Origin of the sequence: Aureimonas sp. AU40, assembly GCF_001463785.1 — a bacterium.
Classification (GTDB): domain Bacteria; phylum Pseudomonadota; class Alphaproteobacteria; order Rhizobiales; family Rhizobiaceae; genus Aureimonas.
Window position 1 is genome coordinate 55,841 of the sequence record NZ_BBWL01000010.1, and the last position, 56,646, is coordinate 112,486.

The following is a 56,646-nucleotide window of genomic DNA, read 5'->3' on the forward strand; positions in this document are numbered from 1 at the left end:
GGTTCCCAATAGGTCACGCGCGGGTCGGTAAGGCCGGCGAGCGCCAGGATGGGCGGATAGGCCTTGGCCTCCACATTGTCATAGGGGCTGTAGCTCGCGATCACCTCGTAATCGGCCTCCGACAGGATCGGATTGCCCCATTCCGGCCATTCCGGCGGGGTGAGCGGCAGCGTGTCGTCGAGGATCGTGTTGAGCACGTCGACGAAGGGCACGACGGCGATGATGCCGCCGAACTTCTCCGGCGCCATGTTGGCGACCGCGCCCATCAGCAGGCCGCCCGCCGAGCCTCCCTGCGCCACGATCCGGTCATGCCGCGTGAAGCCCTCGGCCACGAGATGATCGGCCGCCGCGATGAAGTCGGTAAACGTGTTGCGCTTGTGCTCGCGCCGACCCGCCTCGTACCAGCGAAAGCCCTTGTCCTTGCCGCCGCGAATATGGGCGATGGCGTAGACGAAGCCGCGATCCACGAGGCTCAACACATTGGTGCTGAACGAGGCGGGGATGGAATGGCCGTAGGAGCCGTAGCCGTAGAGCATGAGCGGCGCCGAGCCATCGAGCGCCACGTCGCGGCGATAAACCAGCGACACCGGCACGGTCTCGCCGTCCGGCGCGGGGGCGAAGATGCGCCGCGCGACATAGAGGGCAGGGTCGTGGCCGGACGGCACTTCCTGCGTCTTCAGGAGGCGGCGCTCGCGGGTTTCCACGTCGTAGTCGAAGGTCTGGTTCGGCGTGGTCGGCGAGGAATAGGAGAAGCGGATCGAGGTCGTGTCATATTCGTAGGTGCCGCCAAGGCCCAGCGAATAGGCCTCCTCCTCGAAGGCGACGGAATGCTCGGCCCCGTCGGCCAAGCGGCGCACGACGATGCGCGGCAGGCCGTCGCGCCGCTCCAGCCAGACCAGATGGCGCTTCAAAACGAGATGCGACAGGATCAGGCGCCCGTCCTCGTGCGGCACGAGATCGCTCCAGTTCTCGCGGCTCGGCGCGTCGGCCGGGGCGGTAACGATCTTGAAGTCCCGCGCGTCGTCGGCATTGGTCAGGATGAAGAGCGTGCCGTCGCCCTCGTCCACGTCGTACTCCAGACCCTTCTCGCGGCGCGAGACGAGGCGCGGCTCGGCGGCCGGGTTGGCGGCGGGGATGAGCCAGGCTTCCGACGTCTCGTGGTCGTGAATGTCGATTACGACATAGTCGCCGCTCTGCGTCTTGCCGACGCCCATGAAGAAGCCGGTGTCGGTTTCCTCGTACACAAGCGGATCGGCGGCCGTCTCGCTTCCCAGCGCGTGGTAGAAGACGCGGCTCGGCCGGTGGTTGGCGTCGAGCCTCGTGTAGAAGAAGCCATGCGAGCGCGCGTCCCAGGTCGCGTCGCCGCTCGTGTCGCTGATGCGGTCGGGCAGGTCGGCGCCGGTTTCCAGATCGCGCAGGGCGATCTCGTAGAATTCCGAGCCCTTGTCGTCGAAGCTCCAGGCGAGCCTTGAGTGGTCGGGCGAATGCTCGACGCCGCCGATCGAGAAATACTCGATGCCGTCCGCTTCCTTGTTGGCGTCGAGCGTCACCTGCTCCGGCCCGCCTTCGCGCTTCACGCGGAAGAAGCGGGGATATTCGGCGCCGGCCTCGTAGGCGACGCCGTAGCTATAGGGGCCGTCGGGGGAGGGGACGGAACTGTCGTCCTCCTTGATGCGCGCGCGCATCTCGGCGACGAGCTTGGCCTTCAGCCCCTCGACATCGGCGAGCGCGGCGTCGGCGTAGCGGTTCTCCGCTTCCAGATGGGCGCGGATCATGGGGTCGAGCAGGGTCGTGTCCTTGAACATCTCCTGCCAGTTGGCGACGCGCATCCAGCTGTATTCGTCGGTTCGCGTGCGGCCATGCGCGGAAAGGTCCACCGGGCGCTGCGGCGCGCGGGGCGGGGCGGGAAGGTCGGCACGGAAGACTGAGGACATGAACACACCGTAGGACGCGGACAGAATCAAGCCGCCGGAGCTTTCGTCCGGCGGGCGGCAAAGGCAAGCCGAAAGGGCGAGATCGACGAGGCTTCAGTCCTGGTCGAACTGCAGCGCGTAGCCGTTCATGCAGTAGCGCAGGCCCGTCGGGCGCGGCCCGTCCTCAAAGACATGGCCGAGATGGGCGTCGCAATCGGCGCAGCGCACTTCGGTTCGTGTCATGAGGAAAGAGCGGTCGACATGCTCGCTCACCGACTCGCGCTCGACTGGCTCGTAGAAGCTCGGCCAGCCCGTGCCGGATTCAAACTTGGTCTCCGAGCGGAACAGCGGCTTCTCGCAGCACACGCAGCAATAAAGGCCGGGCGCCTTCTGGTCCCAGTTCGGGCCGGTGAAGGGGCGCTCCGTCCCGTGACCGCGCGCGACCTTGTATTGTTCGGGTGTCAGGATCTCCTGCCACTCGGCGTCGGTCTTCTCGACCTTCAGGGAATGTTCGCTCGCGCTGGCCATGGACCGGGCCTCCTCCGTCTCGTTGCGGGAGGAGGTAGGGCTGCGGACGGCCGATCACAAGCCGGTCAGATCGCGCCGCCACCACCCTGCGGAGCATTTTCTAGGCCGCTTTCGACTTGATCAAAGCCCGGCGCGACCTAATGTTGCGGTCGTTGGAAGCGGCCCAGAGGGCGGTGCATCGAGGAAACGCTGAGCCGGTATGAACAGCCTGTCGAGTGGACTTCTTTATCTCGTGCTCGCCCTGCCGTTCATCGGCGCCCTCGTAGCCCCTCTCTCGCTGATCGCTCTTGGTCGTTTCGGTTCCCTGGTTCTGGCGTGCTTCCCCGTTGGGGCGCTGGCGATTCTGTTTCAGCAGAGCGCGCAGGTGCAGAGCCGTGTGCCGATCCTCTTCGGCTTCGACTGGATTCCGAGCTTCGGCGTGCGCTTCGCCTTCCGGCTCGACGGCCTGTCCTTCGGCTTCGCCTTCCTGATCCTGTCGATCGGCGCGCTGGTCGTGCTCTATTCCGGCGGCTACATGCCCAAGGGCTCCAAGCGCGGCCGGTTCTTCGCCTATATCCTGATGTTCATGGGCGCGATGCTCGGCCTCGTCCTGTCTGACGATCTGATCACGCTCTTCGTCTTCTGGGAACTGACCTCGATCACCTCCTTCCTCCTAATCGGCTTCAATTTCGAGAAGGAGGCGGCGCGGCGCGGTGCCATGCAGGCGCTGGTCATCACCGGCGGCGGCGGTCTGGCGCTGCTGGCCGGCCTGCTTCTCATCCGCGAGGCGACGGGGCTGACCAGCCTGACGGCGCTTCTGGGGCAGCCAGAGGCGGTGAAAGCCCTGTCGATCTATGGCCCGGCGCTGGTCCTGATCCTGATCGGCGCCTTCACCAAGTCGGCCCAGATGCCGTTCCACGTCTGGCTGCCCAACGCCATGGAAGCCCCGACGCCTGTCTCGTCCTATCTTCATTCGGCGACGATGGTGAAGGCCGGCATCTACCTTCTCATGCGGCTGTTCCCGGTCATGGGCGGAACGCTGGCCTGGGAGCTGATCCTGCCGCTCTTCGGCGGTGTCACGCTGGTGATCGCTGCGATCCTCGCCATGCGCCAGAGCGACATCAAGCTCATGCTGGCCTATACGACGGTGGCCTCGCTCGGCCTTCTCGTCATGCTGATCGGCATCGGGACGGAGCTCGCGATCGAGGCGGCCGTCCTCTATCTGTTCGCCCATTCGCTGGCCAAGGCCTGCCTCTTCATGGTGGCGGGGTCGATCGACCACAGCGCCGGTACACGCGACATTCGCGCCCTCGGCGGTCTCGCGCGCAAGATGCCGCTGACCTTCGCCGCCGCCGTTCTCGGCGCCGCCGCCATGGGTGGCCTGCCGCCACTCTTCGGCTTCCTCGCCAAGGAGGAGGTCTATGCCGCGACCGCGACGCTGGACCTGAAGGGCGTGTTGACCACGATCGCCGCTGTTTCGGGCAACGCGCTGATGTTCGCCGTGGCGCTGGTTGTCGCGATCAAGCCATTTGCCGGCACGATGCCGAGCGGGCTGCGCAAGGCACATGAATCGACGCCGCTGATCTGGATCGGGCCGATCGTGCTCGGCGTCGTCGGCCTGCTCGCCGCGATCTTCTCGCAGACCACGCACCAGTTCATTTCCAATCCCATGTCGCCGCCGGGGCTCGACGGTGCGGTGGCGGTGGACATCGCGCTCGGCTTCCATTTCGGCCCGGCGCTGATCCTCTCGATCGTCACGGTCGCGGCGGGCGTCGTCCTGTTCCTGCGCGCCAGCCAGTTGCGCTCGCTGATCGCCGATGCGCTCGGGCGCATCGGCTGGGGGCCGGACAAGGGCTTCGACCAGTTGATGCGTGCGCTGGTCGTCGGGGCCTTCCATCTCACGGTCAAGCTCCAGCCCGGCCGGCTCGACATCTACATGAAGGTGACGATCGCGGTGATCGTGGCGACGCTCTGGATCACCATGATCTGGGCCGGCTCGCTGCCGACGCGCCCGGCCATGCCCGATCTCTATTTCTACGAATGGGGCGTGATCGGCCTCGTCGTGCTCGGCGCGGTCGTGGTGGTTCTCGCCAACAACCGCCTGACCGCGATCGTCTCGCTCGGCATTCAGGGTCTTGCCGTCGCGCTTCTCTTCATGCTGCTCGGCGCGCCGGACCTTTCCTTCACCCAGTTCATGGTGGAGATCCTGTCGGTCGCCATCCTCGCGCTGGTGATGACGCGGCTGCGGCTGATGCCGGCCGACCGGCGGCCCTGGCGCAACATCGTGCCGGAGGCGGCCCTGGCGATCGCCGGTGGCCTCGGCTTCGCGCTCTTCCTGCTGCACATCACGCAGCGCCCCTTCGACACCGTGATCGGCGACTTCTACACCCGCTACAGCTACGTCATCGCGCACGGCCGCAACATCGTGAACGTCATCCTGGTGGACTTCCGCGGCGTCGACACGATGGGCGAGATCGCCGTGGTGCTGACCACGGGCGCCGCCATCCTGGCGCTGGTGCGCATCCGCGCCGTGAAGACGAGCGACACGCGCTTCTCGCGCAAGCGACGCCGCCGGGCAGGGGAGTTGCAGCCATGAGAACCCTCATCTTTCGGGTCACGGCCCCCTATCTCACCGCGCTGATGCTGCTCTTCTCGCTCTTCGTCCTGCTTCGCGGGCACAACGAGCCGGGCGGAGGCTTCATCGGTGGCTTGATCGCGTCCTCCGCCATCGCGGTCTACGGCATGGCCTGCGGCGTCGACGCGGTGCGCCGCGCGCTGCATTTCCACCCGATCGCTTATGCCGCCTTCGGCCTCATCGCCGCCGTGCTGGCCGGCTTTCTGCCGCTGTTCGGGCGGGCGCAGTTCATGACCGGGCTCTGGGTCTTCGTGGACATCGCCGGCAGCGAACTGGCCCTGTCGACCACGCTTCTGTTCGATGTCGGCGTGTTTCTGGTGATCGTCGGTGCGATCAGCGCGATCGCGCTGTCGCTCGAAGAACGCTATTCGGACTGAGGAGAGAGCCCCATGGAAGTCGCCCTGGCCGGCCTCGTCGGCATTCTCTTCTCGATCTCGATCTACCTCCTGATCTCGACCTACATCATCCGCATGCTGCTGGGCGTGGTGCTGCTCGGCACGTCGGTCAATCTCTCGGTCTTCGTGGTCGGGCGGATCGGGCCGATCGCGCCGCCGCTCATCCCCAACCATCTCGAGGTGCCGCCGCAGGCGATCGCCAATCCGCTGCCGCAGGCGCTGATCCTGACGGCGATCGTCATCTCGTTTTCCTTCTTCGTCTTTCTGCTCGTGCTCACCTACCGCGCCTATCAGGACCTGGAGACCGACGACACCAACGACATGCGCGTCGCCGAACCCGAGAACGAGGGGCTGCCGCCCCTCGGCTACTGAGGCATTTTCGATGAAGACCAATTCATCGCAAATGATCCAGGGTTCCGATCTTGCCGCATCGTCCAGCGGCCAGGCTCATTCGCCTTGCCGGGAAATGCTCTAGGAGGCCGCCATGGACGAGACCCGCGACTACATCGCCGAGGCCATGGTGTTCGGCACCTTCCGGCCCGACCAGTATCTCCTGATCCTGCCCGTGCTGATCTGCTTCGTCTTCGCGGCGGGGCTTCTGATGATGCGCCGGCGCATGGACCGCCATCCCATCGTGGCCATCGCCGGCCTCGTGCTTCTGCTCGTCTGCGATCTCGCGCTGCTGGTGCGCATCGCCGAGGGCGGGCCGATCTCCATGGCCATGGGCGGGTGGAAGCCGCCCTACGGCATTTCCTTCACGGCCGATGTTCTCAGCGCCTTGTTCCTCTCGGTGGCGGGCTTCGCGGGCCTTGCCTGCGGCATCTATGCCGGCGCTTCGATCGATGCTGAGGGGCGGCGTTACGGCTTCTATCCCTTCCTGTTCATGGTCATGGCGGGCGTCTCCGGCGCCTTCCTGACCGGCGACATCTTCAACCTCTATGTCTGGTTCGAGGTGATGTTGATCGGCTCCTTCGGGCTCCTGATCCTCGGTTCGGAGCGCGAGCAGCTCGACGGCGCGACCAAATACTGCTTCCTGAACCTTATCGGCGCGACGCTCTTCCTGCTGACCATCGGCTATCTCTACGGCGTGTTCGGCACGCTCAACATGGCCGACATCGCGGTGAAATCGGCGGCGCTGGAGGGCAACGGCGTTCTTCTCACCATCGCCTCGCTCTTCCTTGTCGCCTTCTCCATGAAGGCGGCGGCCTTTCCGCTGAACTTCTGGCTGCCGGCCTCCTATCACACGCCGCGCTTCGTCGTGTCGGCGCTGTTCGCCGGCCTACTCACCAAGGTCGGCATCTACGCGCTGATCCGCGTCGTGCTCATGCTGTTTCCGCCCGAGCGCGGCGGGCTCGGCTTTGTCATCGCCTGGATGGCGGCACTCACCATGCTGATCGGCGCGCTCGGCGCCCTGTCGCAGACCGACCTTCGGCGCATGCTGAACTATGTCGTGATCGCCGGCATCGGCACGATCCTCGCCGGCCTCGCCATTCCGCCCGTCATGGAATCGCGTACGGTCGCCATCACGACGGGCGCGGCCGGCGTGCTGCGCGAGGCGGCGGAGGGGGCAGGCTTCAACAACGGCGTGTCGCTGGACGGGCCGCTCGCAACCGGCCTGTCGGGCGCGGTGTTCTACGCCCTTCATTCCGTCGTGGTCATGACGGCGCTCTATCTCGCGGCTGGCGTCGCGGCCTTTCGAAACGGCTCGTCATCGCTGCATGAAATGGGCGGCCTCTGGAAGCGCCATCCCCTGTTCTCGGCCATGTTCCTCGTGCTGCTGCTCGGCGTCTCCGGCCTGCCGCCCTTCTCGGGCTTCTGGCCCAAGATGCTGCTCGTGCGCGCGGCCATCTCGGCCGATCTTCCTTGGCTTGCGGCCTCGGTGCTCGTCTCCGGCTTCCTCCTGACCATCGCCTGCATCCGCGTCTTCTCGCTGGCCTTCTGGCGGCCTCTCCCGGCGCTGGCGGAGGCCGGCGAGGGACATCCACCGGAGGAGGTGTTCCGCGCGCCGCAGCCGGGCCGGCCCTTGGCGCTCATTCCGCTGGTTGCGCTTTGCCTCTTCGTCGTCGTGGTCGGCGTCTGGCCGGAGCCGCTGGCCGAACTCACCTACGAGGCCGCGCATCAGATCCTGAAGCCGAGCGCCTATCTCGCCGTGGTTCTGGGGGGAACGCCGTAATGAATCCCTTCGTCGCCAACCTTCTCCTGGCGCTGGTCTGGCTGGTCATCACCGGCGGCTTCAGCCTCGGCAATCTCATGTTCGGCTTCTTTCTGGGTGCCGGATCGCTCTTTCTGATCCGCGAGCAGATCGGCGCGCAGGGCTATTTCCAGCGCGGCCGCAAGGTGCTCGGGCTCATTCTCTTCCTGATCTACGATCTCGCCGTGTCGGCCTGGCGCGTTGCCAACGTGGTCCTGGCACCCAAGCTCGACGTGCGCCCCGGCGTTTTCCTCTACAAGCACCGGGTGGAGACCGATTTCGAGATCGCCCTCCTGTCCAATCTCGTGGGGCTGACCCCGGGCACGCTGATCTTCGACCTGTCGGAGGACGGCTCGACGCTCTTCGTCCACGCGCTCGACTGTTCCGACCCGGACGAGCGGCGGCGCGAGATCGCGGAGGGCTTCGAGCGGCGCATTCTGGAGGCGTTTCGATGAGCTTCGCGCAGTTCTCCGAACGCTTTCTCGATATCGCGCTGACCGTCGCGCTGTTCCTCCTCTGTGTTTCCTTCCTCTGCACGGTGATCCGCATCTGGCGGGGGCCGACTCTGCCGGACCGCGTGCTCGGGCTCGACGTCCTGACTTCGTCCTCGATCGGCTTCATCGCCGTGATCGGCATCGACACCGGCTTCACGCTTTATGTCGACATCGCCATCGCGCTCGGCCTCGTCGGCTTCCTCGCCACGATCTCGTTTGCGCGCTTCATCATGGCGCGCGGCGACACAGAGCGCTCGCCCGTCGCCGCCGCGACGGAACCGGAGGCGGACCTGAAGCTTCTCGGCGAGAAGGACCAGATGCCATGACGGCGGCGATCGGTAATATTCTGGCGGGCATCTTCGTCGTCATGGGCGCGCTCTTCGCGCTGGTCGCCTCGATCGGCATCCTGCGCCTGCCCGACTTCTACACCCGCATCCATGCCGCCTCGAAGGCGGGAACGGTCGGCTCCGTCCTGGCGCTTGTCGCGCTCGCTATCGTCTCCGTGCAGACAGCCGAAGTGCTGCGCGCCATCGCCGCCATCGTCTTCTTCTTCCTCACCGCACCGATCTCAGCCCACCTTCTGGGCAAAGCCGCCTATTCCGCGGGCTATCGCATGTGGTCGGGCTCGGTGCTGGACGAGATGGACGAGGACTTGGAAGCGCCGCCCAGCGCCCTGACGCAGGGCGACGACAGGGAAACGGCCTCCTGGCCGGCCGATCCCAACCGTCGCTGATCGCCGGTCGGTTTTCCAACCGACAGCCTAAGCTCCGATTGGTGGTGCTGGGGTAGGAATGGCTGCTTGCCTCGCCGGCTGTTTCGGGCTGAGAAGGGTGGAAACGCTCTGATCCCGGCACACTGGAAAAACATTTATGATGCGATGGCCCTTTCGCACCGCCCTCGGCTTCGCCGGACTGTTCGGCGCGGCAGGAACCGCAGGGGCGGCCTATGCCGCGCATGGGGGAGGGGATGCGAGCCTCGCCGCAATCGCCGCCGCCATCGCCTTCGTCCACGCGCCGACGCTCCTGGCGCTCAGCCTTGCCGGCGAGCGGCTGCGCGGTGCGGCTTTGCCGATCCTTGGCCTGATCGCGGGCGTGCTTCTGTTTTCGGGAGATTTGGCGATGCGATTGGCAACCGGAGGCCGGCTCTTCGCCATGGCCGCGCCAACCGGCGGCACGGTGCTGATCCTGTCCTGGCTGCTGCTCGGCGTTCTCGCCCTGCTTCCCGTGCGCGGCGGGAAACCTTGATCGCGTAGGCGCTTCGCCGCCGACTCGTGATTGGCGGCGAAGGCGTTGGGGTCAGCGCGCGGGCGTCGACGGTGTGGCGGCGGCCGCCTCCGTGGGGGCGGCAAGGGCAGCGGCCGGGCCGCTCTTGATCGCGTTCAGCAGGCGTTCGGCGAGCGCTTCGTAATTGCCGTCGAAATGGTGCCCGCCCTCGATCGAGAGTTTGGCCGCATCGGCCAGCTGCGGCGCGAGGCAGGCGGTGTCCGCTTCGTCCTCAGTGCCGTAGATGCAGAGCAGCTTGGAGACGGGAACGGCTTTCAGTGCGTTCACCACGTCGCTCGCGCCCGTCGACATGCCGAGCCAGCCACCGACCGAAATCTCGAAGCCCGTCTTCTGCGAGGGCGCGAGAAGGCCGATCAGGTCGATCCGGTCGGTCCAGATCTGTGGCAGCTTGGGATAGGCGAAGGGCAGCGTGTCGGCGCCGAAGGAATAGCCGAGCAGCGCCACCGGAACGCCCGGCTTGGGATTGGCCTTGCCAAGCATGGTCTCCATGTCGGTCGCCATCTGCTCCGGCGTCTTTTCCGACCAGAAATAGCGCAGCGCGTCGACGCCGATGACCTCGACGCCATGCTCGCTCAGCCAGTCGCCGATCGTTTTGTCGAGATCGCGCCAGCCGCCGTCGCCGGAGAAGAAGAGCGCAACCGCGATCGGCTCGCCCTTGGGCTTGGTGACGATGATCGGCAGGGCCGAATTGTCGGCTTGGCTGATGTTGTCGGCCGCCGCGACCACGGCGTCCATGGCGGTCGCCGGGTCCTTCGCTACCACGGTCGCCGCCTTGTAAGGCGCGGTCGGGGCGAGGTCCGTCGAATGGCCCTCGGGCTCGATGAAGACGAAGGGCTGAATCAGGTCGGCCGTGCGATCGTAGGCGAAGCCGCCGCGCCCGGCGGGCGTGGCCTTGGCGCCGGCGCAGACCGGAAGCGTCGAGCGGGCCGAGGGGGCGGCGTTCAGCGCGACGCCGCCGGCCATGGTCGCGGCCGGCGTATCGGCCACCGCCGCATAGGCGACGGTGCCGCCCACTCCGCGCCCGACCACGACGGGGTGGAAATAGGTCTGAAGCTCCAGGGCGCGCAGGGCTTCCTTGGCGATGCCCTCGATATCCGAGCCGAGATAGATGCAGTCGTCGCCGTCCTCGATCCCTTCCTCCAGCGCGGCGCGCCAGCGAACGAGATCGATCTGCACGACGATCTGTCCGCCGTCCACGAGCTTGGCCGCCAGCTCGCGGTCCTCGCGCGCGATCCCGCCCTCGTCGGACAGGAGCACGGTCAGGCCGACCGGATCGCTGTCCGGCTCGAAGACGGGAACCCCGGCCATGTTTTCGTAGGTGACAACGGCGGCGGGCACGGCGGCGGCGGCGTTGCTCTTGACGCGCGACAGAAGAATGCCGGCCCCCACCCCACCCAGAAGGATCGGTGTGAGAAGAGCGGCGAGAAGAAGAGGGGCTCGCTTCATGAATCCTGCTTGGGTCGGCCGGAGATAAGGGTCGTCACGTCCACCAGAACCTTGGCTGTGTCGAAGCCGCCAGGACAGACGAGGTAATGCGGCGTCCAGACGGGCGCGAATTTCTGCTTGAAGGATTTCAGCCCGTCAAATCGATAGAAGGAGCCGCCGCGCCGATAAAGGAAGGAGCCGAAGCGGTTCCAGCGCGAGGCGCCGCGCCGGTCCACCAGGCCCGACAGGGGCGCGGCGCCCAGGTTGAACCATTTGTAGCCCTCGTCCTTCGCATAGAGCATGAGCTTTGCGAAGAGCGCGTCCATGATCACTTTCGAGACATTGGGCAGGAAGCGCATCAGGTCGATCGAGATTTCTTCCTTGTTCGCGCCGCGCCAGATATTGGCGAAGGCGACGATGGCCCCGTCCTTCTTCAGGACCGCCATGTCGAAATGCGAGAGATAGGCCCGGTCGAAATAGCCGAGCGAGAAGCCCTTTTCAGTGCCGGACTTCATCTCGAGCCACGCGTCGGACACGGCACGCAGCTCGTCCATGCTGGCCACGACCTCCTCGCGCGAGATCACCGAGAAGACCAAGCCCTCGCGCTCGGCCCGGCGCGTCGCGGTGCGAAGGTCCTGCTTCTTGGCACCTTCCACGGAGAAGGTGGTGAGATCGACGCGGGCGACCTCGCCGAGCTTCAGGGCGACGAGGCCCATGTCGAGAAAAAGCGGCAGGCTTTCGGGCGAGACTTCGTAGAAGACCGGACGCTCGGCCTGCGCATCCGCCAAGTCGCGGAAGGCCCAGGCCAGATCGTGCACGACCTCGGGCGGGCCGATCGGCTCGCCCAGCGCGATCAGGCTGCCGCCCGAGCGTGCGTACATGACGAAGCCGCGTTTGTCCGGCGAGAAGAGGAAGCGCTTGTCGCCCAGGAGCGCCAGTGCCGCGTTGGTGTTGGGCGAGGCGTCTACGATGGGCGACACGTCGTCGGGAATGCGGCTGCGGCGCTGGATGCGGTCGGTCCGGCGATGAATGGCGACATCCAGCCCGACGAAGGCGATCACCACGAAGGCGACGACGCTGGCGCGCAGGAAGCGCGGCGCATCCGCCGAAAGGGCGAAATCCCACCACATCGTGTTGGCGTATTCGACATGGCGATAGGCGAAGAAGCCGAGCCAGACGCTGGCGATCACGGTTGCCGAAACCGCCGCCAACCAGCTCCAGTTGACGGCGAAGAGGCCGCGCATGGAGCGGCGATAGAAGGCGTGGCGGAAGCCGATCAGAAGGCCGGCGACGAGAACGAGGACGAAGGCCTCTTCCCAGTCCAGGCCTTTCGAGATCGAGAAGACGGCGCCGGCCACGAGCAGGCCGAAGGCCACGACCCAGGCGCGCCAGAGGCGCTTGGCGAGGCCGCGCGAGACCACCAGAAGCGCGACGCCGACGAAGCTCGCCGCCAGATGCGACATCTCGATGAAGGGCAGGGGGACGAAGTCGCTGAGAAGATCGAGGCGCTTCTCCTGGCCGGGCGTCGCGCCCGAGAACAGGAGAACGAGACCGCCGCCGAAAGCCAGAACCGCCGTGGCCGGCGGCACCATGGGCTCCAGCGCGCGAGAAAGCTCCTTCATCGGCCCCTTCATCACGCCGCGCCGGCGCACCGCCTCCACCACGAGAAGGCCGGCGACCGTCACCAGAAGCGGCAGCAGCGTGTAGATCAGGCGATAGACCAGGAGCGCGGCCACGACATCGGCGCGCTGCGACAGGCCGAGGCTGGCGATGATGGTCGCCTCGAAGGCGCCGAGGCCGCCGGGCGCGCTGGACGCGACGCCCACCACCACGGCGACCGAGAAGACCAGGGCGAAGAGAATGAAGCTGTCGACCGTGTCGGCCGGCATAAGAACGTAGAGCGTCGCGGCGGCCGCGCCGACATCGATGATGCCGGCGACGAGCTGGACGATGGCGCCCTTGTGCGAGGGCAGGGGCAGCGTGAACTTGCCGAAGCGGGCCGTGCGCTCGCCGCCCGACAGCCAGACCACGAAGCCGGCGACCAGCGCCACGAGAATGATGCCGATCGCCGCGTCCACCACCGGGCCAGCGTCGCGGAACACGGGAACGCCCTGCGGATCGACGATCAGCGCGACGCCGAGCATGATGGCGAGCGCGAACCAGAGCGCGAACCAGGACGTACCGACGATGCGGCCGATATCGGCAAGCTCGATACCGCCCGACTTGTAGACGTGGTAGCGCAGCGCGCCGCCGGTTAAGAGCGGAAAGCCGAGCGCGTTGGAAATGGCGTAGCCGGCCGCGCCCACCGTCGCGGCGACGGGCTTCGACACGCGCCCCGGCGCGATAGTCTCCACCGCCACCACGTCGTAGAGCGAGACGGCGGCGAAGGAGATCACCGTGAAGACGAGGGCCAGGATCAGGTCGAGCCCCGACACCGCGTTCACCGCGCCGCGAACCTGATCGAGCGTCAGCGTGTGGACCATGCTGCCGAGCGCCGCGAAGGCCGCCACCGTGATGGCGAGCCCCAGCGCGGCGGGGACATATCTGCGCCAGGCGCGAGCGGAATGACGTTCGGCTTTGGCCTCGGTGGTCATGTCGATTCCCAATGGTCCCGCATTGTCCGGCCATGCCGGAGCGATGGGCATTTACCCCGTCGCACCGCTTGAGCAAGCCCATGCGGCGCGATTGCGTAAATTTCAGGACGGACGCTTATCGATCGAGCATGAAAATTAGATGCATTGCCGCAGGGAAAGGCAGTCATTTCTTTATTTTTGACCAAACGATAAAAACTTTTGACGGTCCCGAATCTTCGAAGCATTCTGATTTGGAACGGTTCGAAACTCGGGGCCGACGAGGCGCCGAAATCTTCCGCCGTCATGCCGCAATCGCCTTTCGGACCGCCACTTCCGGCGCCGTCGAAAGCGCCGTGCCATCTCGTCCAGAAGGGTTTCCCATGTCCGAAATCCGCATGACCTCTCCCGACATCGCCGCCGGTCGGCTCGGCCCCGATCTGCTCGCCCAGGGCTTCTCCGACATTCATCCGCCGCTGGAGGCGCACGAGGCGCTGGTGGAGGCGGATCGCTGCTATTTCTGCTTCGACGCGCCCTGCATGCAGGCCTGCCCGACTTCGATCGACGTGCCGCTATTCATTCGCGAGATTCAGGCGGGCAACCCGGTCGGCGCGGCGAAGACGATCTTTGAGGCCAACATTCTGGGCGGCATGTGCGCCCGCGTCTGCCCGACGGAAACGCTCTGCGAGGAGGCCTGCGTGCGCGAGGCGGCGGAGGGCAAGCCGGTGCGCATCGGCCTGCTTCAGCGCTTCGCCACCGATCACCTGATCGAGGCGGGGCGGCATCCGTTCGAGCGCGCCGGGCAGACGGGCCGCCGCATCGCTGTGGTCGGCGCTGGGCCGGCGGGCCTGTCCTGCGCTCATCGTCTGGCCCAGCTCGGCCATGACGTGACCCTTTTCGACGCGCGGGAGAAGCCGGGCGGCCTCAACGAGTACGGCATCGCCGCCTATAAGGCGACCGACGGCTTCGCCCAGGCTGAGGTGGACTTCATTCTGGCGATCGGCGGCATCAAGCTGATCAACGGGCGTGCGCTCGGGCGCGACCTGCATCTGGACGAGCTGCGCGAGAGTTTCGACGCGGTGTTTCTGGGGTTCGGCCTCGCCGGCGTCAACGCGCTCGGCCTCGAGAGCGAGGCGAGCGCCGGCGCGCATGATGCGGTCGCCTGGATCGCCGACCTGCGCCAGACACGGGACCTCTCGGATCTGCCGGTCGGACGGCGCGTCGTGGTGATCGGCGGCGGCATGACGGCGGTGGACGCAGCCGTGCAGGCCAAGGCGCTGGGCGCGGAAGAGGTGACGCTCGCCTATCGGCGTGGCCGCGAGAGCATGAACGCCTCGCTCTACGAACAGCAGATCGCGCAGACGCGCGGCGTGCAGATTCGCTGCCATCTCGCGCCCCGCCGCATCCTCGCCGAAAACGGCCATGTGCGGGGCATCGAGATGGAGCGAACGCGCCTCGTGAACGGGCGGCTGGAGCCGACCGGCGAAACGGTGACGATCGAGGCCGATCAGGTGTTCAAGGCGATCGGCCAGCAGTTTCGCCTGGAGGGGCTGGAGCCCGAGGCGGCGGGGCTGGCGCTGGAAGGCGGGCGCATCCGCGTCGATGCCGAGCGGCGCACCAGCCTTCCCAGCGTCTGGGCTGGAGGGGACTGCGTGGCTGGCGGCGAGGATCTGACCGTCGTTGCGGTCGAGGACGGCAAGCGCGCCGCGCTTTCGATCGACGCCGCATTGCGAAACGCGGCCCTCACGACCCCTGAGCAAGCCGTATCCGCGCCGGCCTTCGCCGCCGCCGCGCGCTGAGCCTCACCCCGGACGATTGGGAACCCAAGATCATGGCCGACCTCGCGACCGATTTCATCGGCATCCGCTCGCCCAACCCTTTCTGGCTGGCCTCCGCGCCGCCGACCGATAAGGAATACAATGTCCAGCGGGCCTTCGAGGCCGGCTGGGGCGGCGTCGTCTGGAAGACGCTGGGCGAGGGCGACCCTGTCGTCAACGTCAACGGGCCGCGCTATGGCGCGATCCACGGGCCGGACCGTCGCCTGCTCGGCTTCAACAATATCGAGCTCATCACCGACCGCTCGCTGGACCTCAATCTCGAGGAGATCGCCCGAGTCAAGCGCAACTGGCCCGACCGCGCCGTGGTGGTTTCGCTCATGGTGCCCTGCGAGGAGCGGAGCTGGCAGGCGATCCTCGCGCGCGTCGCCGATACGGGCTGCGACGGGGTGGAACTCAATTTCGGCTGCCCGCACGGCATGTCCGAACGCGGCATGGGCTCGGCCGTGGGCCAGGTGCCCGAGTATATCGAGATGGTCGCCGCCTGGTGCAAACAGCATTCCAGCCTGCCGGTCATCGTCAAGCTGACGCCCAACATCACCGACATCCGCTATCCCGCCCGCGCCGCCCGACGCGGCGGGGCCGATGCGGTCTCGCTCATCAACACGATCTCCTCCATCGTCTCGATCGACCTCGACAATTTCGCGCCGACGCCGACGATCGACGGGCGCGGCAGCCATGGCGGCTATTGCGGACCGGCGGTGAAGCCCATCGCGCTCAACATGGTGGCCGAGATCGCCAGGGACCGCGAAACATACGGCCTGCCCATGTCCGGCATCGGCGGCATCACCACCTGGCGGGATGCGGCGGAGTTCATCGCGCTCGGCTGCGGGAACGTGCAGGTCTGCACCGCAGCTATGACCTATGGTTTCAAGGTCGTGCAGGAAATGACGGCCGGCCTGTCGGACTGGATGGACACGAAGGGCTATCGCACCATCGAGGATTTTCGCGGCCGTGCCGTGCCCAACGTCACGGACTGGCAGTATCTCAACCTGAATTACGTCACCAAGGCCCGCATCGACCAGGACCTCTGCATCAAGTGCGGGCGATGCCACATCGCCTGCGAGGACACGTCGCATCAGGCCATCACGAATCAGGTGGAAGGACGGCGGTACTTCGAGGTGATCGACGCCGACTGCGTCGGATGCAACCTCTGCGTCAATGTCTGCCCGGTTGAAAGCTGCATCACAATGGAGCAGATCACCGGCCATGATCCGCGCACCGGCCTGCCCATCCCGCCGGACTATTCCAACTGGACGGTCCATCCCAACAACCCATTGAAACGAGAGACGATTCAGTTCGCACCCGAGCCGATGGTGCTGCCCGACGCAGCGGAATGACGGACGGAAACCTCGTCGTTCGTGTGAGCGCATGGCGTGTGGTCAGACTCTCGGCGCGCCGGGTACGGCGGCCTTTTCCCTATCAATTTCAGGTGTCTTCCTGCCGATGCGACGATCCCAAGCAGGCCGGCTGTAACGGAACACTAATGTCATGATGCGAAGCTCAAGGTGAAAGTCGAAGATGGTCGGCCATCGATTGGTCGATCGTCGGCAGGAGCATGAGTTGGTGTTGTGAAATCGATAAACGCCAAACTTCTTGTCAGCGCGCTCCTCATCGCGCTTCTGGCAGGGTTCGTCGGAATGTTGGTGCTTCGCAGCAATCGCGACGCGGCGGACATCGCGACGGCCATGTTCGACCATGGCATCGATCCGCTCGACCGGCTCGAACAGGCGTCTCGCGCTTTGAACGATCTGGAGAAGCGCTTTGTCGACACGCCGACGGCCCTGACCCACTCCGGCGCGTTGCAGAGTGATGACGGCGCGGCGCTTCTGACGGGGCTGACCGATATTGTCGGCAGCGTGCGCGGCGCCATCGGTTCGCTGCCCGACGGTGACCTGACCCACCAGCTCGACACGCTGCTCTATTCCATCAACCGCCTCCGCACCGCCGACGGCGATGTCACGCATCGCTTCGTCAAGCGAGAGCTGGCCGACATCGTGCGGGATGTGGAAGGCGCGATCAACGTGATCCGCAGGGATCTGATCGCGATGCGCGACTTGTCCCTGCGGGAGCGCCACGCCATCGACCGAGCGGTGCTGGCGGGCGGCGCATCCGGCCTCGTCATCGGTCTCCTCCTTCTGGCTTATCTCTCCCGCAGCATTTCGCGCCCCATCCGAAACGCCGCGTCGGCGCTGCGTATGGTCGGTGGCGGCGCGATGGCGGGAAAAGGCGCTCTGCCGGGCGACATGATGGTGGATCTGGAAGCGGCCATCCGCTTCGTGGAAACGGTGATCGAGCACAAGGATCGCTCGTCCCGCCTGCAGAAGAACAGTTCGGCCGCCCATCTCCTGGCGACGGTCGAGCGCCAGCAGAAGCGCTTGCGCGTGGCCCTGGACGCCTTGCGCAAGCCGCTCTGCCTCGTCGACGACAAGGGCCGGCTGACGGACGCGAACCAGGAGTTCCTTCGCCTCTTCCCGGGCCTTCGGGCGGGAACGGCGGTGGCCTCGTGGTCCGAGCATCCGGGGTTGGCGGCGGCGCTGCTGGCCGGCACGGAAGACGAGGTCCTGGAACTGGAAGACGGGTCGAGCTGCCGGATCCGCTGCCATTCCAACCCGATCGACAATGGCATCATCGCCGTGTTCGACGAACTGGCCGGGGAAGAGAGCGCCCAGCGCGAGTTGGAACGGCTGACCCTGCAGGATTCCTTGACCGGCCTGCCCAATCGGGACGCCTTCTACAACGCGCTGCAAAAGGCGCTTCACACCGGAGCCGACCCGATCTCGGTCTTCGTGATAGACGTCGTGGCCTTCAAGAACGTCAACACGACCCTGGGCCTGATCGCCGGCGACGACCTCCTGCGTCAGGTCGGCGAGCGCCTTCGCACCCTCGCCGGGCCGGACAGCATCACCGCGCGTCTGGCGGGCGACGAGTTCGGCCTCATCCTGCCCGGCGCCGGCGAGGCGATGGGACCGGAGCGCTTCGGCCGCGGCATCGTGCAGGACTTCGCTCGGCGGCCGATCGCCGTGGCCGGGCGTCCGCTGACGATCCGTCTGGCCGTCGGCGTGGTTCCCGACATCGCCCCCGGCGGCGGCATGGACGCGCGCACCGTGATGCGGGACTGCGAGATCGCGCTGGAAACCGCCAAGAAGCGCAGCACTGACCCGTTCTGCGTCTATGCGCCGGAGATCCAGAAGGAGCACCAGCGGCGCCAGGATATGGAGCGCGATCTGCGCGAGGCGCTGACGCGGAGCGAGTTCGAGCTGCATTTCCAGCCCTTCGTGGACTCCAAGCGTCGGCGCGTGTCGGGCTTCGAGGCGCTGGTGCGCTGGAACTCGCCGACGCGCGGCCGCGTCTCGCCCGGCGTCTTCATTCCGATCATGGAGGAAACCGGGCTGATCGTCTCGCTCGGGCAGTTCGTGCTGCGCGACGCCTGCCGGCAGGCCGCCCGCTGGCCCGAGGGCTTAAGCCTGTCGATCAACCTTTCGCCCCGACAGTTCGATTCCGGCAACATCGTGGCCGACGTGCGCGACATCCTGGCGGAGACCAAGCTCGACCCCAAGCGTCTTCAATTGGAAGTGACGGAGTCGCTCTTCCTCTCCGACGCCGATAAGGTTCTGGACATTCTTAATGCGCTTCGTCGGATGGGAATCACGATCTCGATGGACGATTTCGGAACCGGCTATTCCTCGCTCGGCTATCTCAGCCGCTTCCCCTTCGACAAGATCAAGATCGACCAGTCCTTCGTGCGCGATCTCACGCGTCGGGAGAACATGGCGATCGTTCGCGCGGTGCTGGGCCTCGGCGCGTCCATGAAGCTTTCGGTCATCGCCGAGGGTGTCGAGACCGTGGAGCAGATGCGCGTGTTGGAGAGCGAAGGCTGCGAGGAGATGCAAGGCTATCTCTTCTCGCCGCCCCGCCCGGCAAGCGATCTCGCCAAGATACTGGTGGAAGTTCGGGAGGGGTTCCAGGACGGTCGCTTCGGACCCTCCACGCCGCTGGACGTGCCCTCAGCCGCCCTGCGGGCCTGATTGCAAGGCGGCGCGGCGGCCTAACTCCTAGCCTCGGCGCGGGAAACGCCGTTGAGGACGATTGCGAGTACCGCCTCCGTCGTCTCCGTCAAGAAGTCGCGACTCTTGGCCCGATCGCCCAGAACCGCTTCGATCTGGGCCGCGAAATCGGCATAGTGCTGCGTGGTCGCCCAGATCAGGAAAATCAGATGCACGGGGTCGACGGAAGCGATCCTCCCCCGCTCCACCCAATGCGCGATCACCTCGGCCTTCGCCTCGACCAGCGCTCGCAGATCGGTCTCGAGAAAGGGGCGGATCACGGGCGCGCCGTTCAGCACCTCGTTGGCGAAGAGTCGCGAGGCCTCGGGCTGCTCGAAGGACATGCGCAGCTTAGCGCCGATATACTGGCGCAGCTCCGTTTCCGGGTCGCCGTCTCGCTCCAGCATACGCAAGGGCGCCAGCCATTCGGTAAGGGTGCGTTGGAGCAGCGCCTCGTAGATCTCCTCCTTGCGCCGGAAGTAGTAAAGCAGATTGGGCTTCGACATGCCGGCGCGCTTGGCGATCTGGTCGATCGTCGTGCCGCGATAGCCATAGGTCGCGAAGATCGGGAGGGCGGCGGCCAGGATGGCCTCGCGATTGGCGGTCTGGATGCGTGTCGCCGGGCGTTCGGGGCGGAGCGGCTGATCCATGGTCAAGCCTTCCTTGCCTTATCTTTTTGCGCGGTGATGACCTGCTCTCGAATCATGCAAATGCGCCTTGACCGTCTTCCGCCGAGCTTCTAGCCTCCCTTTTGACCATATAGTCAACAATCGGGAAACGGCTGATGTCGAGGCCCGCCTCGCCTGACGGAGCCTCGGCCGAGCGGCGAGGGATGTTGGGTCCGAACCTCGCGCCGGCCAGCAAGCAGGGATCGTGGATCGTATGAGCCTTCTTTCCAATCTCCAGTGCAATGGCGACCGGCTGTGGACCACGCTGGAGGAGATGGCGAAGATCGGCCCGGGGATCGCCGGCGGCAACGATCGGCAGGCCCTGACCGATGCCGACGGCAAGGGGCGCCACCTCCTGGCCCATTGGGCCAGGCAGGCCGGCCTCACCCTGGCGGTCGACACGATGGGCAACATGTTCCTGCGTCGCGAAGGCGCCGAGCCCGATCTCGACCCCGTCTATATGGGCTCGCATCTCGACACGCAGCCGACAGGCGGGCGCTATGACGGCGTCTTGGGCGTGCTCGGCGCGCTGGAAGTCGCCCGCACGCTGGACGATCTCGGCATCCGCACCAAGCGCCCGCTGGTGATCGTGAACTGGACCAACGAGGAGGGGACGCGCTTCGCCCCCGCCATGCTGGCCTCAGGCGTGTTCGCGGGGCTGCACGACGAGGCCTGGGCCAAGAGCCGGGTGGATGCCAAGGGCAAGCGCTTCGGGGACGAACTGGCCCGCATCGGCTGGGAGGGCACGGAACCCATCGGCGACCGCTCGATCCATGCCTTATTCGAACTGCATATCGAGCAAGGTCCCATCTTGGAGGACGAGGGCGTAGAAATCGGCGTCGTGACGCACGGTCAGGGCCTGTTCTGGCTGGAGGTGACGCTGACCGGCCTGGAAAGCCACACCGGCTCGACGCCCATGCCCAAGCGCCGCAATGCCGGGCTGGGCCTCGCGCGCGTCACCGAACTCGTCCACGCAGCAGCCATGGCACGCCAGCCGGGCGCGGTGGGCGCGATCGGCCATATCGAGGTCTATCCCAACTCCCGCAACATCATCGCCGGCCGGGTCACCTTCACGGTCGACATCCGCTCGCCGGACAAGATGGTGCTCTACGCCATGCGCGAAGAGATCGAGGCGGGGATCGCGGCGATTGCCTCCGAACTCGGCCTGGAGGCGAAGGTGGAGGAAGTCGGCCATTTCGACCCTGTCGTCTTCGACGCGGGCTGCGTCGATGCCGTGCGCGCGGCGGCCGGTCGTCTCGGCTACAGCCACCGCGACATCGTCTCCGGCGCAGGCCACGATGCCTGCTGGATCAACCGCGTCGCGCCGACGGCCATGATCTTCTGCCCCTGCGAAGGCGGGCTCAGCCACAACGAGGCGGAGGCCATCACCAAGGACTGGGCCAAGCAGGGCGTCGACGTCTTGCTCGGCGCGGTGGTGGAAACTGCCGGCATTGCCGCCTGAGTCCAAAGAAACCCGGGAGTTCGACGCATGAGCATCGCGATCAAGGGCGGCACGATCGTCACCGCCGATCTGACCTACCGCGCCGATCTTCTGGTGGAGGATGGGCGCATCGCCGCGATCGGGCCGGATCTTTCGGGCGATGAGGTGATCGACGCCTCCGGCGCCTATGTCATGCCGGGCGGGATCGACCCTCACACCCATCTCGAAATGCCCTTCATGGGCACGCATTCCTCCGACGATTTCGACACGGGCACGGCGGCTGCGCTAGCCGGAGGCACGACCATGGTGGTCGACTTTTGCCTGCCCGCGCCGGGCCAGGGACTGATCGACGCGCTGGGCGAGTGGCACCAGAAGGCCGGGAAGGCGCGGATCGACTATTCCTTCCACATGGCCATTACTTGGTGGGGCGAGGAGGTCTTCGCCGACATGCCGAAGGTGGTGGCGGAGGGCATCAACACGTTCAAGCATTTTATGGCCTACAAGGGCGCCTTGATGGTGAACGACGACGAGATGTTCGCCTCCTTCTCGCGCTGCGCCGAGATCGGCGCCATGCCGCTGGTGCATGCGGAGAACGGCGACGTGGTGGCCTTTCTCCAGCAGAAGTTGCTGGGCGAGGGAAACAACGGGCCGGAGGCTCATGCCTATTCCCGCCCGCCGGAAGTGGAGGGCGAGGCGACCAACCGCGCCATCATGATCGCCGATCAGGCCGGCGTGCCGCTCTATGTCGTGCATGTGTCCTGCGAGGAGGCGCACGAGGCAATCCGCCGGGCGCGGGCCAAGGGCATGCGCGTCTTCGGCGAGCCGCTGATCCAGCACCTGACCCTCGACGAGAGCGAATACGCCAATCCCGACTGGGACTATGCCGCCCGCCGCGTCATGAGTCCGCCCTTCCGCAACCGAAAGCACCAGGATTCGCTCTGGGCGGGGCTCCAGTCCGGCTCGCTGCAGGTCGTCGCCACCGACCATTGCGCCTTCACCTCGGCGCAGAAGCGCTTCGGGCTTGGCGACTTCACCAAGATTCCGAACGGCACGGGCGGGTTGGAGGACAGGATGGCGGTGCTCTGGACGCGCGGCGTCAACACCGGGCGCCTGACGATGAACGAGTTCGTCGCCGCGACCTCCACCAACATCGCCAAGATTCTCAACATCTACCCGCGCAAGGGCGCCATTCTGGTCGGCGCCGACGCCGATCTCGTGATCTGGGACCCGGCGGCAACCAAGACCGTCTCGGCCGCCGCACAGCATTCGGCGATCGACTACAACGTCTTCGAAGGCTTCGAGCTGACCGGCCTGCCGGCCGTCACGCTGTCGCGCGGGCAAATCGCCTATCGCAACGGCGAGATCCGCGCCGAGACGGGGGAGGGACGCTTCGTCCAGCGCCCCGCCAACGCGCCTGTTGCCAAGGCGCTTTCGACCTGGAAGGAACTCACCGCGCCGCGCAAGGTCGAGCGTTCCGGCATTCCCGCCGGCGTTTGAACCAGGGCGTTGGTGCAGAGGAGGCGAGAGCAACGGCCGCCCGCCTCCTAGCCGTCAGCTCCGCGAGGCTTCACCGCCAAGCTGCAGGCGCTCCGCGGCGAGGACATCGCGCCGGATTTCCGCCGCGCGCTCGCCCGCCGGCTTAGAGAAGCGGGCGAGAAGCAGGTAGGCGACGGGGGTCAGGAACAGGGTCGCGACCGTGGCGAGGCCAAGGCCGCCGACGATGACATAGCCCAGCGTCACGCGCGCTTCCGCGCCCGCGCCGGCCGAGAAGATCAGCGGCACGCCGCCGACGATCGTCGCGATCATCGTCATCAGAACGGGGCGCAGGCGAATGATCGAGGCTTGCTCCACCGCCTCTCGAACCGAAAGGCCGGTTTCGCGAAGTTGGTTGGCGAACTCCACGATCAGAATGCCGTTCTTGGCCATGATGCCGACGAGCAGCACGAGGCCGATCTGCGAATAGAGGTTCAGGCTCTCGCCAAAGAAGCCCATGGAATAGATCGCGCAGGCGACGCCGAAGGGCACGGTGGCGATGATGATGAGCGCCGACACGAAGCTTTCGAACTGCGCGGCGAGAACCAGGAACACCACGACGATGGCGAAGCCGAAGACCAGCGCCAGTCCGCTCGACGTCTCCTGCAAGGTCGCCGCTTCCGCCAGCGGCACCAGCCGCATGTCGTCCCCCAGCCGCTCGGTTGCGAAGGACTGGAGGTCCGCCCAGCCTTCGCCGATCGAATACCCGGGGCGAAGATCGGCCGAAAGCGCGACGGAGCGCGACTGGTTTTCGCGCGCCAGCGAGGGCGCGATGGCCTCCTCCTTCACGGTCGCGATGGAGGACATGGGAATGAAGCGCCCATCCGTGCTCCGGATGAAGATGTTGGCGAGGTCGGACGGGTCGTTGATCGGCTGCGCGGTGGAGATGATGTGGATCGGCACCGAGCGATCCTCGACATAGGTCGTGCCGATCTCCCGCCCGTCGAGCAGCGACTGCATGGCCGCCGACAGGGCGTTGATGTCGATGCCGAGATCGGAGGCCTTCTGCCGGTCGATGGCGACGGAAAGCTGCGGCTGGGTCGTGTCGAAGGCGAGCTGCACCCGGCCCCAGCGTCCGTCCTCGTTCATCGCCGCTTCCAGCGCCTCGGCGGTGTCGGAAAGGCCGGCATAGCTCGGCCCGGCCAGAGCGAACTGGAGGCCTCGGCCTCCGCCGCGAATGCCAAGGGAGTTTGGCTGGATGGCGCGCGCCTGAACGCCGGGAATGTCTCGGAAGGCGCGGTTGAGTTCGCTCGCGATCTCCTGCTGCGTGCGCTCGCGCGCCCCCCAGTCGGTCAGCGTCATCACCATGAAGGCGCCGTTGCCCGTGCCCGTGCCGATCCGGGCGTAGACGCTGGTGGCCTCGCCGCTCTCGACATAGCGCAGCACGATCTCCTCCACCTGTCGCATTTGCTCGTTGGTGTAGGCGAGGCTGGCGCTCTGGGGCGCGGAAATGCTCATGAGGACCGAGCCGCGATCTTCTGCGGGCGTCAACTGCTGCGGCAGGCCGGCGAAGACACTGATCGCGCCGACCGCGAAGACGATCGAGGCCGCCAGAACCGGCAGGGGATAGGCGAGGCAGAGGCGCAGGAGCTTGGCGTAGCCGGCCGCAAAGACGCCGCCGAGCCGCGTGACGCCGCGCTTCAGCGGGCCGGCCTCCGGCTCCTTGTCGCTGAGCATCGAGGCGGCCAGCATGGGGCAGAGCGTCAGCGCGATAAAGGCCGAGAGCGTGACCGAGATCGCGAGCACGAAGCCGAACTCGCGAAACAGACCGCCCGCGACACCTGGCAGGAAGGAGATCGGGATGAAGACGGCGGCGAGCGTCGCCGTGGTGGAGACGACGGCGAAGAAGACCTCGCGCGTGCCGATCACCGCCGCCGCGCGCACGCTCATGCCGAGATCGCGCTGGCGGATGATGTTTTCCAGAACGATGATCGCGTCGTCCACCACCATGCCCGTCGCCAGAACCAGCGCCAGAAGGGTGATGATGTTGACGGAGAAGCCAACGAGATAGATGCCCGCGACGACGCCGATCAGCGCGATCGGGATGGTCAGTGTCGGGATCAGCGTCGCCCGCGCGTTCATCAGGAAGGCGTAGATGACGCCGACCACGATGATGATGGCGAGGATCAGCGTCAGCTCGACCTCGTGCAGCGAGCCGTTGATGAAGGTCGCTTCGTCCGAGGTGACGACGATGCGCGTGCCCTCCGGCAGGCTGGCGTTGAGCTCCGCCACGGCGGCGCGCACCCCTTCCGAAATCGCGATGGTGGACGAGCCGGCCTGGCGCACGACGTCGAGGCCTATGCCGGTCTGGCCATTGACACGCAGGAGCGAGGCCGCCTCGTCCGGCCCGAAGCGCACGGTCGCGACATCGCGCAGCCGCGTGTTGGGATTGAGCAGGACCGCTCCGAATTCCTCGGGCGTCGTCAGGCTGGCGCTGGCGCGCACCACGAGATTTTGCGTCGGCGATTCCAGCGAGCCTGCCGGTTGGTCGAAGGAGGCGTTGGCGAGCGCGGTGGAGACGTCGGCCAGTGTCAGGCCGCGCGTCGCCAGATCGTCCGGCCGAATGTCGATATAGACGAGCTTCTCGCGATCGCCCGATGGATCGACATTGGCGACGCCCTCGACGGCGGCCACCCGGTCCGCGATCCGGTCGTTCACCAGCGTGGTCAGGTCCTCGATCTTCAACGTCGAGGAAAGGACGGCGAGGCGCATGATCGCGTCGGCATCGGCGTCCGCTTTGACGATGCGCGCCTCGTCCGCATCGTCGGGCAGCGAGTTGGCGATGCCGGCCACCGCGTCTCGCACGTCGCTGGCTGCCACGTTGAGGTCGGTGGAATCGGTGAACTCGATGGTGACGCGGCTCTGGCCAAAGCGCGAGGAGGAGGAGATCGAGGCGATGCCCGGCACGCGGGCGACGGCGCTTTCGATCTCGTCCGTCAGCTGGCGATCCACCACTTCGGGCGAAGCGCCCTCGAAGCTGGTGGAAACGGTGATGACGGGACGGTCCACATTGGGCAGTTCGCGGATTTCCACGGCGTTGAAGGCCGCAAGCCCGGCGACGATCAGGAGAAGGTTCAGGACGATGGTCAGAACCGGGCGGCGGACGAAGAGCGAGGTGAGGGCGGTGAGCCCGTCGACACGTCCTTCCCCACCCTTGTCCGGCGCGCCGCTCATCGGGCGAGCTCCGCCCGGCGTCCGTTCGCCGGATCGGCGGCGGCGGAGGGAACGGGCGCGGGTGCATCTGTGGCGTCGGCCGGGACGGGCGCCTGCACCGGCTCGCGCACCCGCACGCTCAAGCCCTCGCGCAGCTGCTGCAGCCCCTCGCGCACCACGGGTTCGTTGGCCTTCAGCGTATCGGAGGCGACGAGGATGCGGTCCACATTGCGCTCGATGATGCCGACGGGCTTCTTCACCGCCTTGCCGTCCTCGACAGTCCAGACATAGGAACCCGCGCGCTCCCACTGGATGGCGAGCGGATCGACCGAGACATAGGTCTGGCCGGGAAATTCCATGGAAATGCCGAAGGACATGCCGGGGCGAAGAAGATCCTCCGCATTGTCCACCACCGCTTCGGCGCGCAGCGTGCGGCTGGCCTCGTCGATGCGGCTGTCCAGCGCCGTCAGCCGGCCCTGGAAGACGCGGCCCGTCCGCGTGGTCGGCTCGGCCGTCACGGTCTGGCCGATCGCCAGTTCCGCCGCGTAGGCTTCCGGCACGTTGAAGAGGATCTTCAGCTGCGAGCGGTCGTCCACCACCGCGATCTGGGTGGAACTGTCCACGAGGTCGCCGATGTCGAGATCGAGAAGACCGACACGGCCGGCGATCGGCGATGTGACGTCGCGCTTGCGCAGCGCGATCTCGGCGGTCTGAAGATCGAGCGCGGCGGCGTCCCGCGCGCGGGCCACCTCGTCGAGCTGCACGGCCGTGATGGCGGCGCCGGCCGAAAGCGACTGGTAGCGCTTGAGCTGGTCTTCGGCGGCGGTCAGCGCCAGCTTGGCCCGGTCCACCGCCACGCGCTCCGCGTCGTTCTGCAGCACGGCCAGCGTCGCGCCCGCCTTCACCACCTCGCCCGAGGCGAAGCCTATGCCCGCCACGATGCCCGTCGCATCGGCCCGGATTGCGACGGAGCGGACGGCTTCGCCCGTGCCGAGCGCCCGGAGCCTGTCTCGCGTCACCGCCGGCAGAGCGGGGTCCACCACCACGAGCGGCGCGGCCTGATTGCCGTCCCGTCCGGCTGGAGTTGCGCCCACCTTCTCGGCATCTTCGGGGGATAGGCGCGCGATCAGGTCCTTCGCCTGCTGCGGAAGGGGGAGGCCGCTTTCCAGAACCAACCGGCCGGGAAGCGGCGACAGCATCATCCAGACCCCCAGTGCCACCAAGAGAACGAGGACCGTGACGACGATCTGCCGGAGAAAAGCCATGTCTGCCTTTGTCGGATCGGGAGCGGCGGATAGGGCCACTCTTCGCGAGGAACCTAGGGGAGGAAGCCCCAAGCCATGTCATAATTTTTGGTAAGGCTGGCTTAATGGGATGTGAATGGAATGGCAGAACGGCGAAAGGCCCGCGTGTTCGCGGGCCTTTCCGTTCTCAGGCCGGCTCCTCACGGAGCCGACACGCTTTCGTTATCGAGCCTGAGTGGTGGCCGGAATGTCGCTCGGGTTGGCGACACGCATGGAGTCGCGGTTCTGGGCGTAGCTGTCGCGGTTGTATTCCGGCGCGTTACGCAGCTGATCCTGCGTGAACTGCGTGGTCAGCGTCACGCGGCCGCTGGAGTCGCGCAGGAACTGCAGATTGTCCATCGCGACGGCCACCGGCTTGGCGCCGATGCCGAGGAAGCCGCCGACATCCACGATCACCGCATCGACCTGACCCTGCGGGGTCAGAGCGAGATCGCCGATCGAGCCGATCGTCTGATTGTCCGGCCCGTAGACCGTGGTGCCCATCAGATTGTCGGCCGAAAGTTCGGCGCCGGTGATCGGCGAGCCGCTCGCCATGGGCTGCGTGCCGCCGGTCGAGGCCGTGGACGTGGCGTCGGTCGTGTCGGTGGCCATGCCGGTCGTCGCCGTGCCCGCCGCCATTCCGGCTGTACCGGCCGTTGTGCCGGCCGCCATGCCCGTGGTGCCCGTCGTCGCGCCGGTCGTCGCCGTGGTGTTGGCCGCCATCTCGCTCGGCTTTTCATCGGCGAAGGAAGGAGCGTTCTTCAGCTGCTCCTTGGTCGCCGCCAGCATGGCATGCGGCTCGTTGTTCTCGCCGCGCGTCATCGAGATATTGTCGAACGGAACGCCGACATCCTTCTGGCCGATGCCGAGGAAGCCGCCGACGCCGACCACGAAACCATCGACCCGGCCCGCCGAGGAGACGATCAGGTTGTTGATATCACCGATGCGCTCGGAGCTGGTGTTCGCGCCGGCATAGACATTGTCGCCCACGAGGTTGGAAGCGAGATAGTCCTCCGCGCCCAGCGTCGCGAGGTAGCCGCCTTCAGCCGAAGCAGTCGCCATTCCGGTGGTGGCCGGCTGGGTCGTGCTGGCGGCCATGTCGGTCTGCGAGGCCATGGCGCCGGTCGTCGCCGTACCAGCGGCCGTGGTGCCGGAGGCCATCGTGCCGGTTGCGTCCGGCGTGGCGGTGGTCGCCATACCCGGCGCGGTGGCGGTAGCCGTCGTGCCCGTGCCCATCGCCGCGTTGGTTTCGGCCGGTGTGGTGAAGACCGGCGCCGAGGTCAGCTGCTCGCGCGAGGCGGTCAGCACGGCGCGGGGCTCGTTGTTCGCGCCCATCGTCCAGTTGATTTGATTGAAGGGCACGGCAATCGTCTTGGACTGGTCGCCGAGATAGGCGCCGGTGTCGATCACCACGGCCTTCACGGTGCCGTCGGCGGCGACGATCAGGTTCTCGATTTCGCCGGCCTCGTCGGAATTGGCGTCCGCCGAAGCGTAGACATTCATGTCCATGAGATCGTCGGCGAGATACTGGTTCTCGCCCAGACGCTCGATATAGGCGATGTCGGCGGTCGAGGCGGCGTCAGTCGGAGCAGCAGCGGTGGTGCCGGACATGGCGCCTGTGCCTGCACCCTGGGTCGTCATTGCGGGCTCGGTGGCGGTCGTCGGGGCGGCGCTCTGGGCGAAGGCGCCGGTGGCGAGGACCGTTGCGAGGGCGGTTGTCGCGAGGAGCTTGCGAACCATTCGAGTTCTCCCTGTAAGAAATGTCCCCATGCGGGGAAGATCCGGCGCCGCGAACCGCGTCGCCTTTCGAGGGGGTTAACCGCAAGGGAATGCCTGGGTTCCGACACGGGGCGAAAACGCCTTCGTGATGAGCACCCCTTGCGTCGTTCACGCGAAGGCGATCACGCCGAAGAAGAGAAGCAAGAGAAAGCCGATCAGCACGATCAGGATCAGCACCTTGGCAATGCCGGCGGAGGCGCCCGCGACGCCCCGAAAGCCGAGGAGACTCGCGATCGCGGCAACGACCAGAAGAATGACGATCCATTCAAGCATGGAAAGGGCCTTTCCCTTTTGTGAGCGCCGCGCCTGTCGCGGTTCCGTCAGCTCAAACGGCCTGCTCCCGGCGGGGTTCCCCGGCTCGCGGCCGCGTATCCGGCCGCTCTCCTGCTTTCGTGAGGGCGCCCCATATGAGGGCTCGAAACCGGCTCAAGCAGCGAGGCCTATCGGCGTCATGAAGGTTCATGCCCTCCTCAACCGTGGCGGCGGAACGCTGCGGACCCTGGATCTCGACATCCTCAGCGCCTTGATCTGCGACGAGTTCCGCATGCACGGCCACGAGATCGAGGTGGATCTTCTCTCCGGCGAGGAGCTGATCGGCAGCATCCGCGAGCATTCCGAGCGCAGCGATCTCGACGTGCTGATGGTGGGCGGGGGAGACGGAACGGTGTCCGCAGCGGCGGCGGCCGTCGCGCATTCGCCGGTCGCGCTCGGCGTGCTCCCGGCGGGCACGATGAACCTCTTCGCTCGCTCGCTGCAAATCCCGCTCGAACTCGAACAGGCCATTCGCGCCCTGTCGACGGGGCGGATCGTCGAGGTGGACATTGCCAGCGTAAACGACGAGTTCTTCATCCACCAGTTCGCCGTCGGCCTCCATGCGCGTATGGTGCGCACGCGCGACAAGATCGACTATGGCTCGAAGGTCGGAAAGATGTGGGCCAGCGTCAAGGCGGTGGTCTCGGCCGTTCGCAGCCTGCCGCTGGTGGATCTCGAAATCGAGATCGACGGCAAGCGTGAATCCATCCGCACCCCGGCGGTCGCCATCTCCAACAATCTTTATGGCGATGGGCATCTGCCCTTCGCGGACGATCCGCAGGCTGGCCGGCTCGGCATCTACCTCATGCGTTCGCACGACCGGGCGGCCATGCTCAAGATGACGATGGACATGATGCGCGGGGCCTGGAAGGCGAATAAGGACCTGACGGTCACCGAGGCTGACTCGATCCGCATCGTCTATGGCGGTCGCAAGACCCATAGCCGCGCCGTGATGGATGGCGAGCTCAAGAATCTCGATCGCGTCTCCGACGTCACGATCCATCGCCGGGGGCTGAAAGTGCTGGTGCCGGAAAGCGCGACGATCGATTGAACCGAAAACCCCTCGCACCGTCCTTTGACGACGGTGCGAGGGGCGGAAGGTCTTACGACGGCGGTGCGTTACCGGACTTCGTTGTCGAAATCGTCCGGCGCACGGGCATCGCTGCGGCTGTTCGGGTCCATGCCGACCGATTCCAGCGTGCCATAGGCATGGCCGCCTTCGGCCAGCATCGTGATGGCGTCGCGGATTTGCATCTCGATCGGCTCGAACTCGCTGCCCCTGTCGATGTCGGAGCGATCTTCGAACTGCCCAGCAAGAGCTGCGAGACGAGACTGCTTCTCCTCGATCGTCATCGCGGGATTGTTCAAGATGTCGTCGATCTCGTCCTGCGTGACCGGCTGGGCGATGCCCGGGGTGTCGTCGTCGGCCCCGACTTCGGTGGTCTGTCCGGTCAGGCTGCGGTCGAAGCGTTGCGTGTCGCTCATGATGCGTCTCCCATTCTCTTGGGTCAAACGCCGGACGGGGAGGGTGGTTGCGCCCCACGTGGGCAACAGAGCGAGGACACGAAAAACCCGGCCGAAGCGCGAAGGCTGGCCGGGTCGGGTTCGTCGAAACGAAAATTGAGTCTACTGCTGGCCGGACGTGCCGGACGCCTGACCTGTGTTGCTGTCGGACTGCGACGGTGTGACGGTCGTGCCGCTGCTCGGGGTCGGCGTGGCGGGAGCCGAACTTACGCCGGAATTGGCGGCGCCGCCGATATTCTGATCCGGCAGCGCGCTGCCATAGATGCCAAGTCCCGCAAAGACGATCAGGGCCAGCGCAAGTCCGCCCAGAAGAACGTAAAGGACCGGGCGACCGGACCGACCCTGGCGGGCCTTATTGGTGTTGAGCTCCGCCATCATCTACTCCTGTGATCGGGCCATGTGAGCGGTCAATTCCTGGACGCGCAAAACGATCCATGAACGAACCAGAATTCCAACTTACGAAAGGGTGAGGCGCGTTTGGCGTCTCACCCTTTCAATGGATCGATCCTGGTCCGTCGCCGCACCGGTCAGTCGTGGTCGCGATAGCCTCGAAGGGCCATGAACAGGCCCCAGATCGAAGCAAGCCCGACAGGCACGAGCAGAAGGCCCTTGCGCCGACGCAGCATCCTGAAGATCAACGGCAGGTTGGACACGGCCGCGACGCTGGCGATCGAGGCGACGTCCCGCTGCACCCGGTCACGCGCGCGCTGGCGAGGGGGCCGGCGGGCCACCATCAGTACGACATACATGATGGCGACGCCGATCAGGCACACGACGCCGAAACCGATCGACGTCTGAACGTGGCCGTAGCGGAACGCGAGCCAGGTGAAGAGCGCGTTGAGCAGGAAGGCGATCGCGGCAAGACCCAGAAGGGCCATGACGATGTAGAGGACCAGCGCCGTGCGAAGGCGCGCGATATAGATCGACGCCTCGCCGGTGAAGACTTTGGTGATGAGCTGACCTAGCATCGATCAGTTTTTGAAGAGACGCGCGTAGAGATAGCCGACGGCGGCGGCGATCAGAACGCTCTTGATCGGCTCGGCGCGCACGCGCTCGCTGACCTGCTCCTCGAACTCGCCGGCGGTTTCCTGCGCATGGCGGAAATAGCGCTCGCCCCGGTCGCGCACTTCGTCGCGCAGCGCGAAGGCCTGCGAACGCGCGTCGTCGGCGCGACCACCGGCGATCGTCTTCAGCGTCTCCACCACCTGGGCCACGTCCTCGCGCAACTTGGCGACCTGAGACTCCAGATCACCTTCCGCCTGACGCGTCTCGGAATCGTTGGACTGGGAGAAATCGGAAGGCGTGCTGTCGGACATGGAGAACTCCTTGAATAGGCTGGTCGAGATCGACGGAACGATAGAGGGCCATCGCTCTCCAATGGCCAGTCTTTAGAATGGTGGTCCGAACGGGTTGTTCCCTTGTGCGGTGCAAAAACCTGCGTCGCGGGAAACGGGGCCCGGAAACCGGGCATGCGTATCAAGCCGCCGGCGCGACGCCGATGATTTGGGAGGAAATCGAGTCCGGCCCGAACTCGCCGTCCCCCTCGATGCCGAGAAGATCGGACATGCGGGTACGGGCGCGCGACACGCGGCTCTTGATCGTGCCGACCGCGCATTTGCAGATCTCGGCCGCTTCCTCGTAGGAAAAGCCGGAGGCGCCGATCAGGATCAGCGCTTCGCGCTGGTCGTCCGGCAGCTGGTCCAGCGCCTTGCGGAAGTCCTGCAGGTCGAGATGGCCCTGCTGCTCGGGATGGCCCGCAAGCTGCATGGCATGAATGCCATCCACGTCCTGAACCTCGCGGCCCTTCTTACGCATCTGCGTATAGAACTCGTTGCGAAGGATCGTGAAAAGCCAAGCCTTGAGATTGGTGCCCGGCTGGAACGTGTGCTGCTTGTCCCACGCCTTGACCAGCGTTTCCTGCACGAGATCGTCGGCGCGGTCGAACGAGCCCGCCAACGAAGCGGCGAAGGCGCGCAGGTTAGGAATGATGGCGATCAATTCACGGCGGAAGTCCGGCTCCTGTCCCATGGTAGATCAACCCTGCTTCGGGGTTTTGGACGCGGATTCGGCGGCATCCAAGGCGTCGAGAAGCGACAGGAACCGATCCGGCACGGGTTCACTCGCGACATCGTCGTAATAGGCCTTAAGGCGCTTGCCGATGGCCGAACTCGAGCCGAGATCGGTCGAGCCGCCAGGCGCGGGCATAGTGTCCGGCTGCGACTGCGCACCCTCTCTGTTGTCGCGATCTTCCATTCGTTCCTGTACCCTTGTCATGCTCGTCTGGGCCGCCGCCTTCACGTCGTCATGTCAGGTACATGTGGGAGTGTCCCTCTTTCTCAAGTCCGGTGCGCGGATGGGCGTCAAATATTCTGGAGGCGCACTGGCGCTTCCCGATCCATGCCTTAACTAGACCGAAGCTGCGGGTTGCCGATCGGGTTCCACCGAACCGTCGATTGCGCCTATCTTCGATTACGCGAAGAGGGCAGTCAGATCCGCCGGCCCCAGGGCCGGTTCATAGAGTTACGAGGGGAATTCCATGTCGATGTCCTCGCGCATAGCGCCGCACATTCCTTACCTCCGGCGGTACGCTCGCGCGCTCAGCGGTTCGCAGACGTCCGGCGATGCCTATGTTGCCGCCGTTTTGGAGGCGTTGATCGCGGAACCGAGCCTGTTCGACACGCAGGAAAGCCCCCGCATCTCGCTCTACAAGCTGTTCTCGTCGCTTTGGCAGTCCGTCGAGGTGAACGTGCGCGAGGACGCGCCGGTTTCAGCCTGGGAAGAAAAAGCCTCGCGCAATCTGCGCGGCATCTCTCCGCTGCCGCGTCAGGCCTTCCTCCTGGTGGCAGTCGAAGGCTTCACCACCGAAGAGGCGGCGACGATCCTCGGCGTCGGCGACAGCGACTTCTCCGAGCTGATCGATCAGGCCAGCTCCGATATCGGCCGTCAGGTGTCCACCAACATCATGATCATCGAGGACGAGCCTTTGATCGCGATGGATATCGAGCAGATGGTGGAAAGCCTTGGCCATGGCGTGACGGGCATCGCCCGCACCCACAAGGAAGCCATCACCCTGTTCGAGCAGCAGAAGCCGGGCATGGTGCTGGCCGATATCCAGCTTGCCGACGGTTCGTCCGGCATCGACGCCGTCAACGAGATCCTGTCCAAGGTCTCGGTGCCGGTGATCTTCATCACCGCCTTCCCCGAGCGCCTGCTCACGGGCGAGCGGCCGGAGCCGACATTCCTCGTCACGAAGCCGTTCAATCCCGACATGGTCAAGGCGCTCATCAGCCAGGCTCTGTTCTTCGAGACCGAGCGCGAAGCGGCCTGAGCCTTTAGGGCAAAAGCCAATCGAACCATCATCGAAGCGAACGTTTCGCGATGGTTCGAGTTCATGCTTCGCGGACCGGCGTCCGGTCCGCGAGTGGTGGCGATGGTAAGGGTGAGGTCTTGTGTCATGGTGGCGAGGCCGGAACGTTTGAGCGAGACGCGAGAGCGCTCGCTGTCTGCGGGGTGTGGCCCCGCGATGGGGCGAGGCCGTCGGGACGATCGAGGCAGGCGAGGCGGCGGGAAAGTCGAATCGTGTGCCTCGCAACATCTCTCGACCGTCCATGTTTGGGCCGGCAGTCCATCCTCGGCGGCTTCGCGGGGCGTCCTGCTTCCGCTCCATGAGGATTTCCGCAAGTTTGGTGATGTAGTCTCCGCAGTGGGTCCGGCGCTTGGGTCCACGGGAAAGAGCGACGCAAGATGGTAGCCTACAAGGCGCTGAAAGCACTGGCGAACACGGAAATGGCCCTGTTCGCCCAGGACCTAGATTTGCGCTACCTCTGGCTTTTCAACGCTGAAAGCTCCTGGCTCGCCACGGCGCACAACGGCGACACGGACTACGACTTCATGCCCGGCACAGCGGCGGAGAAGTCCGTTTCGATCAAGCAGGATATTCTGCGGACCCAAACGCCCGCGCGCTTCGAACTGCCGATTTTGAGTGGCGAAGCGATCCGCTGGTTCGACATTCGCGTCGATGTGGACCGCAACGATGCCGGTGAAGTCATCGGCATCATCGGCACTTCGCTTGAGATCACCGAGCAGAAGCGGCGCGAAGAGACGTTGAAGACCCTGCTTCGCGAGGTCTCGCACCGCTCCAAGAATCTTCTCGCGATCATCCAGAGCCTGGCGAGCCAAACCGCGCGCCATTCTTTGACCGTGCCCGAATTTCTCGTGCGCTTTCGCGGCCGCATCCAGTCCCTTTCTTCTTCGCAGGATATCGTGACCGATACGGACTGGCGCGGGGCCGATCTGTTCGGCCTTATCACGCTGCAGGTCGAGCGCTATGCGCCGGACGGGATGGAGCAGATCCATTTCGAAGGCGTCGATGTCTATCTATCGCCGACCGCCGCGCTGCATGTCGGATTGGCCCTGCACGAGCTCGCGGTGAATGCGGCCTCCTATGGCTCGCTCTCGGTTCCGGGCGGCCGCGTCGCCATCCGCTCCCGGCTGGAGTCGCGCAGCGGCTTGCCGCAGCTGGTGCTGGAATGGGCGGAGTCGAAAGGCCCCCGCGTGCGCGTCGACCACGACCCGCGCTTTGGAACGTCGACGTTGGAACGGATCGTGCCCAATAGCGTCGGAGGCGAGGCGGAACTCGATTATCAGCCGGACGGCCTGCAATACCGCCTGCGTATCCCATCCAACCAGTTCGAGGTAATTTAGCAACTTTGGGGATCGGCGATTGCCGAATGCGCCCTCGATGCGGAACCGGGGCGTTGTGAAACGGTTAACTTGGCGAAAGGAATTTCGCCATGGAACAGATCGCTGCCGTCCTCCTTCTCGTCGGCTGCAATGCCGAGCTTTCCACCTGCCGCGAAATTCCCGTTCCCCAACCCGTCCAAGTTAGTATTGCTTCATGCGAAGCGGCCCGGCCGCTCGCGATGAGGCTTGCCGGGGCCGGTGAGGCCAAGCTGTTTTCGACCTGCGTGCCGATGGATTCCGCGAAAGCGCAGCAATCCGTGTCGCTGGCCTGGGCGCTGACGCGGAGCGGGCAACTGACCGTCGAACTCGGCGATTCCCCCAGTCTCGTCGCTACGCGCTGACGAACTGGACTCGCCGGAGGAGGTTCGGGTGCTATAACGGCATCTGGGACGTTTGAATGGAGAAGGCTTTCCTATGAAGTCCATGATTCTCGCCGCCGTTGCGGCTAGCACTTTGGCCCTGAGCGGCTGTCAGTCGGTGGATCGCAACGTCGCGATTCCGGCCGGCATCGGTGCGCTCGGCGGCGCGGCGGTGGGTGCAGGCATCACCGGCAACGCACGCGGCGCGCTGATCGGCGCGGCAGTGGGCGGCGCGGGCGGTGCCTTGATCGGCGCGGCCACCAATCGTCCCGGCCAGTGCGTGTATCGCGACGGTCGCGGTCAGCGCTACTACGCCGACTGCCCGAACGGCTACTGATATCCAGTACCAGTGACTTCAGGAGGCCGTCGCCCATCGCGGCGGCCTCGTCTCGTTCGAGGGGCCGACATGATCCGATCCGAAGTCCGTCCCGGCTGTGGCTCTCGACTCCGACGCCTCGGCTTGTCCGCTGCGGCGTTGACGGCGCTGCTCGCCCTCGGCGGTTGCCAGTCCGATGTTCTCCCGGCTGTGTTCGGGCTTGGGGAAGGGGGCATCGCTGCCTACTCTCCGGGCACCTTGCCGCAAATCGTCGCCCATGACGGCGACAAGCTGCTCGGCCAGTCCGCCAGCGAAACGGGTCGCTGCATCTACGAGAACGCCGTGGGCCGGCGCTTCCGCGCTGATTGCCCGCAGGGCTACAAGCCCTGATCGCCTGAGCCGTTTTCTCTCAGGTTGAATTCTGCGTTGCGCGGGCCAGCGTGACGAAGGCATCACGATAGCCGGACGCCGTCTGGACCGGCAGCGCAAACTCCAGCCTTACGACATCGTCGCCTAGTTGCACCTCGAATCCGATAGGATCGAGCGCGACGATCCGCCATGCCTCTCCCGCGACGCCACGCTGGTGGTGGATCATCGCCTGAAGGCTGTCCGCGTGGTCCGCGTTCATGTGGTCGATCACAGTCCGTTCGCGCGACAGAAGATCGGCCGGCACCGCGCGGCAGAGATCGGTGCGCTCCATGCGATAGGCGCGGGCGAAGCCGCCGTTCAGAAGCGCGCTGCGAATGCGCAAGCGATAGAACCCGAAATCCGCGAAGTCCGCATAGAGCGCAGCCTTCGGCTGGCGCGCGAGATAGCGTGCGCGGGCGGCCGCGTGGTCCATCGCCCCGGGCTCGATCCGTGATACGTCGCCGCGCAGCGTGAGGCGCGGCTGCGCCAGCGGATCGCCCTTGCCGACCGATCCCAGGAGCATGGAGGCGGCGGGGTGGGCGCGAAGGGCCTTCGTATGGTCCGACAGATCGGACAGAAGCATCAGCATGTCGCCGCCGGGCTCGCGCGCCACGCCGACCCGCGTCGCAAGCGGCAACCCGTCCGTCGCATCCAGCGTGGCAAGCGCGCCGGTCCGAGCCTCCGCCGCGAGTGTTCGCGCCATGGCGCGCGCCTCATCGTCGGCGGTGAGATAGGGCTCGGTCGCCCGCGCCTCGCGTTCTGGAGTCCCGGTCATTTTCCCCTCGCTCGGCCCGTATGGCCTCCCCAATCGGGAGAGAATGAACTATCTCAACGGCAAAGGAAGCGGAACGGCGCAGAGCCGCTCACCCCCGACGGAGTTTCCATGTCCGACGCCCTGAAGACCGACATTCTCGACGTCCTGCGCTCGATCCCGGTGCCGGATGGGGGAGAGGACGTGGTGACGCGCGGCATGGTGTCGGAGATCTTCGTCGCCGACCGGAAGGCCTTCTTCTCCTTGAGCGTCGCGGCCAGCGAGGCGGAGCGCTTCGAGGGCTTTCGCCAGGAAGCCGAGCGCCGCGTCACCGAGATCGAAGGGATCGACACGGCGATGATCGCGCTGACGGCCGAACGCAAGGGCGCGGGCATCGCCGCACGCCCGGCGCCCGCGGCCCGACCGCAACCGACAGCGCCGCAGCCCCGCCACCATCCGCGCCCGCGCCCTGGTGGTGCTGCGATGCCCGCGCCTCCCGCTCCGCCGCGCCCGGTGCGGCCCGACATTCCCGGCATTCGCCGCATCATCGCGGTGGCGAGCGGCAAGGGCGGCGTCGGCAAGTCCACCACGGCGGTCAATCTGGCGCTGGCCTTCTCGGCGCTGGGCATGAAGGTCGGTCTGCTCGACGCCGACATCTACGGCCCCTCCGTGCCGCGTCTCCTGCACCTGTCGGGCAAGCCGGAAACGCGCAACGGGCGGACCATGGTGCCATTGGAGGCCTATGGGCTGAAAGCCATGTCGATGGGCTTCCTCGTGGAGGAGGAAACGCCGATGATCTGGCGCGGCCCGATGGTCATGTCGGCGCTGACGCAGATGCTTCGTGAGGTCGATTGGGGCGAACTCGACATGCTGGTTGTCGACATGCCGCCCGGCACGGGCGACGCGCAGCTGACCATGGCGCAGTCCGTGCCGCTGGCCGGCGCGGTCATTGTCTCGACGCCGCAGGATCTCGCGCTCATCGACGCGCGAAAGGGCCTGGCCATGTTCCGCAAGGTCGAGGTGCCCGTGCTCGGGATCGTCGAGAACATGAGCTACTTCGTCGCCCCCGACACGGGCCGCCGCTACGACATCTTCGGCCATGGCGGCGCGAAGGCGGAGGCCGAGCGCCTTGGCGTGCCGTTCCTGGGTGAGGTCCCGCTGGAAATGGCGATTCGCGAAAGCTCGGATGCGGGGTGCCCGGTGGTGGCTGGCGAGCCGGACGGGCCGCATGCGCAGGTCTATCGCGACATCGCCGCGCGCGTCCTGGCCTCGATCGAGGGCGTTTCGGCATCGGTCGCGCAGGCGCCCACGATAGTTTTTGAGTGAATGGTCAAATTGTGACCTTGCACATAAATTGATTTGCGGTCTCCATGCCGTCTTCCGGTGGCAATGCTGCCACCTCGACGTTCATGGGAGAACGCACTGATGAAACTGGCGAAGAAGCTGTTGGCCGCGACAGCGATCGTTCTTGCGCTCGGTTCGGCCGCTTCGGCCAAGACCTTCGTCTTCTGTTCGGAAGGCTCGCCGGAGGGCTTCGACCCCGGCCTCTACACTGCCGGTCAGACCTTCGACGCCTCGGCCCATCCGGTCTACAACCGCTTGGCCGAATTCAAGAAGGGCACGACCGAGACCGAGCCGGGCCTCGCCGAGAGCTGGGAAGTCTCGCCCGACGGCCTGCAGTACACGTTCAAGCTGCGCCCGGGCGTCAAGTTCCATTCGAACGACACGTTCACGCCGACGCGCGACCTGAACGCTGACGACGTCGTGTTCTCGTTCGACCGCCAAGGCAACAAGAGCAATCCTTGGAATCAGTATGTTCCCGGCGCGTCCTGGGAATACTACACGTCCATGTCGATGCCCGACTTCGTGAAGTCAATCGAGAAGGTGGACGATCTGACCGTCCGCTTCACGCTGAACCAGCCCTACGCGCCGTTCATCGCCAACATCGCCATGCCCTTCGCGTCGATCGTCTCGAAGGAATATGCCGACAAGCTGGCAGAGACCGGCAACCAGGCGCAGTTCAACCAGGCGCCGATCGGCACCGGTCCGTTCCGCTTCGTCGCCTACCAGCCGGACGCGGTGATCCGCTACCAGGCTTTCGCCGACTATTGGGGCGGCAAGCAGCCGATCGACGATCTCATCTTCGCCATCACCAAGGACGCTTCGGTTCGCCAGCAGCGGCTCCTGGCGAACGAATGCCAGCTGATGGCCTATCCCAATCCGGCCGACGTGCCGGCGCTCCAGGCTAATTCCGAGCTGACGGTCTCCGAGCAGGAAGGCCTCAACATCGGCTATCTCGCCTACAACACCAAGCAGGCGCCCTTCGACAAGCCGGAAGTCCGCCGCGCGCTGAACATGGCGATCAACAAGGACGCCATCATCGAGGCCGTCTACCAGGGTGCCGGCCAGAAGGCGACGTCGCCGATCCCGCCGACCATGTGGAGCTACGACGACTCGCTGAAGGACGACGCCTACGATCCGGAAGGCGCCAAGAAGGCTCTGGAAGCGGCCGGCGTGAAGGATCTTTCGATGAAGATCTGGGCCATGCCCGTGTCGCGCCCCTACAACCCGAACGCCTCGCGCATGGCCGAACTCATGCAGTCCGACCTCGCCAAGATCGGTGTGAAGGTCGAGATCGTCACCTACGAGTGGGGCGAGTATCTCAAGCGCGCCGCCGACGTGAACCATGACGGCGCCATCCTGCTCGGCTGGACCGGCGACAATGGCGATCCCGACAACTTCCTCGCCACACTGCTTAGCTGCGACTCCGTCGGCACGTCGAGCAACGCTGCGGCCTTCTGCAACGAGGAGTACGAGAAGCTGGTGCAGGCTGCCAAGCGCGCTCCCAAGCAGGAAGACCGCGCCAAGCTCTACGAGCAGGCGCAGGTCGTCTTCAAGCAGCAGGCGCCCTGGGCCACGATCGCCAACTCGGTGGTCTATGTCCCGATGCGCTCCAACGTCACGGGTTTCGTGCAGAGCCCGCTCGGCGACTACACGTTCGACGGCGTCGATCTGAAGGACTAAGCGCGATTCACCGCGCGGGAGGGAAGGGGCGGCAGAAGCCGCCCCTTTTCCTTTTGGTCAAAAGTCTGTTTTATGCCGCCGATTCAAACCGATGCTTTGACGCGCGGCTGCAGAACCGTATAGAGCGCCCCAAATGTTCCGATTTCTTATGGCTCGTTTCGGCATTCTCGTGCCGACCTTCGTGGGCGTCGCTCTCGTCGCCTTTTCCTTCATCCGGCTTCTGCCGGGCGATCCCGTCACGCTCATGGCGGGCGAGCGCGGCATCACGCCCGAGCGCCACGCGCAGCTGACGGCGGCTCTCGGCTACGACCAGCCGCTGCCGATCCAGTTCATGGACTATGTCGTTCGGCTCCTGCACGGAGACTTCGGCACCTCGCTCGTCACCCGGCGTCCCGTGCTCACCGAGTTCCTGACGCTGTTTCCGGCCACCGTCGAACTGTCGCTCGTCGCGATCCTGCTCGCCGTCCTGATCGGCGTTCCCGCCGGCGTCTTCGCCGCGGTGAAGCGCGGCTCGTGGATCGACCAGAGCATCATGGGCACGGCGCTGGTCGGCTATTCCATGCCGATCTTCTGGTGGGGCCTGCTCCTCATCATCTTTTTTTCGGGAACACTCGGCTGGACGCCCGTTTCGGGCCGCATCTCGCTGATGTACTTCTTCCCGCAAGTGACCGGCTTCATGCTGGTGGACAGTCTTCTGTCCGGCCAGAAAGGCGCCTTCGCCTCCGCCTTCAGCCATCTCATCCTGCCGAGCATCGTGCTGGCGACGATCCCGCTGGCCGTCATCGCGCGCCAGACCCGCTCGGCCATGCTGGAAGTCTTGAGCGAGGACTATGTCCGCACCGCGCGCGCCAAGGGCTTGAAGCCGAACCGCGTCATCGGCATCCACGCTCTGCGCAACGCGCTGATCCCGGTCATCACCACGATCGGCCTTCAGATCGGCGTCATGATGGCGGGCGCGATCCTGACCGAGACGATCTTCTCCTGGCCCGGCATCGGCAAATGGATGGTCGATAGCGTGTTCCGGCGCGACTATCCCGTGGTGCAGGGCGGCCTGCTCCTGATCGCGCTGGTCGTGATGGTCGTCAATCTCGCGGTCGATCTCCTCTACGGCCTCATCAACCCCCGCGTCCGCGCGCGATAAGGAGAGGCTCGGATGTCTCATATCGAAGCTCAACAGGCCGAAGCGGGTGTCGGGTCCAACATGCCGGACCATGCGCCGCCTTCGAGCGGTCGCCGGCAGATGCTGCGCGAGTTCTGGTATTATTTCTCGGTCAATCGCGGCGCGGTGGCGGGTCTCGTCGTCTTCGCCTTGATCGTTCTTCTCGCCATTCTGGCCCCGCTGATCGCGCCCTACGACCCGACGGCGCAGAACCGCGCGGCGCTGCTCGTGCCCCCGGTCTGGCAGCAGGGGGGACAGGCGGCCTTCCTGCTCGGCACCGACGCGGTCGGCCGCGACGTGCTCTCGCGCCTTCTCTTCGGCGCGCAATATTCGCTCTTCATCGGCGTGGTCGTGGTGATCCTCGCCGTGTCGACCGGCGTCGTGGTCGGCCTCGTCGCCGGTTATTTCCGGGGCTGGGTCGACACGGTCATCATGCGCGTCATGGACGTGATCCTGGCCTTCCCGTCGCTGCTTCTCGCTCTCGTGCTCGTCGCGATCCTTGGGCCCGGCCTCACCAACGCGATGATCGCCATCGCCCTCGTGCTCCAGCCGCATTTCGTGCGCCTGACGCGCGCCTCGGTCATGGCCGAGAAGGAGCGGGAATATGTCGTGGCGGCGCGGGTGGTCGGCGCCGGCCCGCTGCGGCTCATGTTCAAGACTATCCTGCCCAACTGCCTGGGTCCGCTGATCGTGCAGGCGACGCTGTCCTTCTCCAGCGCCATTCTGGATGCGGCGGCGCTCGGCTTCCTGGGTCTGGGCGCTCAGCCTCCGACGCCGGAATGGGGCACAATGCTGGCCGAGGCGCGCGAGTTCGTCCTGCGCGCCTGGTGGGTGGTAACCTTGCCGGGCCTTGCCATCCTCGTCACGGTTCTCGCCATCAATCTCGTCGGCGACGGTCTGCGCGATGCGCTCGACCCCAAGATGCGCCGGAGCTGAGCCCATGTCGCTTCTCGAAATCCGCAATCTCACCGTCAGCTTCGACACCGCCAGCGGGCCGTTCAAGGCCGTGGACGGGATCGACATCCATGTCGAGAAGGGCGAAGTGCTCGCCATCGTCGGCGAGTCCGGCTCCGGCAAGTCGGTCGGCATGCTGGCGACCATGGGCCTCCTGCCCAAGACGGCGACCGTCACGGCGGACCGCATGCAGTTCGACGGGCGCGACATGCGCACGCTTTCGAGCCGTGAGCGGCGCCAGCTCATCGGCCGCGACATCTCGATGATTTTCCAGGAGCCGATGGCGAGCCTCAACCCGTGCTTCACGGTCGGCTTCCAGTTGACCGAGACGCTGCGCTTTCATCTCGGCCTCGGCCGGTCAGAGCGCCGGAAGCGGGCGGTCGAGCTTCTGGAAGCGGTCGGCATTCCCGATCCGGTCTCGCGTTTGTCGGCCTATCCGCATCAGATGTCGGGCGGCCAGTGCCAGCGCGTGATGATCGCCATGGCCATCGCTTGCAATCCCAAGCTCCTGATCGCGGACGAGCCGACCACGGCGCTGGACGTGACGATTCAGAAGCAGATCCTCGACCTGCTCGTCGGTCTCCAGCGCGAGCACGGCATGGGTCTCATCATGATCACCCACGACATGGGCGTCGTCGCCGAAACGGCGCACCGCGTCGTCGTGCAGTACAAGGGCCGCAAGATGGAAGAGGCCGACGTGCTCTCCTTGTTCGAGGCGCCGAAACACCCCTATACGCGCGCGCTGCTCTCGGCCCTGCCGGAGAACGCCACGGGCGACCGCTTGCCGACCGTGGGCGATGTCATGGCGCTGGAGGGAATGCGATGAGCGCGGTTCTAGAAGCGCGTGGTCTCAAGCGCGACTATCATGTGGCGCGTGGGCTCTTCGCCCCGGCCAAGACCGTTCACGCCGTGAAGGGCGTCAGCTTCTCGGTGGACCGCGGCCAGACGCTGGCGATCGTCGGCGAATCGGGCTGCGGCAAGTCCACCCTGGCGCGGATGCTGACCCTGATCGACGCGCCGACCGCCGGCTCGCTGCAGATCGACGGCCAGCCGATGGATGTCGCCAAGGGCGTGACGGCCGAGATGCGCCGCAAGGTGCAGATCGTCTTCCAGAACCCCTACGGTTCGCTCAATCCGCGCCAGAAGATCGGCGACGTCTTGACCGAGCCGCTGCTCCTCAACACCAAGATGTCGGCGGCCCAGCGCCGCGAGAAGGCCATGGCCATGCTGGTCAAGGTCGGCCTCGGCCCCGAGCACTTCAACCGCTACCCGCATATGTTCTCCGGCGGCCAGCGCCAGCGCATCGCCATCGCGCGCGCGCTGATGCTGAACCCCAGCCTTCTCGTTCTGGACGAGCCGGTCTCGGCTCTCGACCTTTCGGTGCAGGCGCAGATCCTGAACCTCCTGGCCGATCTGCAGGACGAGCTAGGTCTCACCTATGTCTTCATCAGCCACGACCTGTCGGTGGTGCGCTACATCGCCGACAAGGTGATGGTGATGTATTACGGCGAGGTGGTGGAATACGGAACGCGCGACGAGGTCTTCGCCGCGCCGAGCCACGAGTACACGCGCAAGCTCTTCGCCTCGACGCCGCGCGCCGACATCGAAAGCATCCGCGCCCGCATGGCGGCACGCGCCGCCTCCGCCGCCTGACATCGAGGCCGCTGCCCCAACGGGCGGCGGCTTTCTCACACAGGCAGGGCGGTGGTGCTCTTGATCTCCTCCATCACCGCATAGGTGTGGGTTTCCCGGATGCCGGGAAGCTCCAGCAGCGCCTTGGCGAGGAAGGCGCGATAGGCCGCCATGTCCTTCACCCGCGCCTTCAGGAGATAGTCGAAGCCGCCCGCCACCATGTGGCATTCCATGATGTCGGCATTGGCCTTGGCGGCGCGGCCGAACTCGGTGAACACGTCCTCACTCGTGCGGTCCAGCTTTACCTCGACGAACACCACCAATCCGCGATCGAGCTTGTCGGGCGACAGACGGGCGTGATGGCCGAGAATGAACCCGTCCTCGGTCAGCCGCTTGACGCGCGCGGCCACCGCCGTCGCCGAGAGGTGGACGCGCGCCGCCAGATCCACCGTGGAAAGGCGCGCATCGGTTTGGAGCGCGCGGAGGATATTTCGGTCCTTCTCGTCCAGCGCCATGTTTTCCATCGTCTAATGCCCCGATCGCTTCGAATCTCTCAGTATTGAAGGCCATAATCGACGGGAAAGAAAGCCGGCGATTTGATAGGGTCCGCCGCGATCATCCCCGCCGACGGAGCCCCGGTTTTCATGAGCCTCGCGCCCTTTTCCGCCCCCTATTCCCCGAGCGACCGCGATGCCGTCGCCGCCCTCCTGAAGGCCTGTGAAGCCTTTCCGGTGGACGACGCCGCGGTTAAGGCGCGGGCGCGCCGTTACATCGAGAGCATTCGCTCGCGCACCGGCGGCATCGGCGCGGTGGAAGACTTCATGCGCGAGTTCGGCCTGTCCACCCGCGAGGGCCTCGCCCTCATGGTGCTGGCCGAAGCGCTGCTGCGCGTGCCCGACACCGAGACGCAGGATCGGCTGATCGAGGATAAGATCGGCGCGGGCGACTGGGCCAATCGCGAGCCGATCGTCGACCAGAAGATGATGGCGGCCTCCGCCTGGGCGCTCGGCCTCTCGGCCCGCATCATCCGCCCGCACGAGACGCCGTCGGGCATCGTCCAGTCGCTGGTCAAGCGCGTCGGCGCCCCGGCCGTGCGCACTGCGACGCGCCAGGCCATGCGCTTTCTCGGCCGGCAGTTCGTGCTGGGCGAGACGATCGAGGACGCGCTGGAGCGCGCGCGCGGCTTCGAGAAAAAGGGCTATCGCTATTCCTACGACATGCTCGGCGAGGGTGCGCGAACCCAGCGCGACGCCGAGCGCTACTTCAAATCCTACGCCGACGCGATCGAGGCGATCGGGCGGCGCGCCGGCAACAAGGCGCTGCCCGATCGCCCCGGCATCTCGGTCAAGCTCTCGGCGCTGCATCCGCGCTACCACCCGACCCACCGCGAGACCGTGATGCGCGAGCTCGTGCCGCTCGTGGTCGATCTCGCCAATCGCGCCCGGTCCTACGACCTGAACTTCACGATCGACGCTGAGGAGGCCGAGCGGCTGGAACTCTCGGTGGACGTGATCGAGGCCGTGGTCGAGAAGGTCCAGTTCGACGGCTGGATCGGCTTCGGTCTCGCGATCCAAGCCTATGGCAAGCGCGTGCTGCCGCTGATCCGGCATCTCGACGCCGTGGCGGAGAAGGCCGGCATCCGCATGATGGTGCGCCTCGTGAAGGGTGCCTATTGGGATTCGGAGATCAAGCAGTCGCAGGAAAAGGGGCTGGCCGGCTTTCCCGTCCATACGGTTAAGCCCGCCACCGACCTGTCCTATCTCGCCAGCGCCAACGAGCTTCTGCAGCGTCGGGCCCGCCTTTATCCGCAGTTCGCCACGCACAACGCGCTGACCGTCGCCAACATTCTGGAAATGGCAGGGCCGGACCGTTCGGGCTTCGAGTTCCAGCGTCTGCATGGCATGGGCGAGTCGCTCTACGAGGCGCTGCGCGAGGACACGAAGGGCGAGATCTCCTGCCGCATCTATGCGCCCGTCGGCGGCTATAGCGATCTTCTCGCCTATCTCGTGCGCCGCCTTCTGGAGAACGGGGCCAATTCCTCCTTCGTCGCCAAGGTCGGCGACGTGAAGGTGCCGGTGGACGAACTCCTGACCCACCCCGCCGACATGCTGCGGAACGGGCGTGTGAGCCATGGCGGCGTCGTCCTGCCGAACGAACTGTTCGGCGCGCGCCGAAATTCCAAGGGCACCGAGTTCGGTGACCGCTGGGCGCTGGCGGCCCTCGTCAAGGCGCGCGACGGCGCCAGGCTCGCCGGTCTCGCGGCCGATCCCGCCAGCGGGCTGGAGGCGCGCGAGCCCGCCGACATCCGTTCGCCGGTGGACGGCGCCACCATCGGCACGAGCCGTTTCATCACCGCCAAGGGCGCGACCGCCCTGGTGGAGCGTGCGAAGGCTGCCGTGCGCGCGGCCGAGGCCGTGCCCGCCACGACGCGCGCCGCGCAGCTTCGCCGCGCCGCCGATCTTCTGGAAGCGCGGGAAGGGGAGTTCCTGGCTCTTCTCACCCGCGAGGCCGGCAAGACGCTGGACGACGGCATTGCTGAGATCCGCGAGGCCGTGGATTTCTGCCGCTTCTATGCCGCCGAGGCCGAGCGGCTTCTGGCTCAGCCCGTCGCCCTGCCGGGGCCGACCGGTGAGGAGAACCGGCTGATCTACCGCTCGCGCGGCGTCGCCGTCTGTATCTCGCCCTGGAACTTCCCGCTGGCGATCTTCCTCGGGCAGGTTGCGGCGGCGCTGGCCGGCGGCAATGTGGTGATCGCCAAGCCCGCCGAGCAGACGCCGCTCATCGCCAAGCGCGCGGTCGATCTCCTGCACGAGGCGGGCTTCGGCAAGGACATCGTGCATCTCGCGCCGGGCGACGGCGAGGCCGGCGCCGCGCTGGTGGCTCATCCCGCGACGGCGCTCGTCGCCTTCACCGGCTCCACCGAGACGGCCTTCGCCATCAACCGGGCGCTTGCCGCCCGCAACGCGCCGATCGCGCCGCTGATCGCCGAGACCGGCGGCATGAACGCCATGATCGTGGACGCGACCGCTCTGCCCGAGCAGGTGGCGGACGATGTCGTGCGCTCCGCCTTCCGATCCGCCGGCCAGCGCTGCTCCGCGCTGCGGCTGCTCTTCGTGCAAGCCGATGTCGCGGACCGGATGCTGGCGATGATCGAGGGCGCGGCGGCGGAACTGCATGTCGGCGACCCCGCCGATCTCGAAACCGATGTCGGCCCGGTGATCGACGGCGCGCAGAAGGACATGCTGACCGCCCATGTCGCAGAGATGCGAGCGAGGCAGAATATCCGCTTCGAGGGCAAGCTGCCCGCCGGGCTTGCCGCAAGCGGCCATTGGTTCGCGCCGACCATTGTGGAGCTCGACCGGGCGGCGTCGCTGACCCAAGAGGTGTTCGGCCCGATCCTGCATGTCGTGCGCTGGAAGGCGGGCGAGCTGGAGAAGGTCTGCGACGCCGTGGACATGACTGGCTTCGGCCTGACGCTCGGCGTTCATTCGCGCATCGATGAGACGATCCGCTTCGTCAAGGAGCGGCTGACGGTCGGCAATGTCTACGTCAATCGCAACATGATCGGCGCCATCGTCGGCTCGCAGCCCTTCGGCGGCTCGGGCCTGTCGGGCACCGGCCCGAAGGCGGGCGGGCCGAACTATCTCGCGCGCTTCGTGCGCGAGCAGGTCGTCTCCACCAACACCGCGGCGGCCGGCGGCAATGCCAGCCTGATCGCGTCCGGCGGCGATTGAACTCCCGGGGATAGTATCCTCCCCAGCTTGCGCCCGGCGCCGCCCTTCGTATGGTGGCGCCGGCCCTTCTGAGCGGGGCCGTGCCAGCATGGAGCCTATTCTCGTGGCCGAGCCCCTGTCCGACATCGCCATCGCCCGCGCCGCCCACAAGAAGCCGATCGCCGAGATCGCGGCGCGGCTCGCCATTCCCGCCGAGGCGATCATTCCCTACGGCCGCGACAAGGCCAAGCTCGACGGCGAGTTCCTTGAGACTCTCAGCGATCGGCCCGACGGCAAGCTTATTCTCGTTACCGCGATCAACCCGACGCCGGCCGGCGAGGGCAAGACCACGACGACCGTCGGGCTTGGCGACGGGCTGAACCGCATCGGCAAGCGCGCCGCGATCTGCCTGCGCGAGCCTTCGCTCGGCCCCTGCTTCGGGCAGAAGGGCGGAGCGGCGGGCGGCGGCTATGCGCAGGTCATTCCGATGGAGGACATCAACCTTCATTTCACCGGCGATTTCCACGCCATCACCACGGCGCACAACCTGCTGGCCGCCATGGTCGACAATCATCTCCACTGGGGCAACGCGCTCGGGCTCGACCCGCGCCGCATCGTCTGGCGCCGCGTGCTGGACATGAACGACCGAGCGCTGCGCGACATGGTGCAGTCGCTGGGCGGCCCGGCCAACGGCCTGCCGCGCGAATCGGGCTTCGACATCACCGTCGCCTCCGAGATCATGGCCATCGTCTGCCTTGCGGCCGATCTCGACGATCTGCAGGAGCGGCTCGGGCGGATCGTCGTGGGCTATCGCCCGGACAAGTCGCGCGTCACGGCGCGAGATCTCCAGGCCGATGGCGCCATGGCGGCGCTGCTCAAGGACGCGATGCTGCCCAATCTCGTGCAGACGGTGGAGAACAATCCCGCCTTCGTCCATGGCGGGCCCTTCGCCAACATCGCCCATGGCTGCAACTCTGTCGTGGCGACGCGCGCCGCGCTGAAGCTCGCCGACTATGTGGTGACGGAGGCCGGCTTCGGGGCCGATCTCGGCGCCGAGAAGTTCTTCGACATCAAATGCCGGCAGGCGGGCCTGAAGCCGGCCGTGACCGTGATCGTCGCCACCGTGCGGGCGCTGAAGATGAATGGCGGCGTCGCCAAGGCAGACTTGTCGGCCGAGAATGTCGAGGCCGTGCGGCGCGGCGCGGTCAACCTGAAGCGCCATGTCGGCAACTGCATTTCCTTCGGCGTGCCGGCGATCGTCGCGATCAACCATTTCGGCACGGACACGGAGGCCGAGATCGAGGCGGTGCGCGTGGCCGCCGCTGAGGCAGGCGTCGAGGCCGTGCTCTGCCGCCATTGGGCGCAAGGCTCGGCCGGCGCCGAGGAACTGGCGGAGAAGGTGGCGCTGCTGGCCGATTCCGGCCGCGCGCGCTTCAAGCCGATCTACACCGACGAGACCAGCCTTCTCGGCAAGATCGAAACCGTGGTGAAGGACATCTATCACGGCGCGGCGGTGACGGCCGAGCCGGCCGTGCTTCGCATGCTGGAGAGTTTCGAGGCGGACGGCTATGGCCGGTTGCCCGTGTGCATGGCGAAGACGCAGTATTCCTTCTCCACCGACCCCGCGCTGCTCGGCGCGCCGAGCGACCACATCGTCCATGTCCGCGAGGTGCGTCTGGCTGCCGGCGCAGGCTTCGTCGTCGCGATCTGCGGCGACATCCTCACGATGCCCGGCCTGCCCCGCCACCCCGCCGCCGAGCGCATCTTTCTCGACCGGGAAGGGCGCGTGGAGGGGCTGTTCTAGGGCGGCGCGAGCCGAAAGATGAATTCGGTTTCATGACACTCTTGTAACTGGTGGACGGTTTGTCGCAGGTGCAACCTGTCCACCGGCGCAACCCTCGATGCCTCCGACCGCCGGGTTCGATACGACCCGGCCCTCGTGCCGCCTGGGACTCTCGTGCGCGCCGAACGAGATCAAGGAGCTGAGATCATGTCCCCCAAACTATCCGCCGCCCTCGTGCTGGCCACCTCCGTCCTCGGCGCCTCGGGCGCCATGGCGGCAACCCAGACGACCCACCATCCGCTCCATCGCGCTGTCCATCCGGTGGTGGAGCGCACGCCAACGCAGGCGACCCGACCCGTGCAGGTCATGTCGGAAAAGCCGGTTGCCAATCCCAGCCTCAACGACGTCTTCTCCGCCTCCGACGGCGCGCTCTATTCGCCGATGGTCAACGATCCGCGCACGCACGGACTGCCCAATCTCTGACAGTGGGCCAAGGGGGCGCTCCCGTTGGCGGGGCGCTCCCGTATTGCGCCGGGCGATGTTCTGCCGCGCTGACGTTGCAAGTTCGGGCTATGGGGTTGGGGCCGGCCGGCAGGGCCGGCATGTCGTCAACGCGAAGGATGCCCCATGGCCGAGGACCTCATCTTCTACACCAACCCGATGTCGCGCGGCCGCATGGTCCGCTGGATGCTGGAGGAGGTCGGCGCTTCCTACGAGACGCGCGTTCTCGGCTATGGCGGCGACATGAAGTCGGCGGATTATCTCGCCATCAATCCGATGGGCAAGGTGCCCGCCATCGTGCATGGCGAGGCCGTGGTGACCGAAGTCGCGGCGATCTGCTGCTATCTCGCCGACACGTTTCCCGAAGTCGCCCTCGTGCCGCAGCGCGGTCGGGCGCGCGCCGCCTATTACCGTTGGATGTTCTTCGCCGCCGGCCCGCTGGAAGCCGCGGTCGTCAACCGCGCGCTCGGCGTCGCGGTGTCGGACGAGCAGACCCGCATGGTCGGCTATGGCCGCTACGAGACGGTGATGGACGCGCTGGAATACGCCGTGTCGAATGGCGGCGACTACATCGCCGGCGATCGCTTTTCCGCCGCCGACGTCTATGTCGGCAGCCACGTCCTTTGGGGGCTGCGCTTCGGCTCGATCGACAAGCGGCCGGCCTTCGAGGCCTATGCCGCGCGCCTTACTGAGCGCCCCGCCTACACCCGCGCCGGCCAGATCGACGACGCGCTTCTGGCGGCGGCCAAGGCTTAAGTCGTTGAGCCAAGCCGCGCAATTGCGAAGCACTGGCAAATAAGGGTTTGAGCCGATTTTCCGTTGCGATCGGCCGGGCTCTGAGCTAGGTCTTTGACCATGACGAACGCGCTCAACATCGGCAAGTGGTGGCAGACCCGCTCCTAGGCGGCTTGCGAACACGTGCGTCTGTTCGAAAACAAAGGCCGCCCCGGGACCCCCGGCGGCCTTTTTGCTTGAAAAAGGGCCGCGAGGGCCGGTGCTTCTAACAAGGAGTGGAGTCATGACCCTCGAAACCGCCGCCGACGGCGCGTTCCGATATGAGACCGAAGGCGGGGTGACGGTAACGCGACGTCGCCGCGACGTCGATTACGCCGGGGCCATCGAGCCCTATGTCGACCGGCTCGACAATAGCCGGGGTGCGGTCTTCTCCTCAAACTACGAGTATCCCGGCCGCTACACGCGCTGGGACACGGCGATCGTCGATCCGCCACTGGCGCTGACCTCGTCCGGCCGAAACGTGCGCATCGAGGCGCTGAACCCGCGCGGGCGCGTGATCCTCGGCTTCGTCGCCGAGGCCTTGAAGGGTCACGAGGACATTGCCGTGACGACCCCCGGCGAAGATCGGCTCGACCTCGTGGTGGCGCTGCCCTCGCGCGCCTTTACCGAGGAAGAGCGCTCGCGCATGCCCACGGTGTTCTCCGTGCTGCGCGCCATTACCACGCTGTTCAAGTCGGATGCCGACAGCGATCTCGGCCTCTACGGCGCCTTCGGCTACGACCTCGCCTTCCAGTTCGACCCGGTGAAGGAAACGCTGGCGCGCGGCGATAGCAGGCGCGATCTCGTTCTCTACCTGCCGGACGAGATCCTGATGGTGGATCACTATTCCGCCCGGGCCTATGTCGAGGCTTATGAGTTCGAGAAGGACGGGCACTCCACCGAAGGGCTCGAAGGCGGCGGCGCGCCTGCGCCCTTCCTGCCGGCCAACCACACGCCCGAGCGGGGCGATCACAAGCCGGGCGAATACGCCTCGCTCGTGCGCCGTGCCAAGGATAAGTTCATGCGCGGCGACCTGTTCGAGGTCGTGCCGGGCCAGACCTTCTACGAGCGGGTGGACAGCCGCCCCTCCGCGATTTCGCGGCGGCTGAAGGCGATCAATCCCTCGCCCTATTCCTTCTTCATCAATCTCGGCGGCAACGAGTTCCTGATCGGCGCGAGCCCGGAAATGTTCGTGCGCGTGTCGGGGCGCCGGGTCGAGACATGCCCGATCTCCGGCACGATCCGGCGCGGCGAGGACGCGATCTCGGATTCCGAGCAGATCCTGAAGCTCTTGAATTCCAAGAAGGACGAGTCGGAGCTGACCATGTGCTCCGACGTGGATCGCAACGACAAGAGCCGTGTCTGCGAACCGGGCTCGGTGCGTGTCATCGGCCGGCGACAGATCGAGATGTACTCGCGCCTGATCCACACTGTTGACCATATCGAGGGTCGGCTGCGCGAGGGCATGGACGCGATGGACGCGTTCATGAGCCATGCGTGGGCGGTGACGGTGACGGGCGCGCCCAAGCTTTGGGCCATGCGCTTCATCGAGGAGAACGAGAAGAGCGCCCGCGCCTGGTACGGCGGGGCGGTCGGCATGCTGCATTTCAACGGTGACATGAACACCGGCCTGACGCTGCGCACCATTCGCCTCAATGGCGGCATCGCCGAGGTGCGGGCCGGCGCGACGCTTCTCTACGATTCCAACCCGGAGGAGGAGGAGGCCGAGACCGAGCTCAAGGCCTCGGCGCTGATTTCCGCCATTCGCGAAGCCGGCACGCCGCAGGCCGCCGGGACCACGGGAGAACGCCCGAAGGTCGGGGAGGGCGTTCGCATCCTCCTGGTGGATCATGAGGACAGTTTCGTCCACACGCTCGCCAACTACTTCCGCCAGACCGGCGCCGAGGTGACGACGGTGCGCACGCCCGTGCCGGAGGAGATCTTCGACCGCGTCGCGCCCGATCTCGTGGTTCTCTCGCCCGGCCCCGGCAAGCCCGACGATTTCGACTGCCGAGGCACGATCGCGCTCGCCCGCAAGCGGAACGCGCCGATCTTCGGCGTTTGCCTCGGGCTGCAGGCGCTGACGGAAAGCTATGGAGGCACGCTGCGCACGCTGCATGTGCCGGTTCACGGCAAGCCCTCGCGCATTCGCGTGTCCTCGCCGGGCACGATCTTCGCCGGGCTGCCGTCGGAGGTGACGGTCGGGCGCTACCATTCGATCTTCGCCGATCCCGTGCGCCTGCCGCGCGAGTTCGAGGTGACGGCCGAAACCGAGGACGGCGTTGTCATGGCGTTCGAGCACAAGCACGAGCCGGTCGCGGCCGTGCAGTTCCACCCCGAAAGCATCATGAGCCTCGGAGGAGATGCCGGCATGAAGATGATCGAGAACGTCGTGGCCAAGCTGCCCCGGCGCACGCGCGGCCCGGCGGCGTGACGCGATGAACGCGGCGGCTGTCACCATGAGCGACGACGACAGCGGTCGTCTGGTCAAGCGCACCGCGACGATCACCGTCGCGATCGCCTGCCTCGTGCTCGGGATCAAATATCTCGCCTATCTCGTGACGGGCTCCGTCGCGCTGTTCTCGGACGCGCTGGAGTCGATCGTCAACGTCGTCGCCGGCCTCATCGCCCTTTGGGCGGTGACGGTCTCCTACAAGCCGGCCGACGCCGACCACCCGTTCGGCCACACCAAGGCGGAGTATTTCTCCGCCGTGGTGGAAGGGGTGCTGATCGTCCTCGCCGCGCTTCTGATCCTGCGCGAGGCCTGGGGCGCGTATGTCGAGCCCCGCGCCATCGAGGCGCCGCTGCTCGGCATCGGCATCAATGGCGTCGCGACCGTGATCAACGCCTTCTGGGCCTCGGTTCTGATCCGCAAGGGGCGCGAGCATCGCTCGCCAGCGCTCGATGCCGATGGTCGCCACATCATGGCCGATGTCGTGACCTCGGTCGGCGTGCTCGCCGGCCTTCTCGTCGCGCAGGCCACGGGATGGCTTTTCCTCGATCCGCTGCTGGCGGCGCTGGTGGCGCTGAACATTCTGCGCGAAGGCTGGAAGGTCGTCGCCGCCTCGCTTTCGGGCCTCATGGACCAGGCGTTGGACGGGCCTGACGAGACGCGCGTGCGCGATATCATTTCGACCAATGGGATCGGTGCGCTGGAGGTCCACGACGTGCGAACGCGCATCGCAGGCAGGGCGATCTTCATCGAATTCCACATGGTCGTGCCGAGCGCGATGAGCGTCGGCGACGCGCATGTCATCTGCGACCGGATCGAAGACGCACTCCAAGGCGAATTCGCGAACGCCCGCGTTCTCATTCATGTCGAACCTGAGGCAGAGGCCAAGCAGGTCGGAGTGCCCGTCATTTAGGCGTCACAAAGCGCGACAAAGCCTAAAGCTTTGAAGGGGCAGCGACATTCGCTGCCCCTTCTTTTTGCGGTTGCGAAGCGATTTGCCGGGGATTGGTGCAGTGCGATTGGAAGGTCAATAGCAAGCGCAACTTACTTTTGGAACGGACTGTTCGCAATCCGCTACTCGTAGCCGCGACAGGAACCGCCTACATCAGGGTCATCGAACGACGCGGAAATAAAGCGACTGACTTGGAAATACAAAAGTCAGCCCCGCCAGTCGTTGAAACCTTTATGGGGAATAAAGTTATGAAAATCTTTACGTTTGCCTCCGCTGCTGTGCTTTCTCTTGTTGCGTTTTCGAGCGCTTCTTCGGCCGCCGGCCTGGTCCCGGGCTCCGATTTCTACGAGGAAGTTCAGGCCGACCACGCCACTAACTCGGTGATCGTCGGCCAGGCTGCTGCTCGCGGCGCGACTGTTTCCACGGTCGAGACCCGCTCCTTCGGTTATCCCGCTGGCGTTAGCGCCAACGAAGGCATCATCCCCGGCTCGCGCGCTTCGACGCACGCCGACGAGGCCCGCGATCTGAACGCGGTGTCGAAGGGCGTCTACAACAACGGTGCGACCCCGGCTTCCGCCGTCTCGCGGATCCTGGTCCCGGGTTCGGACAGCTTCTAATCCGACCATCGGGCCAACCAGCCCCGCCAAAGCCCGGCTTTCGAGCCGGGCTTTTTGCGTTTGGGAACGGGATGCGCCTCGGGATGCGTCTTGCTTTTCCCCGCGGGAGGCGTCACACATCTGGGCATGAGCGGAATCGAATCCCCCTTCGCCTTCAAGGGCGCCAGCGCGGCCATCGCCGCCAAGGGATTCTCGCGTCTTCTTCCCGGCCTTCTCGCGCTTACTGGCGATCGTCGGGCCCGTTAACGAAGGGGCGCCCGGCGGTCGAGCCGGCGCCCAGCGCCCACCGTCTCTTCGGCTTTACATCCTCCTGAAACTTTGAAAGACGGCTTTGCGTGCCTTCCGGCCGCCCGTCTTTGCCGAACGAGCAAGGTGATCCCGATGTCCGTTTCTTCTCCCGTCATGGCGAAGGCCGCCACCAAGTACCAGCCCTATCCCGCCGTCGATCTGCCGGATCGGCAGTGGCCGACGCGTCGCATCGAGAAGGCGCCGATCTGGTGCTCGGTGGACCTGCGCGACGGCAACCAGGCTTTGGTCGATCCGATGGGCCACGATCGCAAGTCGCGCATGTTCGCGCTTCTGAAGGCGATGCGCTTCAAGGAGATCGAGATCGGCTTCCCCTCGGCCTCGCAGACCGATTTCGACTTCGTGCGCTGGTGCGTGGAGGAGGGGGGCGTGGCCGACGACGTGTCCTTGCAGGTTCTCGTCCAATGCCGGCCCGAGTTGATCTCGCGCACCTTTGAGAGCCTGGAGGGCGCGCGCCGCCCGATCGTCCATTTCTATAATTCCACCAGCGAGTTGCAGCGCCGCGTCGTGTTCGGCAAGGACCGCGCCGGCATCCGCCAGATCGCGGTGGACGCGGCCAAGATGATCACCGACATGGCGGCCAAGGCGGGGGGTGACTTCCGCTTCGAATACTCGCCGGAAAGCTTCACTGGCACCGAGCTCGATTTCGCGTTGGAAATCTGCAACGCCGTCGCCGAGGTGGTGAAGCCGACCGCCGAGAACCAGCTGATCCTAAATTTGCCGGCGACCGTCGAAATGTCGACGCCCAACATCCATGCCGACCAGATCGAGTGGATGAGCCGCAATCTCGACAATCGCGACACGATCCTCCTGTCCTTGCACCCGCACAACGACCGGGGCACGGCCGTCGCCGCCACCGAAATGGGCCTGCTTGCCGGCGCCGACCGCGTCGAGGGCACCTTGTTCGGCAATGGCGAGCGCACGGGCAATGTCGATCTCGTCACCCTGGCGCTGAACATGTTCACGCAAGGCGTGGACCCGGAACTCGACGTCTCCGACATCAACCGGATCAAGGACGTCTACGAGTACTGCAACCAGCTGACGATCCCCGAGCGGCATCCCTATGTCGGCGAACTCGTCTACACCGCCTTCTCCGGCTCGCATCAGGACGCGATCAACAAGGGCATGAAGGCCCATAAGGTGGCCAACACGCCGATCTGGGAAGTGCCCTATCTGCCGATCGATCCGCAGGACGTCGGTCGCTCCTACGAGGCG

The 56,646-nt window shown here is 66.0% G+C and carries 50 protein-coding genes (2 of these 50 only partly in view); 33 read left to right on the forward strand and 17 right to left on the reverse strand.

Annotated elements, in window-relative coordinates; all coding sequences use genetic code 11:
- Positions 1–1,934: the 5' portion of a S9 family peptidase gene (locus AUL32_RS03905; RefSeq protein ID WP_062112109.1), read on the reverse strand. It extends 172 nt beyond the left edge of the window; only the first 1,934 of its 2,106 coding nucleotides appear in the window; its start codon is at positions 1,932–1,934; its stop codon lies beyond the left edge, outside the window.
- A 93-nt stretch (positions 1,935–2,027) separates the two neighbouring features.
- The gene (gene msrB, locus AUL32_RS03910) at positions 2,028–2,441 is read right to left on the reverse strand and encodes a peptide-methionine (R)-S-oxide reductase MsrB (protein WP_062111932.1); all 414 of its coding nucleotides are present in this window, start codon (positions 2,439–2,441) and stop codon (positions 2,028–2,030) included.
- 199 nt (positions 2,442–2,640) lie between these two features.
- Here msrB and AUL32_RS03915 point away from each other — a divergent pair, with 199 nt between their 5' ends.
- The 8 genes from AUL32_RS03915 (at position 2,641) to AUL32_RS03950 (ending at position 9,379) form a co-directional block, all read left to right on the forward strand.
- Positions 2,641–5,016, forward strand: coding sequence for a putative monovalent cation/H+ antiporter subunit A (locus tag AUL32_RS03915; RefSeq protein WP_062111934.1), 2,376 nt, complete (start codon positions 2,641–2,643; stop codon positions 5,014–5,016).
- Positions 5,013–5,432: an MnhB domain-containing protein gene (locus tag AUL32_RS03920; RefSeq protein ID WP_061975098.1), complete on the forward strand. Its 420-nt coding sequence runs from the start codon at positions 5,013–5,015 to the stop codon at positions 5,430–5,432. Before AUL32_RS03915 ends, AUL32_RS03920 begins: the two co-directional genes overlap by 4 nt.
- Before the next feature lie 12 nt (positions 5,433–5,444).
- On the forward strand, positions 5,445–5,822 hold the full coding sequence (locus AUL32_RS03925; RefSeq protein ID WP_061975100.1) for a Na+/H+ antiporter subunit C: 378 nt from the start codon (positions 5,445–5,447) through the stop codon (positions 5,820–5,822).
- 112 nt (positions 5,823–5,934) lie between these two features.
- A complete protein-coding gene (locus tag AUL32_RS03930) occupies positions 5,935–7,623 on the forward strand; it encodes a proton-conducting transporter transmembrane domain-containing protein (protein ID WP_062111936.1) in 1,689 nt (562 codons plus the stop codon).
- Positions 7,623–8,096 (forward strand): Na+/H+ antiporter subunit E, encoded by a 474-nt coding sequence (locus AUL32_RS03935; protein WP_061975104.1) that lies wholly within the window; start codon positions 7,623–7,625, stop codon positions 8,094–8,096. Before AUL32_RS03930 ends, AUL32_RS03935 begins: the two co-directional genes overlap by 1 nt.
- Positions 8,093–8,461, forward strand: coding sequence for a cation:proton antiporter (locus AUL32_RS03940; RefSeq protein WP_061975107.1), 369 nt, complete (start codon positions 8,093–8,095; stop codon positions 8,459–8,461). The genes AUL32_RS03935 and AUL32_RS03940 overlap by 4 nt, the downstream gene beginning before the upstream one ends.
- On the forward strand, positions 8,458–8,868 hold the full coding sequence (mnhG, locus tag AUL32_RS03945) for a monovalent cation/H(+) antiporter subunit G (RefSeq protein ID WP_061975109.1): 411 nt from the start codon (positions 8,458–8,460) through the stop codon (positions 8,866–8,868). The genes AUL32_RS03940 and mnhG overlap by 4 nt, the downstream gene beginning before the upstream one ends.
- A gap of 136 nt (positions 8,869–9,004) precedes the next feature.
- Positions 9,005–9,379, forward strand: a complete 375-nt coding sequence (locus AUL32_RS03950) for a DUF423 domain-containing protein (protein WP_062111938.1) — start codon at positions 9,005–9,007, stop codon at positions 9,377–9,379.
- A 51-nt stretch (positions 9,380–9,430) separates the two neighbouring features.
- On the opposite strand, the gene AUL32_RS03955 is transcribed toward AUL32_RS03950, so the two are convergent.
- Both AUL32_RS03955 and mprF read right to left on the reverse strand, forming a co-directional pair.
- Positions 9,431–10,864 carry a virulence factor family protein gene (locus tag AUL32_RS03955; protein ID WP_062111940.1) on the reverse strand — a complete coding sequence of 478 codons (1,434 nt, stop codon included), beginning with the start codon at positions 10,862–10,864 and terminating at the stop codon, positions 9,431–9,433.
- Entirely contained in the window at positions 10,861–13,437 is a 2,577-nt protein-coding gene (mprF, locus tag AUL32_RS03960) for a bifunctional lysylphosphatidylglycerol flippase/synthetase MprF (protein WP_062112110.1), read from the reverse strand. The genes AUL32_RS03955 and mprF overlap by 4 nt, the downstream gene beginning before the upstream one ends.
- Before the next feature lie 368 nt (positions 13,438–13,805).
- On the opposite strand from mprF, the gene AUL32_RS03965 reads away from it, so the two are divergent.
- The 3 genes from AUL32_RS03965 to AUL32_RS03975 all read left to right on the forward strand — a co-directional run bounded on the left by AUL32_RS03965 (position 13,806) and on the right by AUL32_RS03975 (position 19,276).
- Positions 13,806–15,212, forward strand: a complete 1,407-nt coding sequence (locus tag AUL32_RS03965; protein ID WP_374700917.1) for an NAD(P)-dependent oxidoreductase — start codon at positions 13,806–13,808, stop codon at positions 15,210–15,212.
- Positions 15,213–15,244: 32 nt separating this feature from the next.
- Positions 15,245–16,588, forward strand: a complete 1,344-nt coding sequence (preA, locus tag AUL32_RS03970) for an NAD-dependent dihydropyrimidine dehydrogenase subunit PreA (protein ID WP_062111943.1) — start codon at positions 15,245–15,247, stop codon at positions 16,586–16,588.
- 300 nt (positions 16,589–16,888) lie between these two features.
- The gene (locus AUL32_RS03975) at positions 16,889–19,276 is read left to right on the forward strand and encodes a putative bifunctional diguanylate cyclase/phosphodiesterase (protein ID WP_156421312.1); all 2,388 of its coding nucleotides are present in this window, start codon (positions 16,889–16,891) and stop codon (positions 19,274–19,276) included.
- Positions 19,277–19,296: 20 nt separating this feature from the next.
- Here the strand turns inward: AUL32_RS03975 and AUL32_RS03980 are convergent, their stop codons facing one another.
- Positions 19,297–19,944, reverse strand: a complete 648-nt coding sequence (locus tag AUL32_RS03980; RefSeq protein ID WP_156421313.1) for a TetR family transcriptional regulator C-terminal domain-containing protein — start codon at positions 19,942–19,944, stop codon at positions 19,297–19,299.
- A gap of 232 nt (positions 19,945–20,176) precedes the next feature.
- Here AUL32_RS03980 and AUL32_RS03985 point away from each other — a divergent pair, with 232 nt between their 5' ends.
- Together AUL32_RS03985 and hydA are read left to right on the forward strand one after the other, a co-directional pair.
- Complete coding sequence (locus tag AUL32_RS03985; protein ID WP_062111948.1) at positions 20,177–21,424, forward strand: Zn-dependent hydrolase; 1,248 nt, start codon at positions 20,177–20,179, stop codon at positions 21,422–21,424.
- Positions 21,425–21,451: 27 nt separating this feature from the next.
- Entirely contained in the window at positions 21,452–22,900 is a 1,449-nt protein-coding gene (gene hydA / locus AUL32_RS03990) for a dihydropyrimidinase (RefSeq protein WP_062111950.1), read from the forward strand.
- 54 nt (positions 22,901–22,954) lie between these two features.
- On the opposite strand, the gene AUL32_RS03995 is transcribed toward hydA, so the two are convergent.
- The 4 genes from AUL32_RS03995 to AUL32_RS24420 all read right to left on the reverse strand — a co-directional run bounded on the left by AUL32_RS03995 (position 22,955) and on the right by AUL32_RS24420 (position 29,424).
- Complete coding sequence (locus AUL32_RS03995) at positions 22,955–26,110, reverse strand: efflux RND transporter permease subunit (protein ID WP_062111952.1); 3,156 nt, start codon at positions 26,108–26,110, stop codon at positions 22,955–22,957.
- The gene (locus AUL32_RS04000) at positions 26,107–27,354 is read right to left on the reverse strand and encodes an efflux RND transporter periplasmic adaptor subunit (RefSeq protein ID WP_062111953.1); all 1,248 of its coding nucleotides are present in this window, start codon (positions 27,352–27,354) and stop codon (positions 26,107–26,109) included. Before AUL32_RS04000 ends, AUL32_RS03995 begins: the two co-directional genes overlap by 4 nt.
- 201 nt (positions 27,355–27,555) lie before the next feature.
- Positions 27,556–29,112, reverse strand: a complete 1,557-nt coding sequence (locus AUL32_RS04005) for a PRC-barrel domain-containing protein (RefSeq protein WP_062111956.1) — start codon at positions 29,110–29,112, stop codon at positions 27,556–27,558.
- A 147-nt stretch (positions 29,113–29,259) separates the two neighbouring features.
- A complete protein-coding gene (locus tag AUL32_RS24420; protein ID WP_082639232.1) occupies positions 29,260–29,424 on the reverse strand; it encodes a DUF1328 domain-containing protein in 165 nt (54 codons plus the stop codon).
- Between the two features lie 178 nt (positions 29,425–29,602).
- On the opposite strand from AUL32_RS24420, the gene AUL32_RS04010 reads away from it, so the two are divergent.
- The gene (locus AUL32_RS04010; RefSeq protein ID WP_062111958.1) at positions 29,603–30,514 is read left to right on the forward strand and encodes a diacylglycerol/lipid kinase family protein; all 912 of its coding nucleotides are present in this window, start codon (positions 29,603–29,605) and stop codon (positions 30,512–30,514) included.
- Between the two features lie 68 nt (positions 30,515–30,582).
- On the opposite strand, the gene AUL32_RS04015 is transcribed toward AUL32_RS04010, so the two are convergent.
- The 6 genes from AUL32_RS04015 to AUL32_RS04040 all read right to left on the reverse strand — a co-directional run bounded on the left by AUL32_RS04015 (position 30,583) and on the right by AUL32_RS04040 (position 33,240).
- Positions 30,583–30,948, reverse strand: a complete 366-nt coding sequence (locus tag AUL32_RS04015; protein ID WP_062111961.1) for a hypothetical protein — start codon at positions 30,946–30,948, stop codon at positions 30,583–30,585.
- Between the two features lie 141 nt (positions 30,949–31,089).
- Positions 31,090–31,362, reverse strand: coding sequence for a hypothetical protein (locus AUL32_RS04020; RefSeq protein ID WP_156421315.1), 273 nt, complete (start codon positions 31,360–31,362; stop codon positions 31,090–31,092).
- A gap of 152 nt (positions 31,363–31,514) precedes the next feature.
- On the reverse strand, positions 31,515–31,955 hold the full coding sequence (locus AUL32_RS04025) for a hypothetical protein (protein ID WP_062111965.1): 441 nt from the start codon (positions 31,953–31,955) through the stop codon (positions 31,515–31,517).
- Between the two features lie 3 nt (positions 31,956–31,958).
- The gene (locus tag AUL32_RS04030) at positions 31,959–32,303 is read right to left on the reverse strand and encodes a DUF883 family protein (protein WP_061975141.1); all 345 of its coding nucleotides are present in this window, start codon (positions 32,301–32,303) and stop codon (positions 31,959–31,961) included.
- A 160-nt stretch (positions 32,304–32,463) separates the two neighbouring features.
- The gene (locus AUL32_RS04035; protein ID WP_062111967.1) at positions 32,464–33,015 is read right to left on the reverse strand and encodes a sigma-70 family RNA polymerase sigma factor; all 552 of its coding nucleotides are present in this window, start codon (positions 33,013–33,015) and stop codon (positions 32,464–32,466) included.
- Between the two features lie 6 nt (positions 33,016–33,021).
- The gene (locus AUL32_RS04040) at positions 33,022–33,240 is read right to left on the reverse strand and encodes a NepR family anti-sigma factor (RefSeq protein WP_062111969.1); all 219 of its coding nucleotides are present in this window, start codon (positions 33,238–33,240) and stop codon (positions 33,022–33,024) included.
- Positions 33,241–33,523: 283 nt separating this feature from the next.
- Here AUL32_RS04040 and AUL32_RS04045 point away from each other — a divergent pair, with 283 nt between their 5' ends.
- The 5 genes from AUL32_RS04045 (at position 33,524) to AUL32_RS04065 (ending at position 36,795) form a co-directional block, all read left to right on the forward strand.
- Positions 33,524–34,315 carry a response regulator gene (locus AUL32_RS04045; protein ID WP_061975147.1) on the forward strand — a complete coding sequence of 264 codons (792 nt, stop codon included), beginning with the start codon at positions 33,524–33,526 and terminating at the stop codon, positions 34,313–34,315.
- Positions 34,316–34,731: 416 nt separating this feature from the next.
- Positions 34,732–35,691, forward strand: coding sequence for a sensor histidine kinase (locus AUL32_RS04050; protein WP_062111970.1), 960 nt, complete (start codon positions 34,732–34,734; stop codon positions 35,689–35,691).
- Positions 35,692–35,780: 89 nt separating this feature from the next.
- Positions 35,781–36,071, forward strand: a complete 291-nt coding sequence (locus AUL32_RS04055; protein ID WP_062111972.1) for a hypothetical protein — start codon at positions 35,781–35,783, stop codon at positions 36,069–36,071.
- 73 nt (positions 36,072–36,144) lie between these two features.
- Positions 36,145–36,426, forward strand: a complete 282-nt coding sequence (locus AUL32_RS04060) for a glycine zipper domain-containing protein (RefSeq protein ID WP_061975154.1) — start codon at positions 36,145–36,147, stop codon at positions 36,424–36,426.
- 123 nt (positions 36,427–36,549) lie between these two features.
- Complete coding sequence (locus AUL32_RS04065; RefSeq protein WP_156421316.1) at positions 36,550–36,795, forward strand: hypothetical protein; 246 nt, start codon at positions 36,550–36,552, stop codon at positions 36,793–36,795.
- A 19-nt stretch (positions 36,796–36,814) separates the two neighbouring features.
- On the opposite strand, the gene AUL32_RS04070 is transcribed toward AUL32_RS04065, so the two are convergent.
- Positions 36,815–37,588 carry a HugZ family pyridoxamine 5'-phosphate oxidase gene (locus AUL32_RS04070; protein ID WP_062111976.1) on the reverse strand — a complete coding sequence of 258 codons (774 nt, stop codon included), beginning with the start codon at positions 37,586–37,588 and terminating at the stop codon, positions 36,815–36,817.
- Positions 37,589–37,696: 108 nt separating this feature from the next.
- Between AUL32_RS04070 and AUL32_RS04075 the strand changes: the two genes are divergently transcribed.
- The 6 genes from AUL32_RS04075 (at position 37,697) to AUL32_RS04100 (ending at position 44,354) form a co-directional block, all read left to right on the forward strand.
- On the forward strand, positions 37,697–38,890 hold the full coding sequence (locus tag AUL32_RS04075; protein WP_062111978.1) for an Mrp/NBP35 family ATP-binding protein: 1,194 nt from the start codon (positions 37,697–37,699) through the stop codon (positions 38,888–38,890).
- A 99-nt stretch (positions 38,891–38,989) separates the two neighbouring features.
- A complete protein-coding gene (locus AUL32_RS04080; protein ID WP_062111980.1) occupies positions 38,990–40,588 on the forward strand; it encodes an ABC transporter substrate-binding protein in 1,599 nt (532 codons plus the stop codon).
- A gap of 133 nt (positions 40,589–40,721) precedes the next feature.
- Positions 40,722–41,729: an ABC transporter permease subunit gene (locus AUL32_RS04085; RefSeq protein ID WP_061975165.1), complete on the forward strand. Its 1,008-nt coding sequence runs from the start codon at positions 40,722–40,724 to the stop codon at positions 41,727–41,729.
- 60 nt (positions 41,730–41,789) lie between these two features.
- Positions 41,790–42,683 carry an ABC transporter permease subunit gene (locus AUL32_RS04090; protein WP_061977729.1) on the forward strand — a complete coding sequence of 298 codons (894 nt, stop codon included), beginning with the start codon at positions 41,790–41,792 and terminating at the stop codon, positions 42,681–42,683.
- Between the two features lie 4 nt (positions 42,684–42,687).
- Complete coding sequence (locus AUL32_RS04095) at positions 42,688–43,527, forward strand: ABC transporter ATP-binding protein (protein ID WP_082659255.1); 840 nt, start codon at positions 42,688–42,690, stop codon at positions 43,525–43,527.
- Positions 43,524–44,354 carry a dipeptide ABC transporter ATP-binding protein gene (locus AUL32_RS04100; protein WP_061975168.1) on the forward strand — a complete coding sequence of 277 codons (831 nt, stop codon included), beginning with the start codon at positions 43,524–43,526 and terminating at the stop codon, positions 44,352–44,354. Before AUL32_RS04095 ends, AUL32_RS04100 begins: the two co-directional genes overlap by 4 nt.
- 35 nt (positions 44,355–44,389) lie before the next feature.
- On the opposite strand, the gene AUL32_RS04105 is transcribed toward AUL32_RS04100, so the two are convergent.
- Positions 44,390–44,857, reverse strand: coding sequence for an Lrp/AsnC ligand binding domain-containing protein (locus AUL32_RS04105; RefSeq protein WP_062111982.1), 468 nt, complete (start codon positions 44,855–44,857; stop codon positions 44,390–44,392).
- 120 nt (positions 44,858–44,977) lie between these two features.
- Here AUL32_RS04105 and putA point away from each other — a divergent pair, with 120 nt between their 5' ends.
- The 8 genes from putA to leuA form a co-directional block, all read left to right on the forward strand.
- Positions 44,978–48,067 (forward strand): bifunctional proline dehydrogenase/L-glutamate gamma-semialdehyde dehydrogenase PutA, encoded by a 3,090-nt coding sequence (gene putA, locus AUL32_RS04110; RefSeq protein ID WP_062112112.1) that lies wholly within the window; start codon positions 44,978–44,980, stop codon positions 48,065–48,067.
- A gap of 88 nt (positions 48,068–48,155) precedes the next feature.
- The gene (locus tag AUL32_RS04115; RefSeq protein WP_244497635.1) at positions 48,156–49,850 is read left to right on the forward strand and encodes a formate--tetrahydrofolate ligase; all 1,695 of its coding nucleotides are present in this window, start codon (positions 48,156–48,158) and stop codon (positions 49,848–49,850) included.
- A gap of 186 nt (positions 49,851–50,036) precedes the next feature.
- Positions 50,037–50,312 (forward strand): hypothetical protein, encoded by a 276-nt coding sequence (locus AUL32_RS04120; RefSeq protein WP_061975172.1) that lies wholly within the window; start codon positions 50,037–50,039, stop codon positions 50,310–50,312.
- Positions 50,313–50,456: 144 nt separating this feature from the next.
- Positions 50,457–51,086, forward strand: coding sequence for a glutathione S-transferase family protein (locus AUL32_RS04125; protein ID WP_062111984.1), 630 nt, complete (start codon positions 50,457–50,459; stop codon positions 51,084–51,086).
- Between the two features lie 262 nt (positions 51,087–51,348).
- On the forward strand, positions 51,349–53,538 hold the full coding sequence (locus AUL32_RS04130) for an anthranilate synthase (RefSeq protein ID WP_062111986.1): 2,190 nt from the start codon (positions 51,349–51,351) through the stop codon (positions 53,536–53,538).
- Between the two features lie 25 nt (positions 53,539–53,563).
- Positions 53,564–54,469, forward strand: a complete 906-nt coding sequence (locus AUL32_RS04135; protein ID WP_192847422.1) for a cation diffusion facilitator family transporter — start codon at positions 53,564–53,566, stop codon at positions 54,467–54,469.
- Positions 54,470–54,756: 287 nt separating this feature from the next.
- Positions 54,757–55,125 (forward strand): hypothetical protein, encoded by a 369-nt coding sequence (locus AUL32_RS04140; RefSeq protein ID WP_061975180.1) that lies wholly within the window; start codon positions 54,757–54,759, stop codon positions 55,123–55,125.
- Between the two features lie 381 nt (positions 55,126–55,506).
- Positions 55,507–56,646, forward strand: partial view of a 2-isopropylmalate synthase gene (gene leuA, locus AUL32_RS04145; protein ID WP_062111990.1) — the 5' portion only. It continues 546 nt past the right edge of the window; the window shows 1,140 of its 1,686 coding nt (coding positions 1–1,140); its start codon is at positions 55,507–55,509; its stop codon lies off the right edge, out of view.

Excerpts from the sequence above, each read along its gene's own strand:
- AUL32_RS04040 (WP_062111969.1), bottom strand. The coding sequence starts at position 33,240 with ATGGAAGATCGCGACAACAGAGAGGGTGCGCAGTCGCAGCCGGACACT.
- AUL32_RS04020 (WP_156421315.1), bottom strand. The coding sequence starts at position 31,362 with ATGGCGGAGCTCAACACCAATAAGGCCCGCCAGGGTCGGTCCGGTCGC.
- AUL32_RS04085 (WP_061975165.1), top strand. The coding sequence starts at position 40,722 with ATGTTCCGATTTCTTATGGCTCGTTTCGGCATTCTCGTGCCGACCTTC.
- AUL32_RS03925 (WP_061975100.1), top strand. The coding sequence starts at position 5,445 with ATGGAAGTCGCCCTGGCCGGCCTCGTCGGCATTCTCTTCTCGATCTCG.
- AUL32_RS04095 (WP_082659255.1), top strand. The coding sequence starts at position 42,688 with ATGTCGCTTCTCGAAATCCGCAATCTCACCGTCAGCTTCGACACCGCC.
- AUL32_RS03930 (WP_062111936.1), top strand. The coding sequence starts at position 5,935 with ATGGACGAGACCCGCGACTACATCGCCGAGGCCATGGTGTTCGGCACC.
- AUL32_RS04080 (WP_062111980.1), top strand. The coding sequence starts at position 38,990 with ATGAAACTGGCGAAGAAGCTGTTGGCCGCGACAGCGATCGTTCTTGCG.
- AUL32_RS04045 (WP_061975147.1), top strand. The coding sequence starts at position 33,524 with ATGTCGATGTCCTCGCGCATAGCGCCGCACATTCCTTACCTCCGGCGG.
- AUL32_RS04115 (WP_244497635.1), top strand. The coding sequence starts at position 48,156 with ATGGAGCCTATTCTCGTGGCCGAGCCCCTGTCCGACATCGCCATCGCC.
- AUL32_RS03980 (WP_156421313.1), bottom strand. The coding sequence starts at position 19,944 with ATGGATCAGCCGCTCCGCCCCGAACGCCCGGCGACACGCATCCAGACC.
- AUL32_RS04010 (WP_062111958.1), top strand. The coding sequence starts at position 29,603 with ATGAAGGTTCATGCCCTCCTCAACCGTGGCGGCGGAACGCTGCGGACC.
- preA (WP_062111943.1), top strand. The coding sequence starts at position 15,245 with ATGGCCGACCTCGCGACCGATTTCATCGGCATCCGCTCGCCCAACCCT.
- AUL32_RS04015 (WP_062111961.1), bottom strand. The coding sequence starts at position 30,948 with ATGAGCGACACGCAACGCTTCGACCGCAGCCTGACCGGACAGACCACC.
- AUL32_RS04060 (WP_061975154.1), top strand. The coding sequence starts at position 36,145 with ATGAAGTCCATGATTCTCGCCGCCGTTGCGGCTAGCACTTTGGCCCTG.
- AUL32_RS04050 (WP_062111970.1), top strand. The coding sequence starts at position 34,732 with ATGGTAGCCTACAAGGCGCTGAAAGCACTGGCGAACACGGAAATGGCC.
- AUL32_RS03955 (WP_062111940.1), bottom strand. The coding sequence starts at position 10,864 with ATGAAGCGAGCCCCTCTTCTTCTCGCCGCTCTTCTCACACCGATCCTT.
- mprF (WP_062112110.1), bottom strand. The coding sequence starts at position 13,437 with ATGACCACCGAGGCCAAAGCCGAACGTCATTCCGCTCGCGCCTGGCGC.
- AUL32_RS04055 (WP_062111972.1), top strand. The coding sequence starts at position 35,781 with ATGGAACAGATCGCTGCCGTCCTCCTTCTCGTCGGCTGCAATGCCGAG.
- AUL32_RS24420 (WP_082639232.1), bottom strand. The coding sequence starts at position 29,424 with ATGCTTGAATGGATCGTCATTCTTCTGGTCGTTGCCGCGATCGCGAGT.
- AUL32_RS04130 (WP_062111986.1), top strand. The coding sequence starts at position 51,349 with ATGACCCTCGAAACCGCCGCCGACGGCGCGTTCCGATATGAGACCGAA.
- AUL32_RS03935 (WP_061975104.1), top strand. The coding sequence starts at position 7,623 with ATGAATCCCTTCGTCGCCAACCTTCTCCTGGCGCTGGTCTGGCTGGTC.
- AUL32_RS03975 (WP_156421312.1), top strand. The coding sequence starts at position 16,889 with ATGTTGGTGCTTCGCAGCAATCGCGACGCGGCGGACATCGCGACGGCC.
- AUL32_RS04135 (WP_192847422.1), top strand. The coding sequence starts at position 53,564 with ATGAGCGACGACGACAGCGGTCGTCTGGTCAAGCGCACCGCGACGATC.
- AUL32_RS04075 (WP_062111978.1), top strand. The coding sequence starts at position 37,697 with ATGTCCGACGCCCTGAAGACCGACATTCTCGACGTCCTGCGCTCGATC.
- AUL32_RS04070 (WP_062111976.1), bottom strand. The coding sequence starts at position 37,588 with ATGACCGGGACTCCAGAACGCGAGGCGCGGGCGACCGAGCCCTATCTC.
- AUL32_RS04105 (WP_062111982.1), bottom strand. The coding sequence starts at position 44,857 with ATGGAAAACATGGCGCTGGACGAGAAGGACCGAAATATCCTCCGCGCG.
- AUL32_RS04100 (WP_061975168.1), top strand. The coding sequence starts at position 43,524 with ATGAGCGCGGTTCTAGAAGCGCGTGGTCTCAAGCGCGACTATCATGTG.
- AUL32_RS04000 (WP_062111953.1), bottom strand. The coding sequence starts at position 27,354 with ATGGCTTTTCTCCGGCAGATCGTCGTCACGGTCCTCGTTCTCTTGGTG.
- AUL32_RS04120 (WP_061975172.1), top strand. The coding sequence starts at position 50,037 with ATGTCCCCCAAACTATCCGCCGCCCTCGTGCTGGCCACCTCCGTCCTC.
- AUL32_RS04005 (WP_062111956.1), bottom strand. The coding sequence starts at position 29,112 with ATGGTTCGCAAGCTCCTCGCGACAACCGCCCTCGCAACGGTCCTCGCC.
- AUL32_RS04030 (WP_061975141.1), bottom strand. The coding sequence starts at position 32,303 with ATGTCCGACAGCACGCCTTCCGATTTCTCCCAGTCCAACGATTCCGAG.
- AUL32_RS04140 (WP_061975180.1), top strand. The coding sequence starts at position 54,757 with ATGAAAATCTTTACGTTTGCCTCCGCTGCTGTGCTTTCTCTTGTTGCG.
- AUL32_RS04090 (WP_061977729.1), top strand. The coding sequence starts at position 41,790 with ATGCCGGACCATGCGCCGCCTTCGAGCGGTCGCCGGCAGATGCTGCGC.
- AUL32_RS04025 (WP_062111965.1), bottom strand. The coding sequence starts at position 31,955 with ATGCTAGGTCAGCTCATCACCAAAGTCTTCACCGGCGAGGCGTCGATC.
- hydA (WP_062111950.1), top strand. The coding sequence starts at position 21,452 with ATGAGCATCGCGATCAAGGGCGGCACGATCGTCACCGCCGATCTGACC.
- AUL32_RS03985 (WP_062111948.1), top strand. The coding sequence starts at position 20,177 with ATGAGCCTTCTTTCCAATCTCCAGTGCAATGGCGACCGGCTGTGGACC.
- mnhG (WP_061975109.1), top strand. The coding sequence starts at position 8,458 with ATGACGGCGGCGATCGGTAATATTCTGGCGGGCATCTTCGTCGTCATG.
- AUL32_RS03950 (WP_062111938.1), top strand. The coding sequence starts at position 9,005 with ATGATGCGATGGCCCTTTCGCACCGCCCTCGGCTTCGCCGGACTGTTC.
- AUL32_RS04125 (WP_062111984.1), top strand. The coding sequence starts at position 50,457 with ATGGCCGAGGACCTCATCTTCTACACCAACCCGATGTCGCGCGGCCGC.
- AUL32_RS03995 (WP_062111952.1), bottom strand. The coding sequence starts at position 26,110 with ATGAGCGGCGCGCCGGACAAGGGTGGGGAAGGACGTGTCGACGGGCTC.
- putA (WP_062112112.1), top strand. The coding sequence starts at position 44,978 with ATGAGCCTCGCGCCCTTTTCCGCCCCCTATTCCCCGAGCGACCGCGAT.
- AUL32_RS04035 (WP_062111967.1), bottom strand. The coding sequence starts at position 33,015 with ATGGGACAGGAGCCGGACTTCCGCCGTGAATTGATCGCCATCATTCCT.
- msrB (WP_062111932.1), bottom strand. The coding sequence starts at position 2,441 with ATGGCCAGCGCGAGCGAACATTCCCTGAAGGTCGAGAAGACCGACGCC.
- AUL32_RS03915 (WP_062111934.1), top strand. The coding sequence starts at position 2,641 with ATGAACAGCCTGTCGAGTGGACTTCTTTATCTCGTGCTCGCCCTGCCG.
- AUL32_RS03920 (WP_061975098.1), top strand. The coding sequence starts at position 5,013 with ATGAGAACCCTCATCTTTCGGGTCACGGCCCCCTATCTCACCGCGCTG.
- AUL32_RS03940 (WP_061975107.1), top strand. The coding sequence starts at position 8,093 with ATGAGCTTCGCGCAGTTCTCCGAACGCTTTCTCGATATCGCGCTGACC.